Genomic DNA, 44503 nt, shown 5'->3' with positions numbered 1-44503 from the left:
CTGCGCCGCCCAGCCGCCAGCGTTGCGCTAGGCGCTCAAGGGAGAGCTGCTCGCGCTCATTGAGCAGCGCCAGGCGCGCTTGTTCAAGGCGTAGTTGGGTCAGGTAAGTACCCGGCGTAGTATTCAGATAACGCCTGAACAGCCGGGTTAAATGACGCGGGGAGACCGCCATTAGGTCGGCCATACTCTCAAGCCCGTGATCTACGCTGGGGTCGGCATGGAGTTGATCCAGCAGGCGGCGCAGCGGCCCCGCCTCTTGCTGGTGGCGCAGTATCTCGCTGAACTGTGACTGCCCACCTGGACGCTGCAAAAACACCACTAACTCGCGCGCCACTCGTCCGGCTAGGTCAGCACCGTGGTCCGCCTCTACCAGCGACAGCGCCAAATCAATTCCTGCCGTTACACCGGCGCTGGTGTAGCGGCCGTTGCTTTCGATATACAGTGCATCAGGCTCAACGCTTAGCGCGGGATACTCTTCGGCCAATTGAACTGCATGGCGCCAGTGGGTGGTGACGCGGCAGCCATCCAGCAGCCCTGCAGCGGCTAGTAAAAATGCCCCAGAGCAGATAGATCCAAACCGTCTCACCTCAGGGGCGACCTCAAACAGCACCTGTTTCACAGCGGCTATGTCACGCTGCTGCATCACGCCACTGCCGCCCGCCACCAACAGCGTATCCAGGGGCAGTAAATGCTTAAGCTGGTGGTAGCTGTGCGTCGCATGCACGGCTAAGCCGCTGTTGGTGGCTACTGGGCCAACGGCATCGGAGACCAGCGTCAACTGATAGAGCGGTTGAGGGCTTAACGCATTGGCGCTGGCAAACACCTGCCAAGGGCCACTGACATCCAACAGTTGGCAGTCAGGGTAAGCAAATAGGACAACATGGCGAGTCACAGTCTCTCTCCGCTAACGGGATATAGAAGCATGAGAGAGTGTCAGCGCTACGCCCGATGTCGGCAAGGACCATTACCCCACCGATTCGGACATCTTTATCAAAAACGATACATTAGGCTCAGCCCGTTCTCTCTATCTCTAATGGCGACTCCATCCTGCGTACGCTGGAAACGAAATCGCTAAAGCGCTCGCCCTGAATCAATACATGGTCGCTCAGTGCTTGCTGAGCAGCCACAGAGTCGCCCCGCTCAATAGCCTCGACGATGGCTTGATGCTCGCTGAGAGAGCTATTTACCCGTTGACGCACCTGCAGCTGTAGCCGTCGGTAAGGCTTTAAGCGCTGCTTCAATTGACGCGCTTCGCTGGCCAAAAAGGCGTTGTGGCTAGCGGTGTAGATACAGTCATGAAACCCTTCGTTTTCGTAGTAATACTCGTCGCTGTCACCAGCCAGCGCTGCTGCTTCGCAGCGCTGATGCGCTTCGCGTAACGCGGCCAGTTCGGCTTCGGTAATCCGCCGTGCCGCCAAGCGGCCGCACATACCCTCTAACTCCGCCATCACCTCGAACATCTCGATCAGTTGATCAATTCCCACTTTCGCAACGAAGGTGCCCTTCTTCGGCGAAACGGTGACCAAGCCGCTGGCGACCAGCTGCTGAAAGGCTTCGCGCACCGGGGTACGCGAGACCTGAAACTCTCGCCCTAAGGCTTCTGGATCCAGGCGCTCTCCCGGTAAACGACGGCCATTGATGATGTCATCTTCAAGAGAATCTCTTAATCGCTGAGCGTTAGAAAGCTTAGTGCCCGTCATGTTTCACCTCCTTGGATCACGACTCATGTTAGCCATTTTAATGCTGTCATATAGTTGACATTAGCATACGTAGCGCCTATTGATATATATATCAGGTCAACTGATAGATATATATAGCCAATCCAAACACACAACAACAACTGTTGGAGACGCCACATGCAACGCTATTTGATCTCAACTGCTGCCGCCCTTGGTCTCGCCATTGCGGCTTCTTCCCATGCCTCTGCCGATACCGTGCTACGCGCGTCGCACCAATTCCCCGGAGGGCAAGGGGATGTCCGAGACGAAATGGTGCAAATGATGGCCCGCCATGTCGCCGAGGCAGATGTTGGCCTGACGATAGAGGTCTACCCGGGTCAATCGCTGTTTAAAGCGCGTGAACAGTGGGGCGCTATCGCTCGTGGTCGCCTCGATATCACCTCGCTGCCGCTGGATTATGCCAGCGGACGGCACCCGGAGTTCTCTGCCACGCTGATGCCTGGCTTAGTGCGCAACCAAGCACACGCTCAGCGTTTGAATGACTCCGAATATATGGAGATGATCAAAGCGGTGATTCTAGAGGGCGGCGCTCGAGTACTCTCGGATGCGTGGCTATCGGGCGGTTTTGCCTCTAGCGAACAGTGCGTTACCTCCCCGGATACCGTCGAGGGCCAAAATTTCCGTGCTGCCGGACCTGCGTTTGAACAAATGCTTGAGGCCGCTGGTGCCTCTATTGCCTCCATGCCCTCTTCTGAGGTGTATACCGCCATGCAAACCGGTGTGTTGGATGCCGCCAACACCTCGTCGATGTCGTTTATCTCTTTCCGGCTTTATGAACAGGTTGAATGCTTGACCGAACCGGGTGACTTCGCGCTCTGGTACATGTACGAGCCGATTCTTATTTCCGAGCAGGTATGGCAAGGGCTTAATGAAGAGCAGCAGGCGGCGCTGATGGAAGCCGGAGAAGCCGCAGAGGCCTTCTTCGCTGAAGAGGCCGCCGCCATTGATCAGGAGATGGTCGACCTTTACGAGGAGAATGGCGTCGAGGTGGTCAGTATGAGTGAAGAGGACTACAACGCCTGGCTCGATATCGCCAAGGAAACTTCCTACAAAAACTTTGCCGACAATGTGCCCAATGGCCAAGCCATTATCGATGCAGCGCTGGCCGTCGAATAAGCAACCCACGAACGCCTAATGGCTCGGCTGCCCTTCGGGGTGGCCGTTTTCAACGGATGCTTGCTTAGCTTGGCGAGATAACCAGCTTGACGAGGGAAATATGGCACCTGCAACGACTCACAATGCCCTTGCTCGCGGGGGCATCATTGGCGGCTACATTCGCGTCATGGATAAGCTCTCGCGGCTTTCCGCCTATTTAGCCTGCGCCATGTTTATCGCTGGCGTATTAGTGATTTGCCAGATGGTATTTATTCGCTACTTACTCGGAATGAGCACCAGTTGGCAGACCGAATTCACCATTTTCTCAGTAACGGCGGCGATGCTGATGGGCAGCCCTTATGTACTGATGACCGGCGGCCACGTCGCGATCACGATTGTGCCCGATGCGCTGGGCGGTACTACCCGCACCATCATGCGTTTGATCGCTTCCCTGTTTGGATTAGGTTTCTGTGCCGCCCTGGCGTATGCCAGCTGGGTGTATGTTTTTGAGGCACTCCACGGCGGGTGGACGACGGGCTCCGTCTGGAATCCACCACTGTGGCCCGCCCTGCTGCCCATGGCCGTCGGCGCCACCCTGCTGTCGTTGCAGTATGTGGCTGAAATTCTGCGTGGGGAGAGTTAAGCATGGATCCCATTACCTTAGGCATTATTGTCGCCATCGCCCTGATTGGACTAATGGCCATTGGCACCCCTATCGCTTTTGCCCTCGGCGGTGTATCGCTGCTAGCACTGCTCTACGACCGCGGCCTTGCCGAGCTCACCTACTTCGGTGAAACCTTTTTTGACCGCATCGCCGAATTTGGTTTTGTCGCCATTCCGATGTTTATTCTGATGGGCGCCGCGGTAGCCTCCTCCCCCACCGGACGCGATCTGTATCGCTCGCTGGATCTATGGATGGGCAAGCTGCCCGGCGGCTTGGCGGTTTCCAATATCGGCGCCTGTTCAATCTTTGCTGCGCTCTCGGGATCATCACCGGCCACCTGCGCAGCGATTGGTAAAATGGGCATTCCCGAAATGCGCATGCGCGGCTACCCGGATGGCGTCGCGGCGGGGCTGTATTGCCGCGGGCGGCACCCTGGGCATCCTGATTCCGCCGTCGGTCACCATGATTATCTACGGTATCTCCACCGAAACCTCGATTGGTCGACTATTTATTGCCGGGGTGGTGCCAGGCTTTATGCTCGCGGGCCTGTTTATGATCTGGACGATGATCGCCTGCAAGCTGGCCGGTGGCTATAACAATTCCATGAACAATCCCATGGCGGAGTCCGTCGAACGGCTAAAGCAGAACGTTAAGCAGAATGTTGATAGCAACCTGAAAGCGCTCGTGCGTGTTCTGCCTTTCCTGGGCGTGGTCGCGGGCATCCTATTTGCCTTGTATGGCGGGGTGGCAACACCTTCAGAGGCGGCGGGCGTGGGTGCATTTCTGTGTTTGGCGCTGGCGATTCTGATCTACCGCATGTGGCAGCTGGGCCCAATCAAGCTGATTATGCGCGACTCACTGCGCGAAAGCGTGATGATCATGCTGGTGATCGCCACCGCCGAAGTGTTCGCCTACGCGCTCTCCTCCATGTTTATCACCCAAACCGTCGCCGCTGCGATTGCTGATCTGGAGATCAACCGCTGGGCGCTGATGGGGGGTGATTAACCTCTTCCTGTTAGTGGCCGGTTTCTTCCTGCCGCCTGTGGCCGTGATCGTCATGACCGCGCCGATTCTGTTACCCATCATCCTGGCGGCTAATTTCGACCCCTACTGGTTTGCGGTGATTTTGACCATCAACCTGGAGATCGGCCTGATCACACCGCCAGTGGGTCTCAACCTGTTCATTATTAAAGGTATCGCGCCGGATATCTCGCTGCGCGACATTCTGATGGGAAGCTTGCCCTACGCGCTATGTATGGTGCTGGGTATCTTGCTGCTGTGCCTCTTCCCGGGCATCGCGCTTTGGCTACCTAACTTGATCATGGGTTAAGGAGTTCGACCATGAACATGCTGTTTTTGCAGGAGCTGTTCAACAACATCACCCAGCGTGATGCGCTGTTGCGGCGCCGCCATCCCGAGAACTTAACGCCCGACCATGGGCAGTTGATTCATGCCTGTCAGAAATTGTTGGAAAGCGATGGCGAAGCTTCCAGCATCGCGCTGGCAAGCCGCGCCTTGGCGATTTATCAGCGCCTTTCGGCAGCTGAAAAAAGCAGCTTCTTTGCCCGCCTAACGACTGACTTTGCGGCCGAGCCCGGCCCCATTGACGCGGCCTATCTGGCGTATCAAGACGCTCGCGACAATCAATCGCTACAGCGCTTGTTTGAAGCCTGTGAGCCCCGTCGCCAAGAGCTTTTCCGGCGCCTAAATCTCGCCAGCGACGGCACCTATGAGCTGGTTAAAATGCGTGAAGACCTGCTGGGGTTGCTACGCGAACAGCCGGAATTAGCGGCTATCGACAACGATTTCGCTCACCTGTTCGGCTCCTGGTTTAACCGTGGTTTTTTGATGCTCAAGCGCATTGACTGGAACACCCCCGCCTCAATTCTAGAGAAGATCATCCGCTACGAAGCGGTACACGAGATTCAGGATTGGGACGACCTGCGCCGTCGGCTGGATGCCCGTGACCGTCGCTGTTTCGCCTTTTTCCACCCGGCGATTGGCGATGAGCCGCTAATCTTTGTAGAAGTGGCCCTCCACAAGGGCCTGCCAAGCCGTATTCAACCCATCCTCTCTGGCGAAAGCAGCTATAGCAAAAAAGGTATCGATGACCCCGAGGATGCTGACACGGCGGCGTTCTTTGGCATTAGCAACTGTCAGAACGGGCTGCGCGGGATCTCCTTCGGTAATTTTTTGATCAAACAGGTGGTGCAAGAGCTCTCCCAGGAGCTGCCGCAGCTTAAATACTTCGTCACCCTCTCGCCGGTGCCTGGCTTCGCTCAGTGGCTTCAGGAGCAGCGGGACGATGAGCAACTTCCCTCGTCGCTGCGTCAATCACTCAAAGGGCTTGAAACCCCAGGATGGCATCAGGACCAAGCCCTTGAGGAGCAGCTGAAAGCCGCGATTCGCCCACTGGCCGCCCGTTATCTGGCCGAAGAGAAAAACCGCCACGGCTTGCCACTCAATCCGGTGGCCCGCTTTCACCTCGGCAATGGCGCCGAACTGCACCGCATTAACTGGCTGGGCGATACCTCCGAGAAGGGCTTTAAACAAGCCGCAGGACTGATGGTTAACTATCTGTATGTGCTGAACGATATCGAGCGCAATCACGAAAACTATACCGCCAAGGCGGCCGTTGCTTGCTCAAATGAGGTGCGTGACCTCGCCAAACGCGCCCGCAAGCTGGCCAAGGGAGAGACCACCAAATGAGCTACAACCTATTTGAAACCTTTGCTGCCAAAATGCGCGAGCGCGCAGAGGCCGATTTTATCACCACCCGCGACGGCCGCCGCTATCGCTACGCCGATGCGCTAACCATCAGTGCGCAGCTTGCGGGTGCACTCACCGAGCTAGGCGTTAAGCAAGGTGACCGCGTCGCGGTACAGGTGGATAAAAGTCCTGAGGCGATACTGCTTTACTTGGCCTGCCTGCGCATCGGCGGCGTCTATTTACCCCTCAATACGGGCTATACCAGCGATGAAATTCGCTACTTTTTAAATGACGCCGAGCCAGCGCTATTTGTTTGTCGACCGACACTAGAAGAGCAAGCGCGGTTGCTTGCTGCTGAAACCGGCTGCCCTGCGGTGGCAACCCTAGGCAGCGCTGCCGATGGCAGCCTGATGGAAGCCGCCCAAGCGGCAACGCCAAGGCAAGACATAGTGGCGATTGGTCAGCGTGACTTGGCTGCGATTCTCTACACGTCAGGCACCACCGGGCGCTCCAAAGGCGCTATGCTAACGCACCAAAACCTCGCCTCTAACGCCGAGACCCTGGCCAAAGCATGGCACTTCAGCGCTGATGATCGGCTGATCCATGCACTGCCAATCTTCCACACCCACGGCTTATTCGTCGCTTGCAACGTCACCTTGATAGCGGGCGCCAGCATGCTATTCCTGCCCAAGTTCGATGCGGATGTGATTTTTGATGAGCTGCCCCATGGCAGTGTGATGATGGGCGTTCCCACCTTCTATACCCGGCTAGTTCAGGACGAACGACTAACCCCAGAAGCGACTGCCCATATGCGGCTGTTCGTTTCCGGCTCTGCGCCACTCACCGCCGAGACCCACGAGGCATTTGAAGCCAAAACAGGCCATGCGATTCTTGAACGCTACGGCATGACCGAAACTAATATGAATCTCTCCAACCCCTATGAAGGCGCCCGCCGAGCAGGCACCGTGGGCATGCCGCTACCCGGTGTGGAGATGCGCATTACCAATCGTGAAACCGGCGATGAGGTGCCTTTGGGCGAGATTGGCATGCTGCAGATTCGCGGCCCGAATGTGTTTATCGGCTACTGGCGAATGCCCGAAAAAACCCGTGAAGAGCTATTAGACGATGGCTTTTTCATTACCGGCGATCTCGCCATGGTCGACGAGCAGGGCTATGTGCATATTGTGGGCCGTGACAAGGATCTGGTGATTTCCGGCGGCTACAACGTCTACCCCAAAGAGGTGGAGCAGGTGATCGATGAGCTTGAGCAAGTCGCAGAATCCGCAGTCATCGGTCTACCGCATCCTGACTTTGGCGAAGGCGTTACCGCAGTGGTCGTTCGCCAGCAAGGTGCCGATCTTGGAGAAAACCAGCTTGAAGAGGAGCAAGTAATCACCCATTTAGATGGACGGCTCGCTAAGTATAAGCAGCCCAAGCGGGTCTTCTTTGTCGATGAACTGCCGCGCAATACGATGGGTAAGGTGCAAAAAAACGAGCTGCGTAAGCGCTTTGGAGATACCTACCGAGCGACTTAGCTCTATAACCGCCTTACAAACACTGACGCCCCGCATAGGCGGGGCGTCAGTGACAATATCTACGTTGTGTTAGCGGTGGTCAGCCAGCAAACGAGGCGTACATAATCACCACTAATACCACAAGCACAATGCCGGTTGGCACAGCGCCCTTCCAGGGAGTGAGATCGACATCGCCCGAATCTTCTTGCACCCAGGCGGTGGCGCGGGGACGCAGCTTACCAATGATCAGCATCACGGCAACCAACAGCACGAACACAGCGGCGACAAAGTGGAACTCATGCATCACCATCGGCAGCTTGTTAAACGGCGGAACAAAGTAGCCTGCTGCGATCAGCAAACAGCCCCCTACTAACGCTACTTTAGCCGCCATGGGAGGCACGCGTTTGGTCAGAAGCCCCACCAGAACAACCGCCAAAATAGGGATAAAGTAAATCGCGTTCATCTTCTGCAGGTAGCCAAATAGACTATCCTGGCCTGCCAACAGCGGCGCAATAATCATGGTCGTTACGGCCATAATCCAGCCAAATACCTTGCCTGATTTCACGACCTCTTCTTCAGTGGCATCTTTTTTCAGCACACCTTTATAGATACCCAGGCTGAAAATCGTGGTGGTACTGTTTAGCGCCGAGTTAAACGAGGAGAGAATCGCCCCGACCATTACCGCAGCAAAGAAACCTGTTAGGTACGGCGGCAACACGTTAAACACCAAGTGGCCATACGCTTCGTCCGCGCGAACGCCTTGGTCGGCGTAAAGGTGGTAAGCAATGATCCCCGGCAGCACCAGATAGAGCGGGCCTAACAGTTTAAAGAAGCCGGTCAGCAACACACCTTTTTGGCCTTCTGCGAGGTTTTTTGCCGCAAAGGTGCGCTGAATAATTTGCTGGTTCGTCGTCCAGTAAAACAGGTGTAGCAACAGGACGCCGGTAAAAATAGTCGAGAACGGCACCTGCTGGTCAGGACCACCTACCGAGTTAAATTTACTCGGATCGCTCTCTTTCAGAATGCTCCAGCCTTCCATGATGCCACTGCCATTGCTCACTGCCTGAAGGCCGAAATAAACGATGACAAAGCCCCCGATCAATAGACCGACGCCATTCAAGGTATCTGAGACCGCTACCGTACGCAGGCCACCAAACAGCGCATAGACCGCGCCGATGATGCCAACCGTCCAGACAGTGGCCCACAGCAGCGCCGTACTCGACTGAATGCCGGTAAGCCCTTGAAGATCAAGCATGCCCTGTAAACCAATAGCCCCTGAATAGAGAATGATAGGCAACAGCACAACGGCGTAAGCAATCAAGAAAATCACATTGGCAATCAGTTGAGTACCGTTATCAAAACGTATTGCTAACAGCTGTGGAAGCGTTGCGATTCCACTTTTAAGAAAGCGCGGTAGGAAAAACAGCGCCAGTGCTACCAAAGCGATCACCGCAATCACTTCCCAGGCCATAACACTCAGACCATCGGTAAACGCGGAACCGTTTAGCCCAACCATCTGCTCAGTTGAGAGATTGGTCATCAGCAGTGAGGCGGCTATTAGTGGAAAGGTTAGTGTCCTTCCGGCTAAGAAATAGCCACTCGTACTTCGGTGATCATCTCTACGCGTAATGCGCCACGTAACAAAGGCCACCAGGCCGGTAAAAAAGAGAAACGATGCCAGCGTTAGGGCATGCATGGGAAGGTCCTTGGGAGTAGTCGCTTATCGGCAGGCGACGCAGTGAATGTAGGTAAAATTACCAATATTCACAGGCATTCTAAGGAGATGAAACGATTCAACTATTATTCTTTAGTAGCAATAAAAAGAAAATAAGACGTTTTTTTACTACCTAAGTGTTTTTTACAAGTTGCTACGGTGGTTGATCACTACGGAAGGAGGGGCCAAGTCATAAGGGCTAAGTCACAAGTGCTAAGTCGCACGGATCAAGCCGCACAGTCCATGTCACAATGATGTTACTTTAGCGGCCACTCATCACGCTTGATTTCATCGCAAAGTGCATCACCTTTGTCACAGCATTTACCTGTCGAGTGACGTAGCGTTAATGAGAAAACTGGACAGCCTTCATAAAAGCCGCTGAAATCGTCATATGATAGGCTTCTTGTAACGTTATTTAACGCTAAGCAATCAGTGTTAGCACTTCCTACTTACTAGCGTCACCAGTTAACTCGGAGCAGAAGCGATAATGACAGCGCGTTGGAAATCCTTGCCATTACGGTTACGACTGTTTATCTCATTTGGAACGGTATTGGCACTGGCTATGCTGCTAGCGCTCTACCTGCAGGCCCGTTCACATAGCCAGGCGCGCTTGGAAAACTTGCTAAACGAAGAGCTGCCTAGTCAGGTAGAGGGCCTTGCCACCCGGCTAACGCTTAGGTTGAGTCCAGCGCTAGCGTTGTCAGAAAGCCTAGCCGACAGCTATTTCATTGAGCAGTGGGTGCGCAACGGAATGCCAGACACCGACCAGCCGGGCGTCATGCGCTATTTGTCACGTTTGATGGAACAGCTCGACACCGAACTGTTGTTTATCGCGGCTCAATATCAAGGGCGCGGCTACTACTTCCAGTACCGCGGTGGAGAGTTTCTAGAGCGGACGCTACAAGCGCCCGGCGGCGATGATGACTGGTACTATCAGTTTACCGATAGCGATACTGCTTATAATCTAAACCTAGACAGTGATACTTTCTCACCAGAAGAAGCGTTTGTCTTTTTAAATTTCCGTAGTCGTGAACAGGCACTCAATGGTCGCCCTCTTATTGTGGCTGGTGCGGGGCTGGATCTTTCTCGATTGGCGCAGCTAATTGAAGACTTCCGACTTGGCGAAACCGGCCGCGCCGCGTTACTCAATGCGGAGGGTGAGTTACTTATTCGCAGTGACGAGACGTCACTGGCAGCGCTTCAAAGCCAGGAATCAGCCAGCTTACTGCAAGATGAAAAAGAACTTCGTGTGCACGAAATCCAACGTGATAACCACACCTTTTTAGTCTCCACCCGCTGGTTACCCGAGCTGCAGCGCTACTTGATGGTTGAAGTTTCTAAAGAGGAGTATTTAAGCTCCATCAGAGAACGTTTTTTTGCATCGACGGGCTTCGGGCTTGTGATCCTCTTAGGTGGGTTGATTATTTTATACCCACTTACCGGCAGCTTGATCCGCCCCTTAACTCGCCTGCAACGCCAGCTTAAAGAGATTACCAACAGTCTCGATTTATCCCGCCGCGTAGACACCGATGATCAGGCTGAAATTGGCGATTTAGCGAATCAGACTAACGAGCTGCTAGCACGCTTATCTCGAACCATTATGGCGGTTTCCAACAACGCACTGGCACTCACTCAAGTGGCCGATCGCTTAGCGCAAACGGCGGGACTGTCGGGTATTCAAGGCGGGGACATTAGTCATGAAGCGAACCAGACGATGGCCGCCGCTGTAGAAGAAATGGCCTCGTCAGTGGCTGAGATAACCTCGACCATGGAGGAGCTTTCAACCTCATCTACACAAATCGCTGATCATTCGCAATCTGTGGTAGAAGTAGCCAATCAAACGCTTGAACGCAGCCGTAAGGGCAGCACAGCGATGCAACTGCTGCAGTCAAAAATGCAGGATATTCGCAGCGACAGCGAACAGAGCTTGACAGAAATCATGGCACTGGGCGCTAAGTCTAAACAAATCAGCAAGGTCATGGAGCTGATCAACACCCTTGCTGCGCAAACTAAACTGATTGCCTTTAATGCCGCCCTAGAGGCATCAAGTGCGGGCGAGTCAGGTCGCCGTTTCTCTGTTGTGGCAAACGAAATACGTCGCTTGGCAGATAGTGTTACTGACTCAACCCAAGAGATAGAAGGCCACACCGAAGAAATTCAAAATGCCATAAATCGTTTAGTTGTCGCCTCTGAAAAGGGAGCGTCTTCAATAGAGAAAGGCGTTGAGGTCAGTATTCATACCGCTCAAGACCTGGATGCACTACTCAAAGCGGCGAGCCAAACCAGTAGCGCAGCGCAGCAAATATCACTGTCAACCCAACAGCAGAAAACTGCTAGCAATCAGGTGGTTATTGCTTTGCGCGATATTGATACAGCCAGCTCACGTAATGCACAGTCAGTACGCAGCATTACCGAGATCAGCCAAGATATGATCAACATGTCGGCAGAGTTAAATGCGCTGGTGCAGGAATTTACCTTGGCTCAACAGGATGCAAACCACCAACGCCCTTCGTGAGGACGCTGCGATGAGTGCAATTCGGGTAGTGATGGCGGACGATAGCCAACTGGCACGTGACGTGCTGCGCGACATCCTCACCCGCGATGGCGACATTGAGGTGGTTGGTGAAGCCAGCAACGGGCGTGAAGCAGTGGAACTTGCCCACCGTTTATCGCCGCAGTTGATCACAATGGATCTGAATATGCCGGTCATGGACGGTCTCAGCGCCATTGAAGAAATTATGCATACCAAAGGGGTTCCTATCCTGGTGGTAAGCGACCGCTCTGATGCCGAAACGGCCTACCGAGCGCTCGATGTTGGCGCGCTAGAAGTGATGCAGAAGCCGACTCTTGATGATGAAGACGCACAACGGCTACTCGCGCGTGTCCGGCTTCTTTCGGGAGTGGCCGTTATTACTCGCCTACGGCGCCGATCAACCTCTGCCATGCCCGTTGCACCGGTAAACACGCGGCCTGTTGATCGCCCTAATAGGCCGAAAGCTTTCCAGCGTATTATCGCCATTGCTTGCTCAACCGGAGGGCCGCAGGCACTCGCCCATTTACTTAGCAAGCTGCCGACCAACTTTCCTGCACCGGTGGTGATTGCCCAGCATATCAGCCATGGCTTTATTGAAGGCATGGCGCACTGGCTGACATCGCTCTGTTCAATGCCCGTTTGCGTTGCTCAGCATGGTGAATCGCTAAAGCCAGGCGTTATTTATCTATCGCCATCGGAACGCAACTTGCGTGTCACGCCATCCCACCGCCTTCAACTACAGCAGAGCCCAGATAATTCGCTTTATCACCCCAGTTGCGATGCACTGTTAACGAGCGTCGCTAATGTTTATGGCCCAGAGGCTATTGGAGTGATTTTAACGGGCATGGGGCGTGATGGCGTTAGCGGCATGCGCGCTATTCATTTATCGGGAGGCTGTACCTTTGCCCAAAACGAAGCCAGCTCGGTTATTTATGGCATGAACCAAGAAGCGGTTAGTGCCGGTGTTATCCAGCATGTTGTTTCCCTTGATGAGCTCCCTGCCAGGCTCATTCGCGAGACCATTGGGCAACGGTTGTCTACCTGGACGAAATCGCTATGAGTTCGCTGACGCCGTTCAAGGATCTGGTGCATCGTCGCTGCGGTTTGCACTTAGAGGGCCTCGCTGAAGCTCGTCTCGTTAAAGCAGTGGAGGCACTTCAAACAGACACCGACATTAACGACACCTCGATGCTCATTGTGCAACTAGAGCAAAACGAAGCGATGTTTGATCGCTTCGTTAGTCAATTAACGGTGAACGAAACCTACTTCTACCGGGAGCCTGAAGCGCTGCACTGGTTAGCCGACACCTACCTCCCGCGGCGGCTGGCTGAAAAAGGTAAGCCATTGGCTATTTTCAGCGCCGGATGTTCTTCAGGTGAAGAGCCTTACAGTGCTGCTATTGCGCTATTTGAGCGCTACGGAGAGCGCGCCAAGCAACTCTTCCATATTACAGGGGGAGACGTTGATCAGCAGGTTCTTAGTAAAGCCCAAAAAGGCATTTACAGCGGCATGTCGTTTCGGGCACTGAACCCTGCGCTAAAACATCGCTATTTTCACCCAGCGGGCCGACGCTTCAAAATAGATGATGCGCTTCGCCACTGGGTCACCTTTTGTTCATTTAATGTCTTGCAGCCAAACGCAGACAAGCTAGGCCCCTTCGACGTCATTTTATTTCGCAACGTATCGATCTATTTTGATGAATCGACCCGGCGCGATATACAGCGCCACCTGAAGCAGCTACTGGAACCTCATGGCGTTTTGATGTGTGGTGTCACGGAAACATTAGGCAACGACCTGGGCATTTTGGAACTGCATCAGGCTCAAGGAGTGTTCTTTTTCCAAGAGAGCACCTTGCCCGGTGCCTTACCTGCCAATGATGAACCACCCTATCGCGACGATCCGTTGCCAGCCCCACCGGTGTTGTCAGAGATGCCTCCTCAACCACCTAAGAAAGAACCTGAGAAAGAACCCGAGAAAGAACCTGAGCACAAGCAGCCGATGGCATCGTTTAACGCGGCTTTGCAGCAAGCTCATCATTTACTGAACCAGAACGCATTTTCAGAAGCAGCCGCGCTACTTTCTGACCTTCTCGTGCAACAGCCTTGGAGTGTCGATGCGTTACTGCTGGCAGGTTTAGTGGCTCGCTGGCAGCAGAATTTTGCTGACGCTTACGACTACTTTAAGCGAGCCATTTACGTTGCTCCTGAGTGCTGGCCAGCTCACTTTTTTCAAGCTGAGCTTTTCCGACTAGGCGAGCTTAGTGATGCTCCCGAACAACGAAAGCGTGGCTATGCAGCGGTTATTCGCCTACTGGATGCGTCAAAACAGGCGGATGGTGGATTGAGCGTCATTGCGCCGCCTATTCCTCCGGGGGATGCCTACTTTTTGGCAACTCGCTACCTTGGTGCACAAGCAACGACACAGGGAGTGGGTTAATGGCACTGGATATTAAACGCTTTATTCAGCGCTTTATTGAAGAAGCGTCAGACCACTTGCCTCGTTTAAGGGAGGGTATTGAAGCGCTAGAACAAGGCGATACCCATCAAGAACGTATCAATGAGCTGTTTCGTGCGGCCCATACGCTGAAAGGCTCTTCGCGTATGCTGAAGCTGACGCCCATTACGGCGATCGCTCACAGTACAGAGGAGCTGCTAAGCGCACTACGCGATGGGACACAAACCGCTTCACCTGATGTCACGTGCCTGCTTAATCAAGCCACGGACGCGCTGTCTGATCTAGTTAGCCAACTTGCCCAAGGTGTTTCTCCAGCAGAGCTAGCGGAAGCCGACAATCAGCTTTGCCAAGCCCTGGAAAACGCCGCGGCGGGGAAGTCGTCCCCCGCACCCTCTCCTAAAACAAGCGTATCCGAGGACGATAAAGCCGAGAACGCAGCCCTCAACACTGCACCATCGGCAATGAAAAGCCCTGCTCTTCCGGCTCAAGAGCTACGCTTAACAGACACGGTACGCGTGCGTCTTGACCGCCTAGATGACGTTATTCGCCTGATGGGGGAAGTGTTGTCAGGGCACCACCATCTGCACTCACTCGTAGAACAGGCACGCAGCCTTGGCGCCTCGTTACCCAAAGATCAGCAGGCCCCCTTTAACGCTTTTAGCCGCGAGCTGAAGGACAGTGTGCTTTCCCACGACGGTCTAATGAGCGATCTCCATGACCGAGCTCTGCAAATGCGCATGCTACCGCTGAGCGTGGTGTTTGACCCCTTATCGCAAATGGCCAGAGACCTTGCCCATTCGCTAGACAAACAAGTCAATTGCCGTGTTCACGGCAGTGAGATTGAGCTGGACCGGCAGATGATAGATCGCCTCTCGGACCCGCTAATTCATCTACTGCGGAATGCGTTAGACCATGGCCTGGAAACACCCGCTGAACGGCAGGCAACTGGCAAGCCTACACGGGGGCAGTTATCGCTAGAGGCCTGGCAAGACGGCAGCTGGGTAGTGATTGAAATGCGTGATGACGGCGCGGGTATTTCCCTAGATGCGGTACGGCAAAAGGCACTCTCCAAGCAACTACTCAGTGAAGAGCTGCTGCTTACCCTAACCGAGCAGGAAACCTTAGAGCTTATTTTCTTACCCGGCTTCTCAACCAAACCCCTGATTACCGACTTTTCAGGTCGTGGCGTGGGGATGGATGTCGTCAAGCGAACGGTCATTGACGAGCTCAACGGTGATTTACGTCTAACCAGCCACCCGGGCAAAGGCACCTGTTTTACCCTGCGCCTGCCTTTATCGCTAGCCATGATGCGCGTTCTCCTGATCAACGTGGGCGCTGTCACGCTAGGTGTAACAGCACCTTATGTGTCAGAGCTTGTAGAGCATGCATCAACGGACTTTATTGATGCTGCCGGGCAAAAAACACTGATCCTGCGCAACGAGTTCGTGCCGGTCGTTTCACTTGCGGAATTATTAGACCTACCCTATACGCCCACTGATGCTGACAACTTACTGTTACTCGTCGTACATCAACGTCATCAAAAACTGGCGCTAATTATTGATGCCTTGGTGGATGAACGCGATATGGTAATTAAGCCGTTGCCCACGCATTTGCGCCATTTACCACTGGTTTCTGGCATGGTCACGCTAGGGCGCAATACGTTGGTTAGCCTATTACACGTGCCGACGCTGCTGGAACACTCGCGCCGCTATGCCCCGAAAGCGCTAGCTAAAACGGATCAACCGCCCCAGACACATCGTATACTCGTCGTCGATGACTCTCTGAACACCCGAGAAATTGAAAAAGATGTCTTAGAAGCCTGGGGATATCAGGTCACCCTGGCAGAAAATGGCCGTGATGGTCTGAACAAGGCCCTGGCTGACTCGTTTGATGCAGTGCTCACCGACGTTGAAATGCCTGTCATGGATGGCTTTGCGCTCACTGCGAGTCTGCGAGAAAATGAGATTTATCGTTATAAGCCGATTATCATTATCACATCACGAGAAAAAGAAGCAGACCGTCGGCGCGGCATTGAAGTAGGCGCCGACGCGTATATTGTCAAAGGCAGCTTTGATCAGAACAATTTGGTGGATACGCTAAAAGCGCTACTCGGCTAAGCACACGCCATGACGGAGGTTAATCATGCAAATATTGATCGTAGATGACGACCCGTTGGCCTGTGAAATGACAGCAACGCTGCTAGAGTTCCAGGGCTATACAACGGTCATGGCCAATGATGCCATGGAGGCCACACAGCTGTTGGATAGCTTGGACAGTATCGCGCTTATTGTTAGCGACATGCATATGCCGCTCATCAATGGGATAGAGTTCTTGGAAATGCTGCGTGAACAAGACGTTACCTTGCCTTTTATTTTGCTCACAGGCGACTCACCTAGTTCAACCCTTATGCAGACGCCTGGTTTAAACGCCTGCCTGCAAAAAGATGCGGAGCTAGAATCCACGTTAGGCAATGCCGTGACTCAAGCGCTCAACGGTTGAACGTTTGCCATTTGCATTACAGCGCACCGTTCGCCCACATGAACAGGTAGTCTGATGTCACCATCTGCTCCGACATTGCAACAAAAGCTGAACCAGCTGCGCCAACGCTTTATTGAACAGCTACCAGCACGTTTACAGAAAACCGTAACAAAGTGGCAACAAAGCCGACTTTCAACGGAGGCAGAGTCACGCCTAGCCCCGGAGCTTCACCGCTTTTTCCATAGCTTAAAAGGTACCGGCCGCTCATTGGGCTTTGAACGAATTGCCATGTTGGCAGATCAAGGTGAAGAACTACTCAAGGCGACGCCGGCTTCTGCCAGCCATGCTTTTGATGACCAGGCTATTAATGACATAAACAGCCTGATTTCAGAGCTTTTCCAGCAGCTCAGTGAAGAAATTGAGTACTTACAGTCACTGCATGGCCAGCAAACCGTACTGGCATCACTCAACAGCGTCGAATTCTCATCAGTAGCGCCACAGACACGCAGTAAGCGTCAGCGGCTTATTTATCTATGTGACGATGAGCCCGACCAAGTCGACCAGTTGCTACATCATCTTCGCTGTTTTGGGCATGAAGTGGTCCATTTTGAAGACACAGAGTCATTTTTTAATGCGGTCATTACCCGCCGCCCCGACGCGGTCATTATGGATGTACAGTTTCCGCAAGGTAACACCGCGGGTACTGAAACGCTGACCAGCCTGAATAAATTAATCGGAGAGCGGCTGCCCTCCATCGTACTGTCGTCCTATGGTGACTTTTATTCACGACTGAGTGCTGTTCGAGCTGGCTGTAATGGGTACTTTACCAAGCCCATTAAGCCACTGGATTTAATGTTAGCTATCGACGAGCTCACTAGCCCCTTGGATGAAGAACCGTTGCGCGTGTTGGTCGTCGATGATGAACCCGACGCTGCCAGCTACCACTCATTGATGCTTGAAGAAGCCGGCATGATTGTTCAGCAGGTGCATCACCCTGCTGACGCGCTAAGCGCTTTAGACCGCTTTAGCCCTGACTTACTGTTAATTGATATGTATATGCCGGTATGTTCTGGTGAAGAGCTAGCGACAATTATCCGCCAGCAATCCGCGCATATTGGCCTGCCCATTATTTACCTATCTAGTGAAACAGACAGCCAAAAGCAGCTACTGGCCATGACGGCAGGCGTAGAAGCCTTTATTACCAAGCCGGTTACCCCTGACGAGCTCGTGTCTGCGGTACGGCTTCGTGCCGAACGCCTGCATCTACTGCGTTCGCTGATGACCCAGGACAGCATGACAGGGCTTTATAACCACAGCACCACGACGGATCTTATCGGTAAAACACTTGCTCAGGCATATCGTGAAGGTAGCCAACATGCGATGGCCATGCTCGACATTGACCATTTTAAAACGATCAATGATACCTACGGCCACCTAGCGGGTGACCAGGTCATCATCACGCTGGCGCGGCTGCTAAAAACCCGCTTGCGCATATCCGATATCATCGGGCGTTATGGCGGTGAAGAGTTTGTCGTATTGCTAAAAGGGGTCACCGCAAAGCGCGCAGCCGAACTTATTGACGAACTGCGCCACGATTTCGAACAGGTAGATTTTCATGCTGGCGGAGAGCGCTTTCGCTGCACCTTCAGTGCAGGCATTAGCAGTTTTCCCAGCCAGCCTTCCACTGAAGCGTTACGCCTAAGCGCGGACCAAGCACTTTACCTAGCAAAACGGCAGGGGCGTAATCAAGTAGTCATTAATAACGAGAACGACGCAAAAGGAAAAGCGCAACCGAAGCAACCCGGTGTGAAAAAACAATGACCAACACCCATCAACAGCATGACAACCCGTCTCTTTCGCTCGAAGAGGCACTAGCACGTCAGAGTAACGATGACACGATTATTGACGTGGACGAACCTTGCCAGCAGTTGGTGTTATTTCGCCTAGCGGAGCAACGGTTCGCTTTGCCCGGCAGTGCGGTCAATGAAATTTTGAATGGTGATCAACCGGTTTATTTCGTGCCTGGCTTGCCTGCTTCTACGGAAGGTGTGATTCACTTGCGCGGCAACATTGAATCGGTGGTAACCCTACAGGCAGTTCTCGGTCTCCCCCCTACGGAACAAACGGGCATGCTGTTAGTCGTGACCGCCGCGGGCATTCGCAGCGCCGTTCGTATCGATTATTTAGAGGATGTTTGCGACATCCCGATCAGCGCACTGAAACCGGCACCGGACACCCTCGCCAGCCAACTAATGCCTTATGTGAGCGCCCTCTGGCAACCTGATGTAACGCCAGCAGAGGGCGGCGAAAAAGAGACTAACGGCGATTCTGTCGAAGGCAGCGCGGCCATTGCCCTGCTGGATCCAGATGCTTTATTCAACGCCTATCAACAAGGCCTAGGGTAAGCCCATGGCCATTGGCGCGCCGAATCACTCCTTAGACGCAGCGTCCCACGTTGCTTTAGTGCTGTTTAGTGCTGGCCATACGCTCGCCGCCATCGAAGCACGCCACGTCGCGGGGTTAGCGAAATCGGCCCACCTACCGCGTTGCGCGAATGCCGAGTGCCTGTTGCTTAACGCGCCATTGTTGAGCGTAGCCCCCACCCACTGGCTGACCCTTCAGGATACCAACGGCGCTTGGCAGTTAGGCGTGACTGGCGACGTCGCCTTAGCGCACACACCGATAACGGAGCTGTTTCCATTACCTCCTTTAATTGCCGCACGCCACGTCAGCCCCGCCCTACGAGGCTTAACGATGGCCAACCAAACGGTACGTTTGTTGTTTGATGGCGCAGCGCTAACGCTGCAACCATAAACAGCGCACCAACGTGCCTTTTTCTACCTGCTGGTGCGGATCAATCACCGCTAACGCATCTACACTAATACAGGATGACAGCACGCCAGAGTTTTGGTCTTCAAACGCATCAGCAATGATGCCCGCTTCGCTAAAACGTAGCGCAACACGCATATAGTGCTGGCGCGGGCCGGTCTGAGTAGCGAAGTTAGCGGAGGCCGTCAGCGTAGGTAAGGCGTTCAACGCCGAACACCCCAGTAACGCACCCATCAACGGTCGTAAAAATAACCACGCGCCCACAAACCCAGAAACAGGGTTACCCGGCAGTCCTACAAAGCGCGCCTCACTGTCGTCTTGGCGTGGCAAACGGCCCAGCGCCAGCGGCTTTCCTGGGCGAATCGCCAGCTTCCACATATCTAATTGGCCTAGCGATTCCAGCGCGGCTTTGACATGGTCTTCCTCACCCACGCTGACACCACCCGTACTTACCACCACATCGGCGTCCGCCGCTGCGTTTGTGAGCAGCGCAACGGTCTGGTCGAAATCGTCCGGCACACTCACTAGTTGGACCACCTCCGCGCCAAACGTCTCTAACAGTCTCTTCAGCATCGGCCGATTGGAGTTATACAGTTGACCTGGTTTTAACGGCGCGCCTGGATCAATGATCTCATCGCCAGTCGACAGTAGCGCTATCCGAGGGCGACGGCGCACGCTAACGTGGGTAACCCCTTGACCGGCCAAATGCCCTAACGCGGCAGCCTCCAAGCATTCACCAGCGGGCAGCAGTAACTCACCGCGGCGCACATCACGACCCTGGCGGCGCACGTTATCACCTACCGGCAGCGCATCCGGCATCAATGCCTGGTCACCCTCCTGAGTCACTCGCTCCTGCATCACCACACAGTCGGCCCCTGGGGGGATCTCACCGCCGGTAAAAATCCGTGCGCAACTGCCTTCCGCCAGCGGCACTGCCGGGCTGCCTGCCGCAATACGCTGGCTGATCGGCAACCACTTACCCGCATCACTGGCACGCAGTGCATAGCCATCCATTGAGCTATTATCAAACGGCGGTACGTCTAACTGCGCGGTAATGGCTTCGGCCAGCACGCGCCCAGCAGCGGCCTCAAGCGGTATACACTCTGCACCGAGCGGCGTGACATCTGCCAACAGCGCTTCAAGCGCGGCACTTATCGGCTGTAGCTCAGCCATGCTGCCCCCGGCCTGGGATAACTAGGTTGGCGAAATTACAAGGCTTATGACGGCTATCCAACTGCTCGGCCAAAATGCCGTCCCAGCCAGTACGGCAGGGGNNNCCCAGCCAGTACGGCAGGCGCCGGTTGAACCCGGCAGGCAGAAGACAACCGTAGCGTTGGCTAAGCCGCCGAGGCAACGGCTCTGAATGGTCGAGCTACCGATCTCATCGCCGCTTAGTTGGCGAAAGCGCTCGCCAAAGCCTTCGATACGCTTATCCAGCAGCACCGAAATAGCTTCAGGTGTCGAGTCTCGCCCGGTAAAACCTGTACCGCCCGTGGTAATCACCACCTGTACATTTGTGTCGGCAATCCACTGGGCGACTACCGCACGAATTTGGTAGACGTCATCCGGCACGATGCGTTTCTCTGCCAGGGTGTGCCCAGCTTCGGTTAAACGCTGCACCAGCGCCTGGCCGGAGCGGTCAGTCTCATCCGTGCGTGTATCAGAAACCGTAAGCACGGCGACTTTAAGAGGTACCATTGGCTCACTCATCAACGTCATCCCTATTTGGCTGCTTTCTTTTTAGCATGGTGCGCTTCCCAGGCAGCCTTCTGCTCGGCAGTCGCAGGCGGCTGATAGAGCTCCTTCCATTCACTATAGGGCATCCCGTATACATACTCTCGGGCTTCTTCGTAGCTGAGAGTTTCATTGCGCGATTCAGCGGCAGACACCAACCATTTCGATAAACAGTTGCGGCAAAAATCCGCCAGAATCATCAGATCGATGTTCTGCACATCCTTATTGTCGTCTAAATGCTGTAACAAACGCCGAAACGCGGCGGCTTCTAGCTCTGTACGCGTCGTTTGGTCAAATTCATTAAACGCTGACATTGGCGATCCTCTTATCAAGTGGCTTGGGAGCAGCATAACAAAAGACACCGCCCGAAGGCGGTGTCGAGTGGCAATTAAGCGAACCGGCTAGCTAGGTTTGGTAGCGGAAACATCGCCACTACTGCTGTCCGTTTTTTGTGCCGCGATTTCCTCTTCGCTCATGGCTGTATCTTTGACCTCCTCGTACCACAAGTTGTGGTGCTCTTTGGCCCAGGTTTCATCGACATAGCCAGTGGTCATACCTTCCAACGAGCCTTCCGTACCGACAGTCCCAATATAGATATGGCCTAGCGCGACAGCCGTCAACCCAAGCGCACCCACCGCATGGATGATGTTGGCCCACTGCATGGTATCGCGGCCTTGACCATAGTTGGGGAAGTCGAGCACAAAACCACTCGCGATCACCACCAAGCCAGCAGTGGCTAATAGCCAGTACCACGCTTTTTCGCCACCGTTGGCAAAACCCGCGTCAGGATGGTGCTTGCCTGTTAATCCACCTGCCTTTTTAAACCATACCCAGTCATGCTTCTTAGGAATATTGTCTTTCAGCAAGCTAATTAACAGTACAACGAGTAGCACACCGAACATCGGGCCAAGATAGTTATGCAGCACTTTGGAAGCTGAGATCATCCATGCCCAAACGGCGTCGCCAAACAGCGTGCGGAACACGAACTTACCAAACAGCAGATTCAACCCTGTTAACGCCAAGGTGATAAACAGGGTGGCGACGGTCCAGTGTAGCGAACGCATTAACAACGACCAGCGCAAAAGCTTGCGCCCTGTGCGCGGCTCATCAAGATGTTTGCGCCCAACCATAAAGTAGAACAGCGCAATCACCACGATCATCCCGCCAATCGCAATCAAACCAAACGGCGATACCCAACGGTTACGGATCTGCCGCCAGGTTTCGCCACTCGAATTGATCAGACTGTAGTTACTGTCAAAGCGCGAATCGCGATAGTTAGGCCCTGTTTCGCCACTGCGCACCTGACGCCACTGATCTGCACTGATACCTGGAGCAGCGGTCACCATCTCGCGGTCTGTGTCAGCCTGGGCAACCGCTAGTTGGGACATGCCAAGGCTGGCAGCCAGCAGCAGTAATAGTATGCCGATACGCCAACAGCGCTGGAAAAACGCCCTTCCCCAGAGTGCTAGCGCAGGCGCCTCTGGTGTTATTGTGGTCGTGGTCATCGTTGTCATGACACGCCTCCTTACCCTTTACGGGCAGCATCGTAGGCAAGGTTGTCAGTACTGGCCTGAGGGTTATTCGACCAAGCACCATCTTTATGGCCACGATGAACGACACGCTGACGGAAGATATCGGCAACATCTTGCGCATCACCCGCTAGGAGGGCTTTGGTAGAGCACATTTCCGCACATAGCGGCAGCTTGCCTTCCGCGATGCGATTGGAGCCGTACTTCTCGTACTCCTCCTCTTTGCTCTCTGCTGGGCCGCCTGCACAGAATGTGCACTTGTCCATTTTTCCGCGTTCGCCAAATGCATTTTGTTGTGGGAACTGTGGTGCACCAAAGGGGCACGCATACAGGCAGTAGCCACAACCAATGCACAGGTCTTTATCGTGCAGCACGATGCCATCGTCGGTTTTATAGAAGCAGTCCGTCGGACATACCGCCATGCATGGCGCATCGTCACAGTGCATACAAGCCACTGAAATCGACATCTCATCCGCTTCGCCGTCGTTGAGTGTGACCACCCGGCGACGCTGGATACCCCACTCCACATCATTGGCATTTTTACAGGCGGTGACACAGCCGTTGCACTCGATGCAGCGCTCGGCGTCACACATAAATTTCATTTGAGCCATGGTGTTCTCCTCTCACCAGCGCGGGCATTGACCCACGCTGGGCTCTATCAGGTCGGTCGAGACGTTATTGGCTTAAGCCCGCTCAATTCGGCAGATGGTGCACTTGGTTTCCTGCATCAGTGTCACCGGATCATAGCCATAGGTGGTGGCGGTGTTAGCCGCTTCACCAATGACGTACGGGGCAGACCCGTCCGGATAACGATCCCGCAAGCTCTCGCCTTGGAACATGCCGCCAAAGTGGAACGGCATAAAGGCAACCTTGCGATCAACCCGAGGCGTGACCAAGGCTTTCACCTTCACTCTGCCGCCTTCTGCACCCTCAACCCATACGTCGTCGCCATCACGTACGCCAATGTCATTAGCATCCGCGGGGTTCATCTCGACAAACATCTCTTGCTGTAGCTCGGCCAGCCACGACATAGAGCGTGTTTCTTCACCGCCTCCCTCGTATTCAACCAAGCGACCCGACGTGAGAATAATCGGATAATCAGCGCTGTTATCGCGATCCTGGATGGTTTTGTACATCGTGGGCAGACGCATAATTGAGTCAAAGTCGTCCCAGGTGGGATAGCGTTCGACCAGATCGCGGCGGGTGGTGTATAGCGGCTCGCGGTGTTTCGGCACTGCATCTGGGAAAGTCCATACCACGGCGCGCGCTTTCGCGTTGCCATAAGGCGCGCAACCACGATCAATCGCCACCCGCTGGATACCGCCTGAGAGGTCGGTTTTCCAGTTTTTACCTTCTGCGGCCGTTTTCTCAACGTCAGTCAGGTCATCCCACCAACCGAGGTCTTTAAGCAGTTGGTCGGTAAACTCGGGGTAGCCATCATCAATCTCGCCACCTACTGGCGCAGAGCCCTCCGCCAGCAAATTAACGCCGTCGCGCTCAATACCAAAACGGGCACGGAAACCCATACCGCCTTCCATTACCGGTACGCTGGTGTCATAGAGGTTGGGTGAGCCAGGGTGATTAAACTCTGGTGTGCCCCAGCACGGCCACGGCAGCCCGTAGTAATCACCGTCGGCAGGGCCACCTTGGGCACGCAAGTTCTGAAAGCTGAAGGTATGCCAGTTTTTCTGGTGCTCTTTGAGGCGCTCGGGGCTTTGGCCGGTGTAGCCAACAGTCCACATGCCACGGTTGATTTCACGCAACACGTCATCAATCAGCGGCTCGTTGCCGTTCATCTCAAAGTTCTTCACGAACTCATTACCAAAGCCAAGCTTGTTGGCAAATAGGTACATAATTTCGTGATCAGGCTTTGATTCAAATAGCGGCTCAATGACTTTGTCGCGCCACTGAATAGAGCGGTTGGTTGCCGTCACGCTGCCGGTGGTTTCAAACTGAGTCGCTGCAGGCAGCAGATAAACACCATCAGAGCGGTCATGCATCACCGAGGCAACCGTGGGATAAGGGTCAACAATGACCATCATCTCAAGCTTCTGCATGGCTTTTTGCATTTCCACGCCGCGGGTTTGCGAGTTGACCGCGTGTCCCCAGTAGAACATTGCTTTTAGCGCGGTGCGCTGGGAGATATTTTCATCCTCTTCCAGTACACCATCTACCCAGCGAGATACGGTAATACCGCTGGAGTACATCGGTTTTCCATCAGCATACTCGGTATCGTCAAAGCGGCCTTTTAGCCACTCATAGTCGACATCCCACACCTGGGACCAGTGCTGCCATGCGCCTTCAGATAACCCGTAATAACCGGGAAGCGAGTCACAGCCAAGGCCGAGATCGGTAGCACCCTGTACGTTATCGTGGCCCCGCAAAATGTTGGCTCCACCACCGGACTTACCAATATTGCCCAGCGCCAGCTCTAGAATACAGTACGCGCGAGTATTGTTGTTACCGGTGGTGTGTTGGGTACCGCCCATACACCAGACCACGCAGCCCGGACGATTGTCAGCAAGCCGTTTAGCCACATCGAACATATCCGCTTCCGGTACGCCAGTAATGTCTTCCACGACACTCGGGGTGAACTGAGCCACCTCTGCGCGCACCTCATCCATACCGTAAACACGCTGGCTGATATATTCGCTGTCTTCCCAGCCATTCTCAAAAATGTGCCACAACAAGCCCCAAATATAAGCAACGTCCGAGCCAGGGCGCAGGCGTACGTATTTATTGGCTTTTGCTGCGGTACGCGTAAAGCGCGGATCCGCGACGATGATGTCGCAGTTATTACGCTCTTTAGCAATGAGAATATGCTGCATCGCGACCGGGTGGGCTTCACTCGGGTTGGAGCCGATGAACAGAATCGCCTTGCTGTTCTGCATATCATTGAGCGAGTTGGTCATCGCCCCGTAACCCCAGGTGTTAGCAACACCTGCCACGGTAGTGGAGTGACAAATTCGCGCTTGGTGATCTGTGTTGTTGGTGCCCCACATGGAGGCCAACTTGCGCATCAAATACGCCTGCTCGTTATTAAACTTGGCCGAGCCAAGCCAGTAAACACTGTCGGGGCCATGGGCATCACGCAGTTCAAGCAGCTTGTCGCCAATTTCATTAACCGCGTCGTCCCAACTCAGTCGCTGCCATTCACCCGCCACTAGCTTCATGGGGTATTTTAGACGACGGGTGGAGTGACCGTGCTGGCGTAGCGAAGCCCCTTTGGCACAATGCGCACCGCGGTTAATCGGGTGGTCAAAAGCGGGCTCTTGTTTTGTCCAAATGCCTTCTTGAACTTCTGCATAGACACCACAGCCCACCGAACAGTGGGAGCAAATGGTGCGCTTGGTCTCAACGGGTGAGTCTAATACGGGAGTTTTATTCGCCGACTCGGCGCGCTGCATCATCGGCGCGCCCATAAAGCCCGCAGCTGCGACGCCACCGGTGGCGACGCCACTACGCTTTAAAAATTGACGACGGGAGATTCCAAGCCCTGAAGCGTTGGGAGTATTAGTTTTGCGAGTTAGACGCATGGCAGTTCTCCTGGCATTTCGCCGTCAATCACGCAGCGACGCATAGTACGCACGAATATGGTCAGTTTCGTGGTAGTTCGTTGTTTGTTTTTTAGGCTCAATCGACGTGGTGCTATCGGCTTGAGCTAGCGTGACGTGACCTACAGCAGCGGCCGCACCGGCAGCGGCGGGACCTAGCCCAACGGTTTTCATAAACCGGCGGCGCTCAGGGTTGTGTGACGAGTGCATGGGTTTCTCCTCTATCATGCCCTTATTCTTCTGCATGGCCTGCTGGCCCTATTATTCGCTTACCGCTGCGCACTGCCACTCACGGTGTGACGTCGCGCGCCGCGTCAGTTGCGGTTGTCGTTGGCTCCACAATCCGCACCGCTTGATAGGCCGCTCTTTCGCTCAACGTTGCCTGCTCGCTTTCCATGAACGCGCCGCCTAACTGGCCAAGCGATGCGTAAAAAACAGTGTCTACTCTAGTGAGGTCGTCAAAGCAGTGCGTTGACCAGGGAGCAATGTGTTGCTGGAAAAAGTAGCTCTGCTCGCTGCTTTGGGACGTAATTAGCATCGCCATCACCTCACATATAGCAGCCAAATGATCTTCTGGCTCGCGGGTATGCTCGCTACGCTCAAACCCCAGCGCCCGAAGATCCTGGCGTAATGCAACTAATGCTGCCTCCATTAATTCCCCGTTACGGTACCAAGACGCGTAAGGCACTACCTCGCCCTGAATGACGCCAACAAGAAGGCGAAAGTGGGCACGCTGAAGGCTATCTACACTACTTTGGCCAGTAGCACTTGAGAGCGCTGCCCAACACTCAGCCAGTCGGCTGCCGTCTTGTTCAATGTCTAGGCTGGCTAGCCACGTTAATAACTCACTGTCAGGTGCTTGCCGTAGCAGGCTGGCTAAAAGCTGATAAATATCGGCCCGCAGTGCGTCGGTCTCGCTAAGTGTGGGCATTGCATCACTCATTGCTTTACACCTTTAGTTGCGCATCAGGGTCACGGATCATAGTTTTCCACACATCTTTGACCCGGCAGTCCTCGCACATTTCTAGCCGCGCTAGTGCATCGCCCGCGAAATAGGGGTGGTTAGCCAGCTTCGCTTTGATCGTTGCTACCGTACTGGCAGTGGCAAACGGCTTGCCGCAGCCAATGCACTCAAAGGCCGCCTCTTCGTGGCAAATTTGCCGTGTGTCGCGTTCCGGTGCAGCCAAAAAACCAGGCAGCAGCGTAATCGCGCTTTCAGGGCACGCCTGTTCACATAGCCCGCACTGCACACAGTCGGACTCCAAGAAACTTAGCGCGGGTGTATCGCCCCCTGCTTTCAATGCAGGCGTCGGACAATTACTAACGCAGGCATGACAAAGCGTGCAGGCTTCACGATCTACTTGAATGCCACCATAAGCGGCCCCTTCAGGCATGCTATGCCGGTCATTGCTAGGCGCTCCAAGTGCCGCCAGTGTTGCTAGCACTTGATTAAAGCGGGCGCGCTTATGGGGGTCGGTAAAGGTCAGCGCAGCGTCGGTTAAGGGCGTAAGCGTGGGAAGTGCATCGCGCTCATCAGTCGGTTCCGGCTGCAGCAGCTTAATCCGCGTAGTGTCATGCCCCAGCGCTTCTAGCAGGCCGTGGGCTTGGGCGACTTGATGGATGATGAACGTGGTTAAACGAGGCGGCATCTCATCGTGCAACTGAATACGCACTTCAGCAGCGCCGTTCGCCAACGCGGTAAGCCACTGATCGTGGCCAGCAGCACCCAGCTCTTCAAGCGGGACATCAAGCAGATGGCCTGGCGTAACAACACCTGCTTTGCGTTCAGCATCCAGAAAGTCATGGGTGACAAAGCGCATCACAGGCGCTTGACCACCCGCCTCCCGGTAGGCGGCCAGCCACGTCGCTAAGGTGTCTTGCTGACGACGGGTTTCCGGCAGGCGAAATTCAATCGCACCGGTTGGGCAAGCGCTGGTACAACTGCCCACCCCTTGGCACAGGAACGGGTCAATCTCAATACGCGATTCAATGCGTCCCTGAATGCTGGAAATAGCATCTGCGGGGCAAACATCCAAACAGCGCGTACAGCCAACGTTGCCACTCGAGGAATGTGCACAGAGATCACTATTAACCTGGAAATAACGCGGTTTATCGAATTCACCGACGAGTTCAATAACGCTTTCCAGAACCTCACCGCGCTGAGCTTCTTGGGCTAACCAATTCAGGCACACATAGCCCGGTGGTGGGATTTCCCATACATGAGTAGCCTTCGACATGCCTGCTGCCGTTAAGTCGAGCACCACATCAAACACGTCGCGCTCAATAAGCGCTTGAGCCAGATTGAGCGTGTCGCTATCCGCGGGCGCTATTTCAACGCGAAAGGCACCAAGATACCCCGTGATTCGCAGTTGGGATTGCTGGGTATCGGTTAGCGTTTGGCAGGTGAGAGGCTCGCTGGCAGCCGCTAAATCAACTGCAGCATCAGTTGTCAGCAGCGTCAACGATGCCAAGCCACGACCCTGTAACACTCGGGCAGCTTGGCTAACCTCGTGTGAATTACCCAACAACAGCGCATGGCCACGGCTGTGATAAGTCACGTTAGCAGGCGTTAAGTTAACCGGCCACGAGATACGCTGGCGTACCGCTTCGCGGGCGGTGACGTTAATCTGGTCATCTACCGATGCCAGTTGGATTCGTTGGTTCATGCATTCTCACGGTCAGAAAGTCATTTTTTTTATAATTAAAAGTCATGTTTTTTTACTTTAATGGCATATCTTAATGCTTTCTCTAACTTGAGCGTAGGTGCCTAGGCGTTTTTTGCCACTTTAAAGCGCATTGGCGTCTCAACGCTTCATCGTCATAACGACAGCAACCCATTGTTTATAAAACAATCACTGCCTATTTATACATTCGTCTACTTCATCACCAGACAAATCAGACTGGTCGTCTAGCGGCTGTTTTTGTACAAAACCACTATCACTTGTACAGGCATTAACGTCTTCAAGTGGGGTAGGAATGCTGCCATCCGCGATGTTCTCATCGTCTGCTTCTGCGGGCCTATCGACTGCCTCTTCCGCTTTGTTTGCCCAGCGGCGAAGCTTGCCTGCCAGTTCAGTGGCCATAGGCTTAAGCTGCTGACGATAATCAGCATCGTAGTCATCCAAACCATCGCGCACGTTGTAGTTACCGGTGGCCCATAGCCTTTTTAGGGCACGGCGGCGCAGTGCAGCGCTAACACCCGGCGCCATGAACGCGCTGAAATCACTGCCTGCCGGTAAGTGATCAGGGTCGGGTAAGGTGTGATCCAAGCTACCAGGAAGGGGGCGCGCGTCATCGACGCTAGCCTCTGCACCCAACGATTCAGTATCGCTGGAAGTAGCACTTAGCGTATCGGCCTCTAGCCCTAGCTCTGACGTCGGCTCTGCACTGCCGTTGGGAGGGTTGTCTAATGCTGCGTCTGCTTCGCCGCTTTCAACGCCACGCTTTTTACGTGACCAGCGTTCAAGTCTGCTCACTGGGGCTGCTCCTTGGTCGGGGTTTCTTTAGCCCGACCGGCTCCCTTATGCTTCTTTTTGCGCTTTTCTGGTGGTGCTTCACCATGACGCGCTAAATAGCTTTCCAGCCATACCTGAATCGCCATCGGCATCGATGCTTCGAGTACCTGTTGTTCACCATCAAGCCAGCCCGCCGCGACATCTTGGCTTGCGGTAATAGCATCAGGCTTGGGCGCTTGCCCGGTAAAACCAGCGCGAACAAAAAGACGCGGGGTTGCTGACGTAAGGTTAAAGCGGTAGGCCGCACGCTCGGTCATCGACAGTTGAAGGCGAAGCACATAGTCACCTTGCTCACCTGGCGTGAGCTCAGCGATACGCCATTGCGTTAAGGTAAAGCCCCTCACCTGCTTGGGCTCTGCCACCAAGGTAATGCTCAAAGAGCGCAGATTATCACTCATACGGATAGACCACCTTAGACCTTGAATGGGTAGACAAGTAAGCCTTTTGAGCGCCATCATCGTCAACTCAGAGTGTTTTACTCAACTATTATAATTTACATGTATGCGTTACATGATTCTTCACTAGGTTCCAACGAGGATTGCGGATGCCCGCCCTTCAGTTAAGCCGAGCCCGCTTACCGGCCACGACGACAATCGATGTGCTAGATGCTTACGGCGACTCTCGCCAACAAGCCATCGCCGCAGAGCGCGCGCTAACGGTTTATCTCAATAAGCGTGAAATTGTCACGCTAATGACGCTGGGCGATGACCCAGAAGCCTTGGTGGTGGGCTACCTACGCAACCAGGGATTACTGCGCCGCGCGGAAGATTTATCGGCGGTACAGGTGGATTGGGAGGTAGAGTCCGCCGCCGTCGTCACCGATTATTTACCTGACGATTTAGACAACCGGCTGAGTACCCGTACCGTCACCACGGGTTGCGGTCAGGGGACCGTGTTCGGCAAATTACTGGAACAAACATCGCTCTCTGTGTTACCTGAGACAACGCTGGCGCAATCAACGCTTTATCAGTTGCTAACCAATTTGAATACCTACAACGAGACTTATCGCAGCGCGGGAGCAGTACACGGTTGCGCGCTGTGCCAGCAAAGCCGCGTGCTCGACTTCGTTGAAGATGTCGGACGTCACAATGCGGTGGATACCCTGGCAGGCCACCAGTGGCTCAACCAGGCCGAAAGCAGCAGTGCTGATATTTTCTATACCACTGGCCGCTTAACTTCCGAAATGGTGTTGAAAGTGGCGCAAATGGGGATCAGCGTGCTGGTTTCACGTTCAGGGGTGACCCAAAAAGGTGTGGAGCTGGCGGAACGCTTCGGCGTGATGCTGATTGCTCGGGCTAAAGGCAAACACTTCCAGGCGATTAATACCGCTAACCGCCTAACGTTAGATGCCATTCCAGCCAAACCACCCAGCGCACGCACCTCTAAGGAGGCCGGTATATGATCACCCCACAAACCCTCACTGGCATGATTCTCGCGGGCGGCGAAGGCCGCCGTATGGGTGGGCGTGACAAAGGCCTTGAACCCTTCGCGGGGCTACCGCTCGTGGCCCATGTGGCTCAACGCTTTGATGGCCATGTCTCTGAACTATTGATCAACGCCAATCGCAACACTGATGCCTATGCACTGTTTGCAACCCGGGTTATTGAGGACGAGGAAGGCGGCTTTAAAGGCCCCTTGATGGGCATTTATAGTGGCCTACGCGCTGCTAAAACACCCTGGCTACTGGTTGCCCCTTGCGACTCACCTGCCCTACCCAATGACTTAGTGGCGCGTATGGTGGCGGGCATCACCTCAGCGAGTGGTGAACACGATATCGCCGTTGCGTTTGACGGCGAGCGCCTGCACCCAGTCGTCGCACTGCTGCGCACCTCGCTTGCCGATGACTTAGCGAATGCGCTGGCTGAGGGCGAACGTAAAATCGACCGCTGGTACGCTCGCCACTCATGGTGCAAGGTCGATATGTCGGATTGCCCGGAAACGTTTGCCAACCTCAATACTGAAGAAGAAAAAGCTCGGCTGGAGCTAACACTAAGCACTGTCTTTAAAGATCCGGCCTCGAAGGAAATACCATGAGCCTGTCGTGCTTCGAACTCGGTGAGCAAATGCTCAGCGTTGACGCAGCGCGAGAGGCACTGCTGTCCTTGGCTGAACAGCCCGTTGCGGTAGAGTCGGTAGCGCTTAGCCAAGCTTATGGCAGGCGCTTAGCCACCGACATCACCGCGCCAATTAACGTGCCACAGAATACCAATGCAGCCATGGATGGTATCGCCCTGGCGTGGCCAGATGAGCAACCTCAGCAAACCCAATGGCCGATTGCAGGCGATGCCTTTGCCGGACAGACGTTTGAAGGCAGCGTACCTCTCGGCCAGTGCGTACGCATTACCACCGGCGCTCCCTTACCGTCAGGCACCGACACCATTATCATGCGCGAGCAGCTTAGCGAGCATGATGGCAGTGTCACCATCGATGCCCCCGACCGGGTTAGCCATGGTCAGCATGTGCGTCAAGCGGGGGAAGATATTGCCCTAGGCGAGGTAGCACTGGTAGCTGGCACACGGCTAGATGCCGCCTGTTTGGGGTTAATAGCCTCACTGGGCTATGGTGAGGTTTGCATTTTCAGGCGCCCAAAGGTGGCTATTTTCTCTACTGGAAATGAGGTCACTCCCCCTGGCGAAGCGCTGCCCAGCGCAGGCGTTTACGACACCAATCGTTTTACATTGATGGGCTTGCTCAACGAACAGGGTGCTGAAGTGATGGATCTAGGCATTTTGCCTGATGACCCCACCACCATTCAAAACGCCCTGGCTAGCGCAGCCAAGCAGTGTGATTTAGTCATTACCAGTGGGGGCGTTTCTGTCGGCCACGCCGATTACACCAGGGAAGCGTTGGAAACATTAGGCCAATTAGCTTTTTGGCGCGTGGCGCTGCGACCCGGACGCCCCATGGCCTGCGGCTGGCTGGGTGAATCGCGCAAACCATTTGTCGGCTTACCCGGCAACCCCGTTGCGGTCATGGTAACCTTTAGTCAATTCGTGGTGCCATTATTGGAACGTTTACAAAAACAACCCTTCGTTCCACCGAGGCGTTTAACAGCCATTACCCAAACTCCGCTAAAAAGTCGCCTAAAGCGCACCGATTTTATACGTGGCATTTATTCAAGCGATGCTCACGGTGTGCTGCAGGTACGTAGTACCGGAGCGCAGGGGTCTGGGATTTTAACCTCGATGGTAGCTGCTAACTGCCTGATTGAACTGGGTGATGATCAAGCAGGCGCCCAGCCAGGCGATGCAGTCTGCATCCAACCACTGACGAGGTGGCAATGACCAAACAACCAATTGCCGAAAAACTCATTGATGATTTCGGCCGCCGTGTTAGCTATGTACGCATTTCCGTGACGGATCGCTGCGACTTTCGCTGCGTTTACTGCATGAGCGAAGAGATGACCTTCCTGCCAAGAGCCCAGGTGCTTACGCTGGAAGAACTTGCCATGGTGTCCCAGGCGTTTACCGAATTAGGCGTTGAGAAAATCCGCCTAACCGGAGGCGAACCGCTAGTGCGTAAAGGCATTGAGCAGCTCGTGGACGACATTGGCGCGCTGCCAGGGCTCAACGACTTTACCATGACCACGAACGGGGCCAGTCTGCGTAAACACGCCAAACGGCTCTATCAAGGGGGGCTGCGCAGGCTCAATATCAGCCTCGACTCTCTTGACCCCGAGCGCTTCAAACAGCTCACCCGTACAGGTGAGTTAGCGAAAGTGATTGACGGCATTCACGCCGCTAAAGAAGCAGGCTTTTCACGCATCAAGCTTAACGCTGTGATTCTCAAGGGGCGCAATGATGATGAAGTGCTGGACCTCGTCACGTTCGCTCGCCAAGAAGGGCTGGATATCAGCTTTATCGAAGAGATGCCGCTGGGCGATGTGTCTGACCACTCGCGGGCCGAGACCTTTTACTCTAGTGACGACGTTCAAGCGCTGATCGAGACACGCTACCCACTCATGCCGTCAACGGAAACCACACCTGGGCCTTCGCGCTATTTTAAAATGGCCGATAGCAGCAGCAGGGTTGGCTTTATTTCACCCCATAGTCACAACTTTTGCGATAGCTGCAACCGCGTTCGGGTAACCGTTGAAGGCCGTCTACTGCTCTGCCTCGGCAATGAACACTCTGTCGATTTGCGTGCCGTACTGCGCCGACATCCTGGCAATATGCAGGCGTTGAAAACCGCCATTATTAATGCCTTGCCGCTCAAGCCCGAGCGCCATCACTTTACTACCGATGGCGATGTCCAGGTGGTGCGCTTTATGAATATGACAGGGGGTTAAACGTTGTCAGCCACTCGCGTGCCCGTGCATATCATTACAGGCTTTCTCGGCAGCGGCAAAACCACGCTTATCCACAGCCTAATCGAGCAAAAGCCTGTGGATGAGAAGTGGGCCATTTTAGTCAATGAGTTTGGCCAGATTGGCATTGATCAAGCGATGTTTGAGCAGCGTGACGATGTCGTCGTCAAGGGGCTCCCCGGCGGCTGCCTGTGTTGCCAATTAGCTTTTGTGCTGCAGGCTGTACTGGTCAATTTGCTCGCCCGCAACAAACCAGACCGCGTCATAATTGAGCCTTCGGGGCTTGGCCATCCAGCCGGCTTACTCGATCTGCTGCGCGGCGAAGCCTTTCAAGATGTTGTGGCCGTTCACGATATTATTGCCACCCTCGATCCGCGCCGGTTAGATGAATCCCGGGTCCGTGAACACGAGACCTTTCAAGATCAGTTGGCCATGGCCGATGCCATCGCTATCACAATGGGTGAGCAGGCCAGTACCGAACAACACGAACATGCGCAGCAGTTTGTGACGGAACTCTGGCCACCACGCAAGTGGGTTCATCGCAGTGAGCATGGCACGATGCCGCTATCGCTGCTGTTGAACAGCGCCCAGACCCGTGCCCAACAAGATACTGCTGTCCCTGATACGCACCGTCAAATGATAACAACCCCCACGCTAGAAGGCGCTTTTTTTGATACTGCTCCTCCGCTGGGCCAACCTCAGCACAAGACGGCTAGCTCCCTTGGATACACCAGCACAGGCCTTCGTTGGCACCCCAGTGAACGCTTTGACCTTGATCGTTTGGCCGCCCACTTAGGTGAGTTCCCCTCATCTGCGCGAGTAAAAGGCGTCTTTCATACCGAGCAGGGCTGGAAGCAGCTCAATCGAGCCGATGGAACACTTAGTCTCGGCAATAGCGCCTGGCGGCAGGATTCGCGGCTTGAGGGGATTACCCCCGACAATGACGCTGATACCCACACCAATTTACTGACAGCACTGCAATCATCAGGAGCGCTGTTGAGCTAAAAACGTTTTCTCAATAGCGTCTACCGGCATAGGGCGTCCAAATAAATAACCTTGAAAAGCTTGGCAGCCATGAGCCAGCAGCCACGCTTTCTGGCTCTCTGATTCGACGCCTTCGGCAATGACATCAAGATTTAAGCTTTTTGCCAGGGCAATCGTACTCTCCACAATGGCCGCATTAGCACTGCTTTCTAACACTTGATGGACAAACGACTGATCGATCTTAAGCTGATCAAGTGGCAACTGCGCAAGATACGCCAGCGATGAATAACCGGTTCCAAAATCATCCAGAGAAAAACGCACACCTTGAGCTTTCAGGCTCAGCATTTTGTCACGAGCATCGTCGCGCGCTTCCACAAACAACGACTCGGTAACTTCAAGCTTGAGGCGCTCAAGCGGTGCCTTTGTACGCACAAAAACCTGCTGTAAGCGAGATAAGAACTCACTATCGCGAAACTGCAGTGGGCTGATATTCACCGAAATCGTCAGTTCACGCAGGTGTGGCGTTGCTGCCCAGCAAGCTAGCTGACGGCATGCATCTTCAATGACCCACTCACCAACCTCATTAATCAGCCCAGTACTCTCTAAGAGTGGAATAAACTCGCCAGGTGGAACCATGCCACGCTCTGGATGCTGCCAGCGCAGCAGTGCCTCAACTCCCGTACAGTGGCCAAAGCAATTAACCTGAGGCTGGTAATAGAGGCGCCATTGGTGACTCTCCAATGCCTGCCGCAAGTCGGCTTCAAGCTTAACCCGCGCCAGTAGCGTAGCCTGCATCGAAGGATCAAAAAAGCGTATGGCACGACGCCCACTCGCTTTCGCCTGTAACAAGGCCATATCGACCTGCTGAAGATAGTCTTCGGCACTTCGCTGGCTATCGGAGACAACCGTAATCCCAACGCATGCGGTGACCATGACTTGTTCTTCAGAAAAGCTAATCGGCTCATCAAGCGCCACCAGAAGTTTCTGGGCAATATGTTCTGCTAAACGGCGTGTCTGGCGTGGGCTTCCATCGATGTCTTCAATAAGCACCGCAAATTCATCACTACCCAGGCGAGCCAACGTATCGGTATCGCGCAACATTTGGCCAAACCGCTGGGCAACCCGCTGAAGCAACTGATCGCCAGCGAGGTGCCCCAGGGTATCGTTAATATGGTTGAAACGGTCAATATCGATTACCAACAACGCTCCACAGCGCTGATGGCGGTTTAGCTCTTTAAGAGCTGTCTCCATTCTGTCCATAAACAAGCGTCGATTTGCGAAGCCCGTTAATGGATCATAAAACGCAAGCTGGTGGATCTCTTGCTCAGCGGCTTTGCGCTCACTAATATCACTCATGGTGGCAACGTAGTTAGTCAGTACACCGTCTGAATCGTAAACAGCACTGATCGTCAGCCACTCAGGGAATAGCTCACCATTTTTGCGCTGATTCCAGATTTCTCCCTCCCAACTTCCTGTGGTCATCACCCGCTTCCACAAACGACGATAAAACGCTGCGTTATGGTGGCCAGAGCTAAACATACGCGGGTTCTTACCGATCACCTCAGCATCGCTATAGCCGGTTATACGCTTAAACGTCTCATTAACTTTTAAAATATCTCCCCGTGCATCCGCCACTATGATGCCCAGATGTGCTTGAAAAGCAGCCGCTGCAATCTGCAGCTCAACTTCTGCGCGCTTCGCTTCGGTAATATCACGGTTCACCGATAACACTCCCTCAAACTGTCCAGCACTACTGATTAGCGGGCTCACGGTGGCATGAAAATGGTGTGGCTGTGCATCAATGGTCAGCGGATACTCAAATCTTTCTACTTTATGCAACTGCTGGACTCGCTCAAAAACGGCGGCAAATGCACGAGCTAAGGAAACAGGCAAGACATGTGAAAAGTGTTTTCCCAGCGCATCTTGGCTTTTAACAAGCAACTGCTCAGGGGAAGCCGCATGGATATAGTTAAAGCGCCCTTCCACATCAAATACAAAAATCAAATCCTGAATCGAGTGGACTAAGGCATCCATACGCGCGCCACGCGCTTGCGCTTCGGCTCTTGCTAGCTCTCGCTCTTTTATTCGTTCATGTAGTTGGTAAGCTAACGCAAGGCGGTTTAAGTAGTGGCGAACACCCCAAGCCCCCAACAGCGTAATTAAACCAACGACCAGCAATAACACCAGCAAACGCTGGCGCCATCCTGACATCAGCGTATGAAGGTCAACGCCCACTGTAACAAATACCGGATAGCCCCTAATGCGTTGCATGTGAAATAAGCGTTTACTTCCGTCAAGGGGCGAGATTGCGGCTAATGTCCGAGTAACACTACCGCTGTTTAACCACTGCTGTGTCTCAGGTGCATCAAGTTGGCTACCAATGAGCATTCCTTTATGGGGAGCCGGGTGCCGAGCAACCACTTTTAGACTCTCATCTATCAGCGCCATACTCTCACCGTCGTACAGTCGCATTTGCTGCAGCGCACTATTGAGGATATGCGGCATGATACGAGACATAATCACACCAGCGAAGTCGCCCTGGTCATTCACTAGACGCCTGCCATGATAGAGAAAGAAACGCTGCTTGCTTGTCGACCAAATAAGCGGCGTCATCATTTCGTCTTGGCCACCTTGTTGAAAGGTGCGGAAAAAGGCGCTGTCGCCAATCCCCTCCCCAACATCTCGATTAGCGTTACTGCTTAAACGTAGGCGCCCCTGAGGGTCCAAGACACTAACACTATCGATCAGTGGCACGTACTCGGTAAGATTGTCTAGCGCTCGCTGGACGGCAGTTGCACTTTCCGCCTCTAAACCATCCAACCCCAAAGAATTTTCTTGGTGAACTTTTAGCAGCTCGGCCAGACTAAACAAACCTTGGCTGCTCTGCCCAAACATGCCTGTTACCCATTCTGACACCACATTCGCACGGGCAATCACACGGGATTCAGCCGCATTGACTTCTTGGTGATATTGGCCTTTGAGCAACCAGCCAAACAGCGCAATCATCATACATAACGACAGAACATAGAGCGTAATAACGCGCTGCTTTTGGCGCCGAAAGCCAGGCATTACCTGGCTTTTGTTAGTTACCCGATCACTGCGAGGTAGCAGCATTATATGTAGGCCTTATTCAAATATCCCAGAGCACACCTGATACAGTATAAAAAGAACGGTGAAAGATAGACCACAGCGGCTCCTCGTAAGCGGTTCTAAATAGTGGCGCGGCTTGTTTTTGATGTATATCTATTTTCAGCAAAAAAGCTCATAAAAGTCGTTATTTTACTTAATAAGAGGCTGCCATGGCATCGTTAGGCCAAATGAGTGACTACGAAGTACGCTTGGTGCGTATTTTTAAAACGGTCGTGGAATGCGGTGGTTTCACCGCTGCGGAAATCGCTTTAGGCATCAGTCGCTCAGCCATTAGCCAGCACATGAATGATTTAGAAGGCAGGCTAGGCTTTTCGCTATGCCAGCGTGGCCGAGGTGGCTTTAGTTTAACCGAAGAAGGCACAGAAATTTACCAAGCAGGTTTGACGCTACTGACCGCGCTCGAAGCCTTTAAAAGCGATGTAAACGCATTACATCATACCATCAAGGGCGAACTGAATATCGGTATCACCGACAACTTGGTCACCTTGCCTGCCATGCATGTTACCCATGCGCTCGCCGAGCTGACAGCGCCAAACCATGAAGTCACGGTTAATATCCACATGGAGCCTTCAGATGCCGTTATTCGAAGCGTAATGGATGGCCACTTGCATGTCGGCGTAGTGCCTGCGGTTAACTTACCCTCCAGCTTGGAAACACAACTGTTGTACGAAGAGCCTTCGTTTCTTTACTGCGCAGCTGGCCACCCCTTGTTTGATGAAACTGATGAAGCATTCACAGCTGAACAAATTGCCGCTTATCCAGCGATAACGCCTCGCTACCCACTCCCTAGCGATGCGCGTAAAGCACATGATGCGTTAAATTTACAAGCGTCTGCCTCTGATCGGGAGGGCGCTGCGTTTTTGATTCTCACTGGACGGTTTATCGGTTTTCTTCCAGAACATGTTGCCGCCCAATGGGTTAATGCCAATAAGATGCGCGCCCTTCAGCCGGGTACTCAGCATTATCAGATTCCGTTTGTTCTAATCACTCGCCATGATCGCCGACCCAACCGGGTGGTCGATGCATTTTTAGGATTTGTGAAAGGCGCAAAATAGCTCACCTGGTTATGCCAAGCACAAAATAATCAAAGCTCGGCACTTAGCCGAGCTTTGATTATTAACGACGTTTACTTATAACGAGTTTATGGCAGCTTTGCCGTCTCGCTGGCCATGTGTGGTGCGGGCCCTACCTGAGAAGATGATGTTAAAACGTGGCTTGCGGCGTAATAAACAATCGCGCCAAGCGCAGAGCCGGTAAACCAGCCATAGTCATAGAACCAGTTCATGGTGCCGGTTAACAGCGAGATTAGTGTCAGAGCCACCGGCACGCCGAACGCGATAAAACCCGCCACATTAACCGCAGGATAAGCACGGTTATCCATATATAAGCTAGGCACATCTAAACGCTGCTTTTTAATTAGGAAATAGTCCACTGCCATGATGCCTGCGATGGGGCCAAGCAAGCTGGAGTATCCCAGCAGCCAGTTTGAATACATCTGTTCAAGAGACACCCCTTGAGCAATGAGACCCGCTTTCTGCAAAAGATCGTAGCCCATCAATAAAACACCCACCGCTCCGGTCATAAGCACACCGCGGGTTTGGTTAATCAGTTTTGGGGCAATATTCTGGAAGTCATTCGTGGGAGAAACAATATTCGAAGCGGTATTGGTGGAAATCGTGGCAATAATGATTAGCAACATGGCAAGCACTACCCAGAAAGGGCTTTCGATATAGCCAATCAAACGTACTGGGTCAGCAACCGTCTGGCCCACTAGCGACTCAGACGCCGCCGTTAATACAACGCCCAACGCTGCAAAGAAGAACATTGTCAGCGGTAGCCCAATCACTTGGCCAACAATTTGATCTTTTTGGCTTTTGGCAAACCGGCTGAAATCAGGAATGTTCAGCGACAACGTCGCCCAAAACCCCACCATCGCGGTTAACCCTGCAAAGAAGTAGCCATATACCGACGCTCCTTCTGGGCGCGAAGGCGGTTGCGCTAATAACTCAGTCATCGACATGTGCGGCCATGCCCACATCATTAATCCAACCCCCACAGCAAGCAGCAATGGCGCCGCTAGGGTTTCCAGCCACTTGATCGACTCAGCCCCACGAATGACCACAAGAAGATTCATTGCGCCGAAGACAAAAAAGCCAATCACTTCACCTACCCCACCCAGCGCAGCCCAAGCGGGGACCAGTTCGGATAACAGAAGGTGAATAGCCAAACCACCAAACATCGTTTGAATGCCAAACCAGCCGCAGCCTACGAGAGCCCGCACCAAACAAGGCACATTAGAACCTAAAATACCGAACGATGATCGCAGCACAACTGGAAAGGGAATACCAAATTTAGTGCCAGGAAAGGCATTTAGAGTGAGCGGAATCAGGACAATCACGTTGGCTAGAAAAATGGCAAAAAGCGCCTCCCCCACACTCAGGCCAAAGTAGGCGGTTAACACACCACCCAACGTGTAGGTCGGCACACAAATCGACATCCCCACCCAAAGTGCCGCAATGTTCCATTTGCTCCAAGTGCGCTCACTCGCCTGAGTGGGTGCAATATCTTTATTGAAACGAGGGCTATCACCTACGTCTTTGCCTACGTCGAGTTCAATTAACCCCTCTCTGTCCACCATTCGGGATGTTGAGCCAGTCATATAGTCTCCTCAGCAGTGCTGTTGCCCATTATATTCACGGTGTCTGTCTTTTAAGAGCAATAAGCGTGCCTAAAACAAAAGCACAAACACTAACCTATTGATCAAAAAGCTGACTTATCAGGCAGGCATACACATACCTTTAGCGTGATTGTTGTTATTCGCCTTCCAGCTATTAAAAGCCATTAATAAGCGTAGCTATTTAAAAAAAATCCGCACCAAAAAGATGCGAAAAAAACATCAACACCCAAAATAAAATAACACAAGCATATGTTTTTAAATAAAAAACAAAACATCACCAATATCGAACAACACTTCACAAACTTAGCAAAAACATCACTAAAAATAATAAAAACATTAAAAAATCAAAGAGTTAAATCAATCAAGTAAAATTATTAAAAAACACTTGAAACAACACCTCATAAAGGACTATGTTCAAAAAGCTGTCAAACATGACAACTTTATAAACAACAATAAGACGCTCGCTTACCCTCGCTTGTATTACGCTATTTTCAAAGCACGTTTCACAAGCAAGGCTAAGCGAAAAAGGCACAGTAAGACGCCGCTGCACGCCACGTAACCACAAACTTGTTACTTGACCAGTAACGTACCGACATGCGTACGCATGCGGTTGGCGCGTATGACTTGAGAGGGCTGTTCTATGCAGAAAATGAAAATTGGCTTAATTCAAATGGGTCTCAAAACCAGCACTGATTTAGACCCTGCGGCGATCCGCGATGCGATGAACGAAGCGCACCTACCGATGATTCAGCAGGCCGCCGAACAGGGTGTGCAAGTACTGTGTTTTCAAGAAGTCTTTAACCAGCCGTACTTCTGCCCAAGCCAAGATGGCAAATGGTATGCCGCCGCAGAGCGGGTTCCAGAAGGTCCCACGTGTCAGATGATGCAAAAACTGGCTGCCGAACACCGCATGGTAATTATCGTGCCCGTGTATGAAGAGACAGAGACCGGCGTTTACTACAACACCGCCGCCGTGTTTGATGCCGACGGCAGCTACCTCGGCAAATATCATAAAACTCATATTCCTCAAGTGGCCGGTTTTTGGGAGAAATTCTTCTTCAAGCCAGGCAAATCAAACTGGCCGGTCTTCGACACTGCCTACGGCAAAATTGGTGTTTATATCTGCTATGACCGCCATTTCCCCGAGGGCTGGCGTGCGTTGGCACTCAACGGTGCTGAGGTGATCTTCAACCCCTCCGCTACCGTGGCAGGGCTTTCCCAGTACCTATGGGAGCTTGAGCAGCCGGCTTCCGCTGCGGCTAACGGTTGCTTCATTGCCGCTATCAACCGCGTGGGCACAGAAGCACCCTGGAATATTGGCAACTTCTACGGCTCCAGCTACATCGTCAACCCCCGCGGCAAAATCGAAGCCCAGGCCAGCGAAACGGAAGACGAGCTACTAGTGCATGAAATTGATTTAGACATGGTGCGCGAGGTGCGCAATAACTGGCAGTTCTTCCGTGATCGTCGCCCCGATGCATACACCCGCCTCACTGATGGTGAGTAGCCCTGTTGATGAATCATACGAGGACTGCATGATGAGTTTATTGATCAAAGGCGGCACCGTCGTCACCCATGCCGATACTTACCGCGCCGACGTTCTGTGCGTCGACGGAAAAATCCACGCCATCGGCACCGACCTGGACCTCCCCGACAACTGCGACATCATTGATGCCAGCAATCAGTTAGTAATGCCCGGTGGCATTGACCCTCATACCCATATGCAAATGCCATTTATGGGCGCAGTGGCTAGCGAAGATTTCTACACCGGCACCGCCGCTGCTATGGCGGGTGGCACCACGACGATTATCGACTTTGTCATTCCAAGCCCAGGCCAATCACTCTTAGAAGCCTTTGAGACGTGGCAAGGGTGGGCGGAAAAAGCGGCTACCGATTTCGCTTTCCACGTGGCAATCACCTGGTGGGATGAGAGCGTCAAAGAGGAAATGGGTACCCTGGTGCGCGAACATGGAGTGAATAGTTTCAAGCACTTTATGGCCTACAAGGGCGCGATTATGGCCACTGATGACATATTGGTGGAAAGCTTTTCACGCTGCCTGGAATTGGGCGCGGTACCTACGGTACACGCCGAAAACGGCGAACTGGTTTACCACATGCAGCAGAAACTACTGGCCCAGGGCATTACCGGGCCGGAAGCTCACCCACTTTCGCGCCCACCACAAGTAGAAGGTGAAGCCGCCAGCCGAGCGATTCGAATTGCCAGCACGCTAGGCGCGCCGGTTTATCTGGTACATGTATCCACCAAAGACGCCGTCGATGAAATTGCCTATGCCCGCCAGCAAGGCCACCCAGTATTCGGCGAGTGTCTGGCAGGACACTTACTCATTGATGACAGCGTTTACCAGCATCCCGACTGGGCAACCGCCGCGGCCCACGTAATGAGCCCACCGTTCCGCCCCAAAGGGCATCAGGAAGCGCTTTGGCATGGCCTGCAGTCTGGCAATTTGCAAACCACTGCCACTGACCACTGCTGCTTCTGCGAAGAGCAAAAAGCCGCAGGCAAAGATGACTTTACCAAGATCCCTAACGGCACAGCAGGGGTAGAAGATCGCCTTGCAGTGATATGGGACGCAGGCGTTAACAGCGGCAAGCTCTCGCCCCAGGAGTTTGTCGCAGTGACGTCTACCAATACCGCCAAAATTTTCAACCTGTACCCTCGTAAAGGGGCCATCCAAGTGGGCGCCGATGCCGATATTGTGGTGTGGGATCCTAATGGCACACGTACGATCTCCGCCAAAACTCATCATCAAAATGTCGACTTCAACATTTTCGAGGGCAAAACGGTGCGCGGTATTGCTCGCCACACGATTAGCCAAGGAAAGTGGGTATGGCGAGACGGTGAACTGCACGCCGAGCGTGGTGCTGGGCGCTACTTAAAACGCCCCGCCTACCCAGGTGTGTTTGAGCTACTGGCTAAACGTGCCGAATTAAATGCACCGGTAGCCGTAACGCGCTGAACAGCTCCTCAAGAAAAGAAAAAAGCCAACAGGAGAGATGACCGTGAACCACTCACTTGACCACCTGCCTAGCGCACAAGAGGTCGGCACCTACGACCCACCGACACTGGCAAGCAACTTTAGCGACCTCCATCCGCCGTTAACCCACCGCCAAGCAATGATCGAAAGCCAGCGCTGCTTGTACTGTTTCGACGCCCCCTGCGTTGAGGCATGCCCATCGGATATTGATATCCCCAGCTTTATTCGCCAAATCAGCGAAAACAACATTAATGGCGCCGCAGAAACCATTCTGGAAGCCAACATTTTAGGTGGCAGTTGCGCCCGGGTGTGCCCCACTGAAATCCTCT

35 protein-coding genes and 3 pseudogenes are annotated in these 44503 nt (G+C 53.6%); 22 read left to right on the top strand and 16 right to left on the bottom strand.

All coding sequences use genetic code 11. From position 1 onward, the window contains the following. On the bottom strand, positions 1–892 hold an 892-nt coding region (locus INT22_RS01045), incomplete at its 3' end, for a DJ-1/PfpI family protein (RefSeq protein ID WP_319021974.1). Between the two features lie 118 nt (positions 893–1010). Beyond that, entirely contained in the window at positions 1011–1700 is a 690-nt protein-coding gene (locus INT22_RS01040) for a GntR family transcriptional regulator (protein WP_089040677.1), read from the bottom strand. A gap of 156 nt (positions 1701–1856) precedes the next feature. Here INT22_RS01040 and dctP point away from each other — a divergent pair, with 156 nt between their 5' ends. The 5 genes and pseudogenes from dctP (at position 1857) to INT22_RS01015 (ending at position 7742) form a co-directional block, all read left to right on the top strand. Next, positions 1857–2855 (top strand): TRAP transporter substrate-binding protein DctP, encoded by a 999-nt coding sequence (dctP, locus tag INT22_RS01035; RefSeq protein ID WP_193060077.1) that lies wholly within the window; start codon positions 1857–1859, stop codon positions 2853–2855. 100 nt (positions 2856–2955) lie between these two features. Continuing rightward, positions 2956–3477 carry a TRAP transporter small permease subunit gene (locus INT22_RS01030; protein ID WP_193060076.1) on the top strand — a complete coding sequence of 174 codons (522 nt, stop codon included), beginning with the start codon at positions 2956–2958 and terminating at the stop codon, positions 3475–3477. Between the two features lie 2 nt (positions 3478–3479). Further along, positions 3480–4828, top strand: a pseudogene (locus INT22_RS21850) (TRAP transporter large permease). Between the two features lie 11 nt (positions 4829–4839). Continuing rightward, a complete protein-coding gene (locus INT22_RS01020) occupies positions 4840–6207 on the top strand; it encodes a malonyl-CoA decarboxylase (protein WP_193060075.1) in 1368 nt (455 codons plus the stop codon). Further along, positions 6204–7742, top strand: a complete 1539-nt coding sequence (locus INT22_RS01015) for a malonate--CoA ligase (RefSeq protein ID WP_193060074.1) — start codon at positions 6204–6206, stop codon at positions 7740–7742. The genes INT22_RS01020 and INT22_RS01015 overlap by 4 nt, the downstream gene beginning before the upstream one ends. A 79-nt stretch (positions 7743–7821) precedes the next feature. On the opposite strand, the gene INT22_RS01010 is transcribed toward INT22_RS01015, so the two are convergent. Then, a complete protein-coding gene (locus INT22_RS01010) occupies positions 7822–9417 on the bottom strand; it encodes a solute:sodium symporter family transporter (protein WP_089040671.1) in 1596 nt (531 codons plus the stop codon). Positions 9418–9922: 505 nt separating this feature from the next. Between INT22_RS01010 and INT22_RS01005 the strand changes: the two genes are divergently transcribed. From INT22_RS01005 to INT22_RS00970, 8 genes are read left to right on the top strand one after another with little or no spacing between them, the layout of a single operon-like run. Next, positions 9923–11950 (top strand): methyl-accepting chemotaxis protein, encoded by a 2028-nt coding sequence (locus INT22_RS01005; RefSeq protein ID WP_193060073.1) that lies wholly within the window; start codon positions 9923–9925, stop codon positions 11948–11950. Between the two features lie 10 nt (positions 11951–11960). Then, positions 11961–13028, top strand: coding sequence for a chemotaxis-specific protein-glutamate methyltransferase CheB (gene cheB / locus INT22_RS01000; protein ID WP_193060072.1), 1068 nt, complete (start codon positions 11961–11963; stop codon positions 13026–13028). Further along, positions 13025–14404 carry a CheR family methyltransferase gene (locus INT22_RS00995; RefSeq protein WP_193060071.1) on the top strand — a complete coding sequence of 460 codons (1380 nt, stop codon included), beginning with the start codon at positions 13025–13027 and terminating at the stop codon, positions 14402–14404. Before cheB ends, INT22_RS00995 begins: the two co-directional genes overlap by 4 nt. Then, entirely contained in the window at positions 14404–16539 is a 2136-nt protein-coding gene (locus INT22_RS00990; RefSeq protein ID WP_193060070.1) for a hybrid sensor histidine kinase/response regulator, read from the top strand. Before INT22_RS00995 ends, INT22_RS00990 begins: the two co-directional genes overlap by 1 nt. A 25-nt stretch (positions 16540–16564) precedes the next feature. Then, a complete protein-coding gene (locus INT22_RS00985) occupies positions 16565–16921 on the top strand; it encodes a response regulator (protein WP_089040667.1) in 357 nt (118 codons plus the stop codon). A 54-nt stretch (positions 16922–16975) separates the two neighbouring features. Further along, entirely contained in the window at positions 16976–18721 is a 1746-nt protein-coding gene (locus INT22_RS00980) for a diguanylate cyclase (protein WP_193060069.1), read from the top strand. Continuing rightward, positions 18718–19305: a chemotaxis protein CheW gene (locus INT22_RS00975; protein ID WP_193060068.1), complete on the top strand. Its 588-nt coding sequence runs from the start codon at positions 18718–18720 to the stop codon at positions 19303–19305. Before INT22_RS00980 ends, INT22_RS00975 begins: the two co-directional genes overlap by 4 nt. Positions 19306–19309: 4 nt before the next feature. After that, on the top strand, positions 19310–19714 hold the full coding sequence (locus INT22_RS00970; RefSeq protein ID WP_193060067.1) for a hypothetical protein: 405 nt from the start codon (positions 19310–19312) through the stop codon (positions 19712–19714). On the opposite strand, the gene INT22_RS00965 is transcribed toward INT22_RS00970, so the two are convergent. From INT22_RS00965 to INT22_RS00915, 11 genes and pseudogenes are all read right to left on the bottom strand, one after another. Further along, complete coding sequence (locus INT22_RS00965; RefSeq protein ID WP_193060066.1) at positions 19697–20902, bottom strand: molybdopterin molybdotransferase MoeA; 1206 nt, start codon at positions 20900–20902, stop codon at positions 19697–19699. The two genes, INT22_RS00970 and INT22_RS00965, sit on opposite strands and share 18 nt — an antisense overlap. Further along, a pseudogene (gene moaB, locus INT22_RS00960) lies at positions 20895–21439 on the bottom strand (molybdenum cofactor biosynthesis protein B). The gene INT22_RS00965 and the pseudogene moaB overlap by 8 nt, the downstream one beginning before the upstream one ends. Positions 21440–21450: 11 nt before the next feature. Further along, complete coding sequence (locus INT22_RS00955) at positions 21451–21777, bottom strand: DUF1244 domain-containing protein (RefSeq protein ID WP_193060065.1); 327 nt, start codon at positions 21775–21777, stop codon at positions 21451–21453. Between the two features lie 87 nt (positions 21778–21864). After that, a complete protein-coding gene (locus INT22_RS00950; RefSeq protein ID WP_193067505.1) occupies positions 21865–22977 on the bottom strand; it encodes a formate dehydrogenase subunit gamma in 1113 nt (370 codons plus the stop codon). Positions 22978–22988: 11 nt separating this feature from the next. After that, positions 22989–23603: a formate dehydrogenase FDH3 subunit beta gene (gene fdh3B, locus INT22_RS00945; protein ID WP_009722867.1), complete on the bottom strand. Its 615-nt coding sequence runs from the start codon at positions 23601–23603 to the stop codon at positions 22989–22991. A 72-nt stretch (positions 23604–23675) separates the two neighbouring features. Beyond that, complete coding sequence (locus INT22_RS00940) at positions 23676–26528, bottom strand: molybdopterin-dependent oxidoreductase (RefSeq protein ID WP_193067504.1); 2853 nt, start codon at positions 26526–26528, stop codon at positions 23676–23678. Positions 26529–26552: 24 nt separating this feature from the next. After that, complete coding sequence (locus tag INT22_RS00935) at positions 26553–26756, bottom strand: twin-arginine translocation signal domain-containing protein (protein ID WP_193067503.1); 204 nt, start codon at positions 26754–26756, stop codon at positions 26553–26555. A gap of 79 nt (positions 26757–26835) precedes the next feature. Continuing rightward, positions 26836–27489 carry a TorD/DmsD family molecular chaperone gene (locus INT22_RS00930; protein WP_193060063.1) on the bottom strand — a complete coding sequence of 218 codons (654 nt, stop codon included), beginning with the start codon at positions 27487–27489 and terminating at the stop codon, positions 26836–26838. Between the two features lie 4 nt (positions 27490–27493). After that, on the bottom strand, positions 27494–29212 hold the full coding sequence (locus INT22_RS00925) for a 4Fe-4S binding protein (protein WP_193060062.1): 1719 nt from the start codon (positions 29210–29212) through the stop codon (positions 27494–27496). 186 nt (positions 29213–29398) lie between these two features. Beyond that, a complete protein-coding gene (locus INT22_RS00920) occupies positions 29399–30022 on the bottom strand; it encodes a DUF3306 domain-containing protein (RefSeq protein ID WP_193060061.1) in 624 nt (207 codons plus the stop codon). Beyond that, the gene (locus INT22_RS00915; RefSeq protein WP_095603694.1) at positions 30019–30459 is read right to left on the bottom strand and encodes a DUF3305 domain-containing protein; all 441 of its coding nucleotides are present in this window, start codon (positions 30457–30459) and stop codon (positions 30019–30021) included. The genes INT22_RS00920 and INT22_RS00915 overlap by 4 nt, the downstream gene beginning before the upstream one ends. Positions 30460–30605: 146 nt before the next feature. On the opposite strand from INT22_RS00915, the gene INT22_RS00910 reads away from it, so the two are divergent. Genes INT22_RS00910 through INT22_RS00890 form a run of 5 tightly spaced genes read left to right on the top strand, consistent with a single transcriptional unit; the run spans position 30606 to position 35372 of the window. Continuing rightward, positions 30606–31463 carry a formate dehydrogenase accessory sulfurtransferase FdhD gene (locus INT22_RS00910; RefSeq protein ID WP_193060060.1) on the top strand — a complete coding sequence of 286 codons (858 nt, stop codon included), beginning with the start codon at positions 30606–30608 and terminating at the stop codon, positions 31461–31463. Continuing rightward, positions 31460–32095: a molybdenum cofactor guanylyltransferase MobA gene (mobA, locus tag INT22_RS00905; protein ID WP_193060059.1), complete on the top strand. Its 636-nt coding sequence runs from the start codon at positions 31460–31462 to the stop codon at positions 32093–32095. Before INT22_RS00910 ends, mobA begins: the two co-directional genes overlap by 4 nt. After that, a complete protein-coding gene (gene moeA / locus INT22_RS00900; protein ID WP_193060058.1) occupies positions 32092–33345 on the top strand; it encodes a molybdopterin molybdotransferase MoeA in 1254 nt (417 codons plus the stop codon). Before mobA ends, moeA begins: the two co-directional genes overlap by 4 nt. Further along, positions 33342–34349, top strand: a complete 1008-nt coding sequence (gene moaA, locus INT22_RS00895) for a GTP 3',8-cyclase MoaA (protein ID WP_226912309.1) — start codon at positions 33342–33344, stop codon at positions 34347–34349. Before moeA ends, moaA begins: the two co-directional genes overlap by 4 nt. Positions 34350–34352: 3 nt before the next feature. Beyond that, the gene (locus INT22_RS00890) at positions 34353–35372 is read left to right on the top strand and encodes a CobW family GTP-binding protein (RefSeq protein WP_193067502.1); all 1020 of its coding nucleotides are present in this window, start codon (positions 34353–34355) and stop codon (positions 35370–35372) included. Here INT22_RS00890 and INT22_RS00885 read toward each other — a convergent pair. Next, positions 35352–38465: a bifunctional diguanylate cyclase/phosphodiesterase gene (locus tag INT22_RS00885; RefSeq protein WP_193060056.1), complete on the bottom strand. Its 3114-nt coding sequence runs from the start codon at positions 38463–38465 to the stop codon at positions 35352–35354. The genes INT22_RS00890 and INT22_RS00885 overlap by 21 nt on opposite strands. Positions 38466–38650: 185 nt before the next feature. Between INT22_RS00885 and INT22_RS00880 the strand changes: the two genes are divergently transcribed. Then, positions 38651–39556 carry a LysR family transcriptional regulator gene (locus INT22_RS00880; RefSeq protein ID WP_193060055.1) on the top strand — a complete coding sequence of 302 codons (906 nt, stop codon included), beginning with the start codon at positions 38651–38653 and terminating at the stop codon, positions 39554–39556. Positions 39557–39642: 86 nt separating this feature from the next. On the opposite strand, the gene INT22_RS00875 is transcribed toward INT22_RS00880, so the two are convergent. Next, on the bottom strand, positions 39643–41160 hold the full coding sequence (locus tag INT22_RS00875) for an NCS1 family nucleobase:cation symporter-1 (protein WP_193060054.1): 1518 nt from the start codon (positions 41158–41160) through the stop codon (positions 39643–39645). A gap of 658 nt (positions 41161–41818) precedes the next feature. On the opposite strand from INT22_RS00875, the gene INT22_RS00870 reads away from it, so the two are divergent. The 3 genes and pseudogenes from INT22_RS00870 to INT22_RS00860 all read left to right on the top strand — a co-directional run. Continuing rightward, complete coding sequence (locus INT22_RS00870) at positions 41819–42685, top strand: nitrilase-related carbon-nitrogen hydrolase (protein ID WP_089040646.1); 867 nt, start codon at positions 41819–41821, stop codon at positions 42683–42685. 31 nt (positions 42686–42716) lie between these two features. Beyond that, on the top strand, positions 42717–44156 hold the full coding sequence (gene hydA, locus INT22_RS00865) for a dihydropyrimidinase (RefSeq protein WP_089041008.1): 1440 nt from the start codon (positions 42717–42719) through the stop codon (positions 44154–44156). Positions 44157–44199: 43 nt separating this feature from the next. Further along, positions 44200–44503, top strand: a pseudogene (locus INT22_RS00860) (dihydropyrimidine dehydrogenase); the annotation flags it as partial.

Source organism: Halomonas sp. 3D7M (assembly GCF_014897885.1).
Lineage (GTDB): Bacteria > Pseudomonadota > Gammaproteobacteria > Pseudomonadales > Halomonadaceae > Vreelandella.
Note: the sequence above shows the minus strand (reverse complement) of the source record. Positions and strands in the feature narration are given on the sequence as shown.

Excerpts from the sequence above, each read along its gene's own strand:
- hydA (WP_089041008.1), top strand. The coding sequence starts at position 42,717 with ATGAGTTTATTGATCAAAGGCGGCACCGTCGTCACCCATGCCGATACT.
- fdh3B (WP_009722867.1), bottom strand. The coding sequence starts at position 23,603 with ATGGCTCAAATGAAATTTATGTGTGACGCCGAGCGCTGCATCGAGTGC.
- INT22_RS01010 (WP_089040671.1), bottom strand. The coding sequence starts at position 9,417 with ATGCATGCCCTAACGCTGGCATCGTTTCTCTTTTTTACCGGCCTGGTG.
- INT22_RS00975 (WP_193060068.1), top strand. The coding sequence starts at position 18,718 with ATGACCAACACCCATCAACAGCATGACAACCCGTCTCTTTCGCTCGAA.
- INT22_RS01015 (WP_193060074.1), top strand. The coding sequence starts at position 6,204 with ATGAGCTACAACCTATTTGAAACCTTTGCTGCCAAAATGCGCGAGCGC.
- INT22_RS00965 (WP_193060066.1), bottom strand. The coding sequence starts at position 20,902 with ATGGCTGAGCTACAGCCGATAAGTGCCGCGCTTGAAGCGCTGTTGGCA.
- INT22_RS00880 (WP_193060055.1), top strand. The coding sequence starts at position 38,651 with ATGGCATCGTTAGGCCAAATGAGTGACTACGAAGTACGCTTGGTGCGT.
- INT22_RS01005 (WP_193060073.1), top strand. The coding sequence starts at position 9,923 with ATGACAGCGCGTTGGAAATCCTTGCCATTACGGTTACGACTGTTTATC.
- mobA (WP_193060059.1), top strand. The coding sequence starts at position 31,460 with ATGATCACCCCACAAACCCTCACTGGCATGATTCTCGCGGGCGGCGAA.
- INT22_RS00990 (WP_193060070.1), top strand. The coding sequence starts at position 14,404 with ATGGCACTGGATATTAAACGCTTTATTCAGCGCTTTATTGAAGAAGCG.
- INT22_RS00925 (WP_193060062.1), bottom strand. The coding sequence starts at position 29,212 with ATGAACCAACGAATCCAACTGGCATCGGTAGATGACCAGATTAACGTC.
- moaA (WP_226912309.1), top strand. The coding sequence starts at position 33,342 with ATGACCAAACAACCAATTGCCGAAAAACTCATTGATGATTTCGGCCGC.
- dctP (WP_193060077.1), top strand. The coding sequence starts at position 1,857 with ATGCAACGCTATTTGATCTCAACTGCTGCCGCCCTTGGTCTCGCCATT.
- cheB (WP_193060072.1), top strand. The coding sequence starts at position 11,961 with ATGAGTGCAATTCGGGTAGTGATGGCGGACGATAGCCAACTGGCACGT.
- INT22_RS00885 (WP_193060056.1), bottom strand. The coding sequence starts at position 38,465 with ATGCTGCTACCTCGCAGTGATCGGGTAACTAACAAAAGCCAGGTAATG.
- INT22_RS00940 (WP_193067504.1), bottom strand. The coding sequence starts at position 26,528 with ATGCGTCTAACTCGCAAAACTAATACTCCCAACGCTTCAGGGCTTGGA.
- INT22_RS00980 (WP_193060069.1), top strand. The coding sequence starts at position 16,976 with ATGTCACCATCTGCTCCGACATTGCAACAAAAGCTGAACCAGCTGCGC.
- INT22_RS00970 (WP_193060067.1), top strand. The coding sequence starts at position 19,310 with ATGGCCATTGGCGCGCCGAATCACTCCTTAGACGCAGCGTCCCACGTT.
- INT22_RS00910 (WP_193060060.1), top strand. The coding sequence starts at position 30,606 with ATGCCCGCCCTTCAGTTAAGCCGAGCCCGCTTACCGGCCACGACGACA.
- INT22_RS00950 (WP_193067505.1), bottom strand. The coding sequence starts at position 22,977 with ATGACAACGATGACCACGACCACAATAACACCAGAGGCGCCTGCGCTA.
- INT22_RS01040 (WP_089040677.1), bottom strand. The coding sequence starts at position 1,700 with ATGACGGGCACTAAGCTTTCTAACGCTCAGCGATTAAGAGATTCTCTT.
- INT22_RS00935 (WP_193067503.1), bottom strand. The coding sequence starts at position 26,756 with ATGCACTCGTCACACAACCCTGAGCGCCGCCGGTTTATGAAAACCGTT.
- moeA (WP_193060058.1), top strand. The coding sequence starts at position 32,092 with ATGAGCCTGTCGTGCTTCGAACTCGGTGAGCAAATGCTCAGCGTTGAC.
- INT22_RS00955 (WP_193060065.1), bottom strand. The coding sequence starts at position 21,777 with ATGTCAGCGTTTAATGAATTTGACCAAACGACGCGTACAGAGCTAGAA.
- INT22_RS01020 (WP_193060075.1), top strand. The coding sequence starts at position 4,840 with ATGAACATGCTGTTTTTGCAGGAGCTGTTCAACAACATCACCCAGCGT.
- INT22_RS00985 (WP_089040667.1), top strand. The coding sequence starts at position 16,565 with ATGCAAATATTGATCGTAGATGACGACCCGTTGGCCTGTGAAATGACA.
- INT22_RS01030 (WP_193060076.1), top strand. The coding sequence starts at position 2,956 with ATGGCACCTGCAACGACTCACAATGCCCTTGCTCGCGGGGGCATCATT.
- INT22_RS00930 (WP_193060063.1), bottom strand. The coding sequence starts at position 27,489 with ATGAGTGATGCAATGCCCACACTTAGCGAGACCGACGCACTGCGGGCC.
- INT22_RS00875 (WP_193060054.1), bottom strand. The coding sequence starts at position 41,160 with ATGACTGGCTCAACATCCCGAATGGTGGACAGAGAGGGGTTAATTGAA.
- INT22_RS00870 (WP_089040646.1), top strand. The coding sequence starts at position 41,819 with ATGCAGAAAATGAAAATTGGCTTAATTCAAATGGGTCTCAAAACCAGC.
- INT22_RS00995 (WP_193060071.1), top strand. The coding sequence starts at position 13,025 with ATGAGTTCGCTGACGCCGTTCAAGGATCTGGTGCATCGTCGCTGCGGT.
- INT22_RS00915 (WP_095603694.1), bottom strand. The coding sequence starts at position 30,459 with ATGAGTGATAATCTGCGCTCTTTGAGCATTACCTTGGTGGCAGAGCCC.